Here is a 57,671-nt window from a genome sequence, read left to right as displayed (position 1 = left end):
GACTTTGGCATTGGCCAGCAGAAATTCGACCGGCCGCGCGCCCGACCAGGCAAGGCAATCCTCGACTTCTTTCACCTGCTCGGCAATGTGGATGTGGATAGGCCCGTCCGGCGCTAGGGCAGTCACGTCAATCAGTTCTTCCGGTGTCGCGGCGCGAAGGCTGTGCGGAGCGACGCCGACAACAGCCTGATCCAACGCGCGAACCGATTCGCGGCATTTCTCAACAAGCCGCGAGAATCGATTCACATCGTTGATGAATCGCCGCTGGCCTTCGTTTGGTGCGGCACCGCCGAAAGACGAGTGCGCATAAAACACCGGCAAAAGCGTCAGGCCGATGCCTGCCTCGCCGGCCGCGGCCGCAATGCGCTCGGCCATCTCGGCGAGGTTGGCGTAGGGTTTTCCATCGCGGTCGTGATGCAGATAGTGAAATTCGCCGACGCGGGAAAAACCGGCCTCCAGCATCTCGACATAGAGTTGTGCGGCAACCGCCTCGACCTGATCGGGCGTCATCGACAGGGCGAAACGGTACATCACCTCGCGCCAGCTCCAGAAACTGTCGGCGGAGGGGCCGCGAAGCTCGGCAAGGCCGGCCATGCCGCGCTGGAAGGCGTGGCTGTGCAAATTGGGCATGCCGGGCAACAGGATCGCGTGACGTTCGTCGCCGGCTGCCGCAGCAGCGCCAGGCTGAACGGCTGTGATGCGTCCCTCGGCCAGGGTAAGCCGCACATTTTCGCGCCAGCCATCGGGAAGGAGCGCCTGTTCCGCAAAGATCACTGCCACTTTTCTCTCCGGTTCTCTGTGTCTCATGCGATGAAGGCACTTGCAGTGCGTTTCAATATGTATATACATAATCGTCATCGATTGAAACGGAAAAGATGATGGCTGCAAAGAGCAAAAGCCGGGCAGGGGATCTTCGTCTGTGGCGCAATGCGCGGCTCGCGACCATGGCCGAAGAGTCTGCCGGACTTGGCGTCGTCGAACATGGCGCGGTCGCTGCGCGTGACGGCCGCATTGTCTATGCCGGCCTCGAGTCGGATCTGCCCTCAACCCTTGCCCAGGGCGCCGAGACGGTCGATTGCGAGGGCCGCTGGATCACGCCTGGCCTGATCGACTGCCACACCCATCTGGTCCATGCCGGCAACCGCGCCAACGAATTCGAGATGCGGCTGGCCGGCGCTACTTATGAAGAGGTCGCCCGGGCCGGCGGCGGCATTGTCTCCTCGGTCAAGTCGCTGCGCGCCGCCAGCGAGAGCGAACTGGTCACCCAATCGCTGCCACGCCTCGATGCGCTGATCGCCGAGGGCGTAACCACCGTGGAGGTAAAATCAGGCTATGGCCTGGACCTCGAAAACGAAAAGAAATCGCTGCGTGCCGCACGGCAGCTGGGCAACCAGCGGCCGGTGACGATCCGCACGACCTTCCTCGGCGCCCACGCGCTGCCGCCGGAAGCCAAGGGTGACAAGGACGCCTTTATCGATCTGGTCGCCAAGGAAATTCTCCCGGCGGTTGCCGCCGAGGGGCTGGCCGATGCCGTCGACGGTTTCTGCGAGGGCATCGCCTTTTCGCCGGAACAGATGGCGCGCGTCTTCGATGCTGCAAAGGCGGCCGGCCTACCGGTCAAGCTTCATGCCGACCAACTGTCCAATTTGCATGGCGCCGAACTCGCCGCCCGTTACGGTGCGCTGTCGGCCGACCATCTCGAATACACCGATGAGGCAGGTGCAGCGGCGATGGCCAAGGCCGGAACCGTGGCGACGATCCTGCCCGGCGCCTACTATTTCATTCGCGAAACTAAGAAGCCGCCGATCGGCTTGTTTCGCCAGCACGGCGTCAAGATGGCTGTCGCCACCGACAACAATCCCGGCACTTCGCCGCTGACCTCACTGCTTCTGACGATGAACATGGCCGCGACCCTGTTCGGCCTGACCGTCGATGAATGCATTGCCGGCGTCACCCGGGAGGCGGCCCGCGCGCTTGGTTTGCTGGGAGAAACCGGCACGCTGGAAGCCGGAAAATCCGCCGACCTGGCGATCTGGAACATCGAGCGCCCCGCCGAACTCGTCTATCGCATGGGCTTCAACCCGCTGCATGCCCGCATCTGGAGAGGACAATGACCGAACTGACCCTGAAGCCCGGCAATGCGACGCTGGCCGACTGGCGCGCCATCTATCGTGGCGCCGTGCCCAAGCTGGACGATGCCTGCCGGCCGAAAATCAAGGCGAGCGCCGAGGCCGTCGCTAGGATAGTCGCCAAGGGCGAGCCGGTCTATGGCATCAACACCGGCTTCGGCAAACTGGCCAGCGTCCGCATCCCGGCCGAGGATCTCGAGACCTTGCAGCGCAACATCGTCCTGTCGCACGCCGCCGGCGTCGGCGAGCCGATGCCGGTTGCCGTTTGCCGGCTGATGATGGCGCTGAAGCTCGCCAGCCTGGCGCAGGGCGCGTCGGGTGTGCGGCCGCAAACCATCGAGTTGCTGGAAGCGATGCTGGCCAACGACGTCATCCCGGTGGTGCCGGCGCAGGGTTCGGTCGGCGCCTCCGGCGACCTCGCCCCGTTGTCGCACATGACGGCGGTGATGATCGGTGTCGGCGAATGTTTTACCCCACATGGCCGTTTCCCGGCCAAGGTCGCCTTCGTCTCGCATGGCCTGGAACCGGTGACACTGGGCGCCAAGGAGGGCCTGGCGCTGCTCAACGGCACCCAGTTTTCGACCGCCTATGCGCTGGCCGCCTTGTTCGAGGCCGAAGTGCTCTACCAATCGGCGCTGGTCGCCGGTGCCCTGTCGACCGACGCGGCAAAAGGCTCCGACGCACCCTTTGATCCGCGCATCCATGTGCTGAGAAAGCATCCCGGGCAGGTCGAGACGGCCGACGCCCTGCGCAATCTGATGGCCGGCAGCGCCATCCGTGAATCGCACCGGGTTGGCGACGAACGCGTGCAGGATCCCTATTGCCTGCGCTGCCAGCCGCAGGTGATGGGCGCGGCACTCACCGTGCTGCGCCAGGCGGCCGACACGCTGGGCACCGAAGCCAACGGCGTCACCGACAATCCGCTGATCTTCGCCGAGGATGACACCGCGCTTTCCGGCGGCAATTTCCACGCCGAGCCGGTGGCCTTCGCCGCCGACATGATCGCGCTCGCCGTCTGCGAGATCGGCTCGCTGTCGGAGCGCCGCATCGCCATGCTTGTCGATCCGGCACTTTCCGGCATGCCGGCCTTCCTGACGCCCAAGCCCGGCCTGAACTCCGGCTTCATGATCCCGCAGGTGACGGCGGCGGCGCTCGTTTCCGAAAACAAGCAGAAAGCCTATCCGGCATCAGTCGATTCGATCCCCACCTCGGCCAATCAGGAGGACCATGTTTCGATGGCGGCGCACGGTGCGCGCCGGCTGATCGGCATGGTCGAGAACGCCACCGCGGTGATCGGCATCGAACTGCTGGCCGCGGCCCAAGGCTGCGATTTCCACGCGCCGCTGGCCTCGAGCGACGCCCTGGAGGCGGTGCGCAGGCTGGTGCGGGCCGAAGTGCCGCATCTCGACAATGACCGCCATTTCCACCCCGATATGGAAAAAGCCATCGCCATGGTGCGCAGCGGTGCGGCCATCGAGGCCGCCGGCGGTGTGGCTCTGCCGTCGATTTCCGGAGCGGTGTGATGGCAAGCGCGCCCTGGCTGACGGTCACGCCCGGCACAGCCCCGTTGCTGGTGTCGATACCACACACCGGCATCGACCTCGCCGGCCTTGAGAATCGGCTGGTCTCGCCCTGGCTCGGCCGCCGCGACTGCGATTGGTGCATCGATAATCTCTATGACTTTGCCGCCGGCCTCGGGGCGACGGTGGTGCACACCGCGATCTCCCGCACCGTCATCGACGTCAACCGCGATCCCTCCGGCGCCTCGCTTTACCCCGGCCAGGCGACGACGGGCCTTTGCCCGACCGAGACCTTCGATGGCGATCCGCTCTATCGCGAGGGCGAAGAACCGGGGCCGTCGGAGATCGACGAGCGTCGCGAGGAATTCTTCGTGCCGTACCATGCCGCCTTGCAGGCCGAGATCGACCGCTTGCGTGGCTTGCACGAAAAGATCGTGCTCTATGACTGCCACTCGATCCGTTCAGTGCTGCCGCGTCTGTTTGAAGGCACGCTGCCGGTTTTCAATCTCGGCACCAATGACGGCAGGAGCGCCGATCCGACGCTGCAGGCGATGGTCGGCCAGATCATGGCCGAAACCGGTGAAACCTTTGTCATCAACGGCCGCTTCAAGGGCGGCTGGATCACACGCCATTTCGGCCAGCCGCAACAAGGCGTGCATGCGCTGCAGATGGAACTTTCCAACCGCATCTATATGCGCGAGCCCGATGGCAAGGGTACGCCGGACAATTGGCCGGTGCCCTATGACGCCGAGTTCGCAGCACCGATCCGCGCCACCCTGCGGAAAATCCTCGAGACCGCGACATCCTGGGCGCGCGTCTGACATCAGGTCCTTTATGGAGTGACGCCATGAACAATCCTCGCCACAACATCCGCGAAGTCCGCAGCCCGCGCGGCACCGAAATCAGCGCGCGCTCCTGGCTGACGGAAGCGCCGCTGCGCATGCTGATGAACAATCTCGACCCGGATGTTGCTGAAAATCCCAACGAACTGGTCGTCTATGGCGGCATCGGCCGGGCGGCGCGCACCTGGAACGATTTCGACCGCATCGTCGCCTCCTTGAGGACGCTGGCCGATGACGAGACTTTGCTGGTCCAGTCGGGCAAGCCGGTCGGCGTCTTCCGCACCCATCCGGACGCCCCGCGTGTGCTGATCGCCAACTCCAATTTGGTGCCGCACTGGGCGAATTGGGAAAAGTTCAACGAGCTCGATAAGAAGGGCCTGATGATGTACGGCCAGATGACGGCCGGCTCGTGGATCTACATCGGCACGCAAGGCATCGTGCAAGGCACCTACGAGACCTTCGTCGAGGCCGGCCGCCAGCACTATGGCGGCAATCTCAAGGGAAAATGGATCCTGACCGGCGGCCTCGGCGGCATGGGTGGCGCCCAGCCGCTCGCCGCCGTCATGGCCGGCGCCTGCTGTCTCGCCATCGAATGTAACCCGGACTCGATCGATTTTCGCCTGCGCACCCGCTACGTCGACGAGCGCGCCGAGACGCTCGATGAGGCGCTGGAAAAGATCGAACGCTGGACCAAGGCCGGCGAGGCGAAGTCGGTCGGCCTGCTTGGCAATACGGCCGAGATCGTCCCGGAGATGTTCAGGCGTGGCATTCGCCCCGATATGGTCACTGACCAGACCTCGGCGCATGATCCCATCAATGGCTATCTGCCGAAGGGCTGGACGATGGCCGAGTGGCGCGAGAAGCGCGTCAGCGACCCCAAGGCGGTCGAGAAGGCGGCCCGCGCTTCCATGCGCGAACATGTCGAGGCGATGGTGGCGTTCTGGAACGCCGGCGTGCCGACGCTCGACTATGGCAACAACATCCGCCAGGTGGCCAAGGAGGAGGGGTTCGAGAACGCCTTTGCCTTCCCCGGCTTCGTGCCGGCCTATATCCGTCCGCTGTTCTGCCGCGGCATAGGTCCCTTCCGCTGGGCAGCTCTGTCGGGCGATCCGGAAGATATCTACAAGACCGACGCCAAGGTGCGCGAACTGACGCCCGGCAACACCCACCTGCACAACTGGTTGGACATGGCGCGCGAGCGCATCGCCTTCCAGGGTCTGCCGGCGCGCATCTGCTGGGTCGGCCTTGGCGACCGCCACAGGCTCGGCCTCGCCTTCAACGAGATGGTGGCCAAGGGTGAGCTGAAGGCGCCTGTCGTCATCGGTCGCGATCACCTCGATTCCGGCTCGGTCGCCTCGCCGAACCGCGAAACGGAATCGATGAAGGACGGATCGGACGCGGTATCCGACTGGCCGCTGCTCAACGCGCTGCTCAACACGGCGTCGGGCGCCACCTGGGTGTCGCTGCACCATGGCGGCGGCGTCGGCATGGGTTTCTCGCAGCACGCCGGCATGGTCATCGTCGCCGACGGCACGCGCGAAGCTGCCAAGCGCCTGGAGCGGGTGTTGTGGAACGACCCGGCGACCGGTGTCATGCGCCACGCCGATGCCGGCTACGAAATCGCCGTCGAATGCGCCAAGGAGCACCAGCTCAACCTGCCCGGCATTCTTGGGTGAGAAACGTCCGGCCGCAGGCAGGCGAAAAGCCGCGGAGTCGGCTTTTCGAGTTTCGAACGCCCGTAGCCATAGCGGAGGGCTAGGTATGCGCATCCTGCGGGCAGCCGAATACCGGTCGATGCCGTGGAAGAACGGCGGCGGCGTGACGACGGAAATCGCCGTCTCGCCGCCCGGTGCCGGGCTAAACGATTTCGACTGGCGCGTGTCGATGGCGCGTGTCGAATCGAGCGGTCCGTTCTCGCAATTCGCCGGCATCGATCGCACTCTTGCCGTGCTCGAAGGCGAGGGCATCGTCCTTGAGATTGCCGGCTACCCGCCGAGATCTATAAACAGGACGACCGCCCTGTTTTCTTTCCCGGCCGACGTGCAGACCTCGGCCGCGCTGATCGGCGGACCGATCACCGATCTCAATGTCATGACCCGCCGAAGCCGGATGACGCATTCGGTCGAACGCCTGGTGATTTCGGCCCCCGTGGAAATCCGGACTGAAGCCGGCACAACGCTCATCCTGTGCTTGGACGGCGACATCAGTGTGCCCGCCGCTGAACCGGTTCGCCTCGGGCCGCTTGACACGCTGCTGTCCGGGCCGGTCAGCACCGGCCTGCTTGTCCAACCCGCCCATGAGGCAACGCTGTACGTGATCCGGATCCGCGCCATCGCCGGCAACGATTAACGCTTGTTTCCAAACATGATCGCGGTACCGGCGAAATATAGCGTAAGCTGCTGGCGGCATCACGAAAAAGCCTGAATCCTCTCCGCCGATCTGGCTGGCGGGAAGTGGGGTGCTTGTCTTTGAGTTTTGCTGAGAGACGACGCCCTGTCGTGGTGCGGAAACAAACTTTCGGCAAGTGGGGTTTATGCAACCAATTGCATTTGAACCGGTTTTAGGGCCATTGCCGTGGCGGTGACGCCGCTCAGTGCCCGCTTACGGAATTTTCAATGAATATTCAGACGAATCCTGCCCAAATCGAGAAGACAAGCGCGAGCTTCCCGGCCATCACCGAAGAGCCGATCCGCTCCAATTACCTGCCCGAAGAGCGCCTTCGGCTGCTCGGTGAAAGCCTGGCGAAAGGCGACCTCACAGATCTGTTCGGGCTGACGCCCTTCGATTTTCAGGCCCGTATCCGCGACAGCGCCAAGAAGATTTTGGAAGTCTACCGGTCGACCAATGCGGCGCAGGCGAGGGGCGAGACGATCACGCCGGCGGCACAATGGCTGCTCGACAACAATTACCTGGTCGAAGAGACCATTTTCCAGGTCAAGCGCGACCTGCCGCGCCGCTTCTATCGCCAGCTGCCGACCTTGAAACTGCCTGACGGCGGCAGCGTGCCGCGCGCGCTGGCGCTGGCCTGGACCTATGTCGCACATTCGGACAGTTCCGTTTCGGCGACGATGTTCAAGTCCATCGTCCAGGGTTTTCAGTCGGTCGAGCCGCTGAAGATCGGCGAACTCTGGGCGCTGCCTTCGCTGTTGCGCTTCGTGCTGATCGAAAATCTGCGCCGGCTGGCGGTCAGGGTCAATCGAACCCGTCAGATGCGTCAGATCGCCAACGATGTGGCCGACAATGTCCTGGCCACCGACGACAGCGCCGACCGGCAGTCGATCCTGTCCAATTTCAGCGCACACGCACAGGACACCACCTTCGCCACCCAGCTGCTCTATCGCCTGCGCGATGGCTCGCAGAATGCCGGCAAGGCTCTGGAGTGGCTGGAAGGCGAGCTCGAAAAGACCGGCTCCGATGCCGAGGAAATCATCATTTCCGAACATCACACGTTGTCCAGCGGCAATGTGACGACGGGCAACATCATTCGTGGCCTGCGCCTCATCAACGACGTCGATTGGACCGTGTGGTTCGAAGGCGTCAGCCGCATCGACACCGTGCTGCGCGAGCGCACCGATTTCGCCGCGCTCGACTTCTTCTCGCGCGACCAGTACCGGACCGCGATCGAGGAATTGGCGCGCCGCTCGAACCTTTCGGAATATCGCGTCGCCGAGAAGGCCATCGAGCTGGCCGGCCACGCCGCCAGCGATGGCGACGGCGACGTCGTTTTAACCGGGTCCGCCCACACCGATGTCGGCTTCTTTCTCGTCGGCCCACGCCGGCTCGAGCTGGAGAAGGCGATCGGCTATCGACCCACCATCAGCCAGACAGTCAAGCGTGCCTTCCGCAAGACCGGCTGGCTCGGCATCGTCGTACCCGTGTTTGCGCTGACGGCGCTGCTTCTCGTCCTCTCCGGCAACGCGCTTGCCAATCTCGGCCTGTCGGTGCCCTCGATCGTCCTCATGCTGGCGCTTTTTGCCGTGCCGGCCAGCGAGGGCGCGCTCGCCTTCTTCAACACGGTCGTTTCGCTGTTCCTGAAACCGACGCGCCTCGTCGGCTACGATTACCGGCACGGCGTGCCGCCCGAGGCGCGCACGCTGGTGGTGGTGCCGTCGCTGATCGGCTCGCGCGACGATGTCGAGGAAAACATCCGCAATATCGAGGTGCATCATCTCGCCAACACGGCCGATGAAATCCATTTCGCGCTGCTGTCGGACTGGCCGGACTCGAAGACCGAGATCGATGCTGCCGACACCGAAATCCTCGAATTCGCGCGTGCCGAGATCGCTCGCCTCAACGCACGCTATCCCTCCGAAGGCGCGCCGCGCTTCTATATCCTGCACCGGCGCCGGCTCTTCAATGCGGCGCAAGGGTCGTGGATGGGCTGGGAGCGCAAGCGCGGCAAGCTGCATGAACTCGACCTTCTGCTGCGCGGCGACAGCGACACCACGTTCCTGCCGCTCGACGTGCCGCTGCCGGAGAACGTCGTCCACGTGATGACGCTCGATGCCGACACGCGCACCACCCGTGACGCGGTCGCCACCCTCGTAGGCAAGCTCTGCCACCCGCTCAACCGGCCGCATTTCGATGCCAGCAAGCGCGTCGTCACCGCCGGCTACGCGATCCTGCAGCCGCGCATCACCGCGTCGCTGACATCAGGCGACGATGCGTCGTTCTTCCAGCGGGTGTTCTCGGCCAATCGCGGCCTCGACCCTTATGTCTTTGCCGTGTCCGATCTCTATCAGGACGTTTTCGGCGACGGGTCCTTCACCGGCAAGGGCCTCTATCACGTCGACGCCTTCGAGGCCGCCCTGCAGGGCCGCATCGAGGAAAACACCATCCTCAGCCACGATCTGCTGGAAGGCGCGCTGGCGCGCTCGGCGCTGGTCACCGACGTCGAACTGGTCGAGGACTATCCGACCCGCTACTCGGTCGACGCCTCGCGCCACCATCGCTGGGCACGCGGCGACTGGCAGTTGCTCGGCTTCATGCTCGATCCGCGCTCCGGCGTGCCGGCGCTGTCGCGCTGGAAGATGATCGACAATCTGCGCCGCTCGCTGACGCCGATCTTCTGGGTGATGGCGGCGATTGCCGGCTGGACGCTGCTGCCCTTCACACAGGCCGCGCAATGGCAGGCCCTGCTGATCCTCAGCCTGTTCATGGCGCCGACATTCGACATCGTCAACGCCATCCTGCCCAAGAGCGGCGACCAGACGCCACGCGGCCATTTCTCGGCCCTGGCACGCGACGTCGCCTTCGGCACCGCCATGGTGGCGCTGAAGATCGTCCTGATGGCGCACAACGCCTGGATGATGGGCGATGCCATCGTGCGCACGCTCTATCGGTTGTTCGTCAGCCGCCAGAACCTTTTGGAATGGCGCACCGCCTCGCAGGCGCACAAGGCGGGCGACAACGATGTCGGTTCGTATTACGGCATGATGTATGGCGCCGTGATCATCGGCTTCGTCGGCCTTGCCATTCCGGTACTGGCCGATTCGACCGGCGCCTTCGTTGCCTTCTTCTTCGCGCTGTTCTGGATTGGCTCGCCCGCCATCGCCAGCTGGATCAGCCGTTCGGCTGAAACCGAGGATCGCTTGCGCATATCGCAGGCCGATATCCATACGTTGCGCACGGTGGCGCGGCGCACATGGCATTATTTCGAAAGCTTCGTGACGGCAGAGCATCACCATCTGCCGCCCGACAATTTCCAGGAAAGCCCGGCACCGGTGGTGGCGCCTCGTACTTCGCCCACCAATATCGGCGTCTACCTGCTGTCCGTCGTTTCCGCCCGCGACTTCGGCTGGATCAGCCTGTCCGACGCCATCACCCGCATCGACGCCACCATGGCCACGATCGAGGGCATGCCGCGTGAGCGCGGTCACCTCTTCAACTGGTACGACACCACGACGCTGAAGCCGCTCTATCCGCTTTACATCTCGGCAGTCGACAGCGGCAATCTGGCCGGCCATCTGGTGGCGGTGGCGGCCGCCTGCGCCGAATGGGCGGAGGCGCCCTCCGTCCACCTCCAGGGCGATTTCGAAGGCATTCTGGACACGGTCACCATCCTCAGCGAAAGCCTCGATGATCTGCCCGACGACCGCCGTCAGCTGCGCCCGCTGCGCCAGCGCCTCGCCGACCGTCTCGACGGCATGCGGCGCGCTGTCGACACCATCAAGGCGCAGCCCGAAATGGCGTCGATCCGCACCATCAACCTGGCTGTGCTGGCAGGCGAGATCCGCAAATTGGCCACCGCCATCCATACCGAGGCGGTGTCGCCCCAGAGCGACGTCATCGTCGACTGGGCGGCAAGGCTGGAAGCCACCTGCGAAGCGCACGTCCATGACGCGCACAGCGACGACAATGCCGTCGAGGCGCTGCGTGCCAAGCTGCTCACCTTACGCGAGCGCACCCGCCGCTATGCCTTCGAGATGGATTTCTCCTTCCTGATGCGGCCGGAGCGCAAGCTGCTGTCGATCGGCTACCGGGTCGAGGAACACCAGCTCGACGAAAGCTGCTACGACCTTCTGGCTTCCGAAGCACGGCTGACCAGCCTGTTCGCCATCGCCAAGGGCGATCTGCCGACCGAGCACTGGTTCAGGCTTGGCCGGCCGATCGTCGAAATCGGTTTCCAGGGCGCGCTGATGTCCTGGTCCGGCTCGATGTTCGAATATCTGATGCCGCCGCTGGTCATGAAGGAGCCGCAGGGCTCAATCCTCAACCAGACCAGCAAGCTGATCATCAAGCGCCAGATCCAGTATGGCCGCCAGAAGAACGTGCCGTGGGGCATTTCGGAGGCCGCCTACAATGCCCGCGACCGCGAACTGACCTACCAATATACCAATTTCGGCGTTCCAGGCCTCGGGCTGAAGCGCGGTCTTGGCCAGAACACGGTGATCGCGCCTTACGCCACCATACTGGCGGCCCAGTTCAATCCGCGTGAAGCCGTGCTGAATCTCGCCCGATTGCGGGAGATCGGGGCGCTCGGCCGCCACGGCTACTACGATGCCGTCGACTTCACGCCACAGCGCGTGCCGGAAGGCACGGACCATGTCGTCGTCCAGAATTATATGGCCCACCATTCGGGCATGTCGATCGCGGCGGTTGCCGACGCCATCTTCGAAGGTCGCATGCGCGACCGCTTCCACAGCGATCCGGTCATCGAATCGGCCGAACTCTTGCTGCAGGAGAGGGCGCCGCGCGACATCCCGACAGCGACCGTCAGGACCGAGGCCGACGAACGCTCCAAGGACGAGACCGAAGTCGACAGCCCCGACACCCGCATCGTGCTCAATCCGCTGCAGTCGCTGCGGTCGACCAACGTCATGTCGAACGGCCGCTATTCGGTGATGGTCAGCGCGACCGGCTCGGGCTACAGCCGCTGGGGCGATCTCTCCGTCACCCGCTGGCAGCCGGATCCGACCGAGGACCGGCTCGGCTCCTACATCTTCCTGCGTGACGCCGGCACCGGCGACTGGTGGTCGGCTACAGCCGAACCGAAGCGAGCCGCCGAGGAAAAGGCGCAGACCTTGTTCTCCGACGACAAGGCGAGCTTCGTCAAATCGGTGGGCACGTTGCGCTCCGAGGTCGAATGTATCGTCATCTCGGAAGGCAATGGCGAGGGCCGTCGGGTCACGCTCTACAATGACGGTCCGTCCGACCGTCACATCGAAGTGACCTCCTTTGCCGAGCTGGTGCTCGGCCTGGAGGCGTCCGACAACGCGCATCCGGCCTTCTCGAAGATGTTCGTGGAAACCGAAATCTCTGCGAACAACGCGGCGATCTTCGCCACGCGGCGCAAGCGCGAGACCAGCGAGCCCGATATCGCCATGGTGCATTTCGTCACCGATCCGTCCGGATCGGCGCGCGACGCCGAGGCCGAGACCGACAGGCGCGCCTTCATCGGCCGTGGCCGCACCATCGTCGACGCAGCCGCTTTCGACCCGGGCGCCAGGCTGGGCGGCCACTCAGGCTTTACGCTCGATCCCGTCGCCTCGCTGCGCCGCCAGGTGCGCGTGCCGGCCAACAAGAAGATATCGCTGACCTTCTGGACGGTTGTCGGCGCCGGCCGTGCCGAACTGGACGAAGCCATCGCCCGCCTCGACCATCCGGAGAGCTTTGCCCGCCAGGCCATGCTTGCCTGGACGCGGAGCCAGGTGCAGACCCGCCACATGGGCCTCAGCCTGACCGATGCCGCCAATGTGCAGAAGCTGGCGCGCTATCTGATCTATCCGGATCCGTTCCTGCGTCTTCCCGCCGAATCCATCGCCTCGGGGCTGGGCAAGCAGTCGAGCCTGTGGCCGACAAGCATTTCCGGCGATTTCCCGATCTTCCTGGTCAGGATCGGCGATGTCGCCGATCTCGAAATCGTCGCTCAGGCGCTGCGGTTCCAGGAATATATGCGCACCCGCGGCATGATGATCGACTTCGTCGTCGTCAACGAGCAGGCGTCCTCCTATGTCCAGGACCTGCAGCGGGCGGTCGAGACGCTGTGCGAAAACAGCCGTCTGCGCGGCAAGGAGCTCGGGCCGCGCCAGCACATTTTCGCGGTGCGCCGCGATCTTATGGACGAGACCACCTACAAGACGCTGCTCGCCGTCGCCCGCGTCGTCCTGCACACGCGCAACGGCACCATCTTCGACCAGATCGAGCGCGCCGAGGCGGCGGCCCTGCAGGCGCGGGATGCTCTGGCAACGTTGCCGATTCCGCGTGAATTGCCGTCGCCGACACCCACGACGCATACTCCTGCCTCGCAGGCGGTGGCCAATGTCAGCGCCGATGGCAGCGGACTCAGCCAATGGAACGGCTTTGGCGGTTTCGACGGCGACGGACGGCACTATGTCGTGCGCCTGGCCGGGCGGCGCACGACGCCGCAGCCGTGGATCAACGTCGTCTCCAACGCCTCGTTCGGGTTCCACACCTCCGCCGAGGGCGCAGCCTTCACCTGGAGCCGAAACAGCCGCGACTACCAATTGACGCCGTGGTCGAATGATCCGGTCTCGAACCGCCCGGGCGAGGGCCTCTATATCTACGATCAGGCCAGCGGCAAGGCATTCTCGCCGCTCGCCGCCATGGTGCGCGATCCCTCGATGACCTACGAGGCCTGGCACGGCCAGGGTTTCTCGACCTTCCGCTCGAAGCGCGGACCGTTGTCGATGGACCTTACCCATGTCGTCGATCCGGTCGATTCCCTGAAAATCTCGCGGCTGCGCATCCAGAATTCCGGCTCGGTGCCGGCGCGGCTGCGTGTCTATGCCTATGCCGAATGGGTGCTCGGCGGGCATCGGTCGCGCACTGCGGCAACCATCGTCCCGTCGCGGGATGCCGCCAGTGGGGCGCTGCTCGCACAAAACCCCTACGGGCTGGATTTCGGCGAGCGGGTTGCGTTCCTGGCGGCCGACGGCGGCGTCCATTCGGTGACGACAGACCGATCGGAGTTCCTGGGCCGGCATGGCTCCAGCGAGCTACCGCAGGCGGTGCTGAGCGGTGCGGCGCTGTCTGGCCGTGTCGAGGCCGGCGACGATCCGTGCGCGGCGATTGCCCGCGACGTCGAGATCCCGGCAGGCGGCGACGTGACGCTGCTCTGGCTGCTCGGCGACGCCGAGTCGGTCGAGGAGGCGAGCGCGCTGGTGCAGGAGCATCGGGCCAAGGACTTCGACCAGCGATTGGCCGACAATGAGCGCGAATGGCGCGGCTTCCTCGACACCATCCAGGTCGAGACGCCCGACAAGGCGCTCGACGCCATGGTCAACCACTGGCTTCCCTATCAAAGCCTGGCCTGCCGCATCCGCGCCCGCTCGGCCTTCTATCAGGCCAGCGGCGCCTTCGGCTTCCGCGACCAGTTGCAGGATACGCTGGCGCTGCTGGCACATGACCCGCAGCTGGCGCGCGACCAGATCCTCAACGCGGCGCGGCGGCAGTTCCCCGAAGGCGACGTGCAGCACTGGTGGCTGCCGCGCACGGGTGCTGGCGTACGCACGTTGATCTCCGACGACGTGGTCTGGCTTGCCCACGCTACGGCGCGCTATTTGCTGGTCACTGGCGATGCCTCCATCCTCAAGGAGCAATTGGCCTTCATCGATGGACAGCCGCTGGGCGAGGGCGAGCACGATGCCTTCTTCACCCCGGAAATCTCGAAGAAGACAGCGACGCTCTACGACCATTGCGCGCGTGCGCTCGATCTCGCCATCAAGCGCAGCAGCCCCGCGGGCCTGCCGCTGATCCTCGGCGGCGACTGGAACGACGGCATGAACCGCGTCGGCGAGCACGGCAAGGGCGAGAGCGTCTGGCTCGGCTGGTTCCTGCTGAAGACGCTGGGCGATTTCGCGCCCGTCGCCAAGACCGAGGGTGATGCCAAGCGAGCACAGGCCTGGGCAAAGCATGCCGATGTTCTGAAGCGGGCGCTTGAGAGCACCGCATGGGACGGCGAATGGTACCGGCGCGGCAGTTTCGACGACGGCACGCCTTTGGGGTCTCGCAACTCGCAGGAGTGCAAGATCGACTCGATCGCCCAGTCCTGGAGCGTGCTTTCGGGAGAGGGCGACCCGGCACGGTCGACCACCGCCATGGAGCAAGCAACGAAGCTGCTCGTCGACGACAAGCTGAAGATCGTCAAGCTGTTCACGCCGCCATTCTCGAAGACGGAAAAGGACCCCGGTTACATCAAGAGCTATCCGCCTGGCGTGCGCGAGAATGGCGGCCAGTACACCCACGCCGCCACATGGTTCGTCATCGCGCTTGCCGAGATGGGGCAGGTCGACGAGGCTTATCGTTGTTTCTCGATGCTGAATCCCGTCAACCACGCGACCGACGAGGCCACGGCCGAGCACTATCGAGTCGAGCCCTATGTCGTGGCGGCCGACATCTATGCCGGGGACGACAATGCCGGCAACGGCAAGGGCGGCCGTGGCGGCTGGACCTGGTACACCGGCTCTGCCGGCTGGCTCTACAGGGCTGCGGTCGAAGGCATTCTGGGCATCGAACGGCGCGGCAAGCGTGTCCAGTTCAAGCCGAAGCTGCCAAGCCACTGGGATGGGTACTCGGCAAATCTCAAAATGCTGGGGGCGGAACTCAAGGTTCGTGTCATCCGCGACAATAAGGCCAAGGCCGTGTCGCTGGAGGTGAATGGGGCAAAGACCAAGGCTTCGGCAGTCGAGCTGAAGGACGGCGAAGTTGCCGAGGTTGTCGTCAGGATTCCGGCCTGAGGCCTGTTGCCCAAAAAGCATGCGCTCGGGGCTGAGGCCCCGACCGCGACTTTTGTCACGCCAGGCGGGATGAGAGGCCCCATCCCGCCTGGCGTTGCCGTCTGCCGTTGACGGGCATCCCGCCGAGAAGTCTATGAAATCAAAGGTTTGAGGCGCCCCATAGGAGTAGCCGCGAGCGATGAGGCTTTGGCCACCCTTCGCCTGGAAGGGCATCCTGCAGCTTTGTTTTGCTTTATACTTCGCGAAAGGCGATTTCGGCCTCAGTCATCCGCCCGACATTGTTGCTGATTAAAATTATGGCAGCACGTGCCAACTGCCATGATTTCGCCGCATGCCTGACATTTTACCTGTCTTCTCAAACCGTTAGGTGATCACGGCAGATTTCGGAACGTCGCCATCTTTTGTTCGCTCTAAGGGAACTGAAGGGGTACACGGCCATTGTTTTGCGACGTATCAACCGGTACGAATAAAATGATGCAGTGCACAATAAACAGCGTGGCGGAGTAACTGGGGTGACCCTTCTGCAAATCTACTGGCGAGCTCTCGGTTATCTGGCCGCGGACAGGAAACGCGTTGCGTTGATCTGTTCGGCCAACGTGGCTCTCGCCATCGTAGCGCTTCTCGAGCCGATTATGTTCGGTCGCGTCATCGGCGCCATCTCCGAGCGTGGCTCTGTCTTCACCACGCTGGTCATGTGGGCCGGTCTCGGCGCCTTCAACATCGTTGCCTTCGTCATGGTGGCGCGCGGCGCTGACCGTTTCGCCCATGCTCGGCGCAGCGAAGTGCTTTGCGAGTCGTTCGAGCGCGTGATCACCATGCCGCTCGCCTGGCACCATCAGCACGGCACCTCCAATGCGCTGCACACGATGCTGCGCGCCGTCGAAACCCTGTTCAGCCTTTGGCTCGAATTCATGCGCCAGCATCTGTCCACGGCTGTCGCCCTCGTGCTGCTGGTCCCGACCGCGATCAGCATGGACCTGCGCATGTCGCTGGTGCTGCTTGGCCTCGGGCTGCTCTATGTCGGCATCGGCCGGATGGTCATGCGCCGCACCAAGGCGGGCCAGGCCGCGGTCGAGCGCCACTACCACAAGGTGTTCGCGCATGTGACCGACTCGGTCAGCAACGTTGCGGTGCTGCAGAGCTACAATCGCCTCGGCCACGAGGCCGATACGCTGCGCCGCTACGTCAAGAACCTGCTCGACGCGCAGAACCCTGTGCTCGACTGGTGGGCGCTGGCCAATGCCTTGCACCGTCTGTCATCGGCAATCTCGATGCTGATCGTGTTGTCGATCGGCTCCTATCTCGTGACTCATGGTCAGTTGGGTGTCGGCGACGTCATTGCCTTCACCGGTTTTGCCACGATGCTGATCGCTCGCCTCGACCAGATGTCGGCTTTCGCCAACCAGATTTCCGAGGCCCGTGCCAAGCTCGAGGATTTCTACCATCTCGAGGACTCCGCGGCTGATTCCGCCGAGCCGGACGGCTTGCGCGATCTTTCCAACGTCACCGGCCATGTGCGCTTCGAGAATGTCGGCTTTGAATTCGCCAATTCCGGCCAAGGCATCGACGACGTGTCCTTCGAGGTGCAGGCGGGCCAGACCGTCGCCATAGTGGGCCCGACGGGTGCCGGCAAGACCACGCTCATCAACCTGCTGCAGCGTGTCTTCTCGCCGTCCCATGGCCGTATCCTGATCGACGGCATCGACACCCGCACCGTGACCCGCAAGTCGGTGCGCCATTCGATCGCCACGGTGTTCCAGGATGCCGGCCTGCTCAACCGCTCGATCGAGGACAACATCCGTGTCGGCCGCGCCGATGCAAGCAATGACGAGATCCATGCCGCCGCCAATGCGGCTGCCGCACAGGACTTCATCCTGTCCAAGAGCAATGGCTACGACACGGTGGTTGGCGAACGTGGCGGCCAGCTGTCGGGCGGCGAACGTCAGCGCATCGCCATTGCCCGTGCCGTGCTGAAGGACGCACCGATCCTGGTGCTCGATGAGGCGACCAGCGCGCTCGACGTCGAGACCGAGGACCGCGTCAAGGAAGCGATCGACGAACTGCGCCGCGACCGCACCACCTTCATCATCGCCCACCGCCTGACCACCGTTCGCGACGCCGATCTGGTCGTGTTCATGGACAAGGGCAGGGTGGTCGAGATGGGCGGCTTCACCGAGCTGTCGCTGCGCAATGGCCGCTTTGCCAGCCTGCTGCGCGCTGGCGGCCTGCTCAACGACGAGGAGGTCCGCCGCCTCAGCCGCACCGTGCTGCAACAGCAGGAAGCGGCCGCCTGATCAGGCACGTCTCTGCTTTCTCCCACAGGGGAGAAGGCAAAGCGCTGCAGCCCTGCGACACCACCGCTCGATTGCCCCGAACGCCGCGGCGGTTTATGTAGAACCGCATGAGCGACACGAACTCACGCCTGACAAGCTGGATGGATCTCGCCAACCCGACGCGCTTCGTCGGGCTGGCGGACAAGGTCGTGCCATGGCTGGCCACGATCGCCGCACTGATCCTCGCCGTCGGGCTCTATATGAGCTTCGCCGCGCCTGAGGATTTCCAGCAAGGCATCACCGTTCGCATCATGTACATCCACGTGCCTTTCGCCTGGCTGGCCATGATGTGCTACACGCTGATGGCGGTTTCCGCACTCGGCACGCTCGTCTGGCGGCATCCGCTGGCCGATGTCGCGCTGAAATCAGCCGCCCCCATCGGTGCGGTCTTCACCGCGCTGGCGCTGATCACCGGTTCGATCTGGGGTAAGCCGATGTGGGGCACCTGGTGGGTCTGGGATGCGCGGCTGACCTCGGTCTTCGTGCTGTTCCTGATGTATCTCGGCATCATCGCGCTGACCCGTGCGCTCGACGATGCCAGCCGCGCCGCCTGGGCCGCCGCCATCATCACGCTGGTCGGCTTCATCAACATCCCGATCATCAAGTTCTCGGTCGACTGGTGGAACACGCTGCATCAGCCGGCCTCGGTGTTCCGCATGGGCGGCTCCACCATCGACCCCAGCCTGCTGTGGCCGCTGCTGGTGATGGCGCTCGGCTTCACCGTGCTGTTCTTCGCGCTGCACCTGATGGCGATGCGCACCGAAATCCGCCGTCGCAGGATTATCGCCATGCGCAGGGTCGCGGCACGGCAGGCGGAGCGCTCTCCCCCTTCTCCCCTTGTGTGAGAAGGCAAGACGCTTCTTAGTTCACCCCATCCTTCCGCGCGCCGCCACAGGCAGCGTTTCCAGCACTTTGTCGCCGTCGACCAGGTTGACCTCGTTGAACAAGTTTGTGACGACGCAGCAATGGTCGGGCACGACACGCACGCGCTCGCCGATGCGCAATTTGCCGTCACCCGAAAGCGTGACGGTGCCGTGCTCCTCGCTCAGGCCCGTCACCCGCGCTCCCGGCACGCCGGGCAACTCGCCGAAATCGGCGAGACCCAGCGTGTCGCTGGACAGCGCCTTGCTGCCGGCATCGAGGATAGCGCGCGTCGCGGTGGGATGACTGACCACCGTCGACAGTACCGTCAGCGCGCAATCGTCGAGCGTGCCGACGCCTTTGGCGACCTGATAGCGGTCGAGATAGATGTAGGTGCCTGGACGATACTCCGTGACAACAGATGTATCGCTGGAGCGCCACATATCCGGCGTGCCGCCGCTGGAGATGCGTTCGCAGGCGAGGCCCGATGCGGCCAGCGCCTGCTTGGCGTCGGCGAGCCAGGCTTCGGCCTCCGCTGCCTTCCCGGCGGCCGGGTAGGTCATCAGTCCTCCGAAGGCGAGGCCACCGGCTCTGTCGATCTGTCTTGCCAGCGCAACCGCTTCATCGGCCGACTGCACGCCGCAGCGTCCCATGCCGGTGTCGCATTCGACCAGCACCGGCAGGCGATGACCGGCATCGGTGAAGGTGGCTGCCAGCCCTTCGAGCGTCTCCATGCTGTCCGCTGTCACCGACAGGGTGACGCGCCCGTGCAGCGCCAGAAGCCGCTCCAGCTTGGCGCGCCCAAGGATGTTGTAGGGAAGAAAAATATCGGTCAGCCCGGCATCGGCCATCACCTCGGCCTCGCCGATCTTCTGGCAGGTGATGCCGACGGCGCCGGCCGCCACCTGCTTCTTCGCCCAATAGGGCAATTTGTGCGTCTTGATATGCGGCCTGAGCTTCAGCCCGTTCTTGTCGGCATGCGCCTGGGCGCGGGCAATGTTGGCTTCGGCGCGCGTCGCGTCGATGAGAATCGACGGCGTATCGAGGTCGTGGACGGTCGGCATCATCTTTCACCCCATGAGGAATCCGCGGGTTTTATGGCCCTGAAAATCCGCGATGTCACGCGGCCAGCGAAGCGGATCTGTGGTCCATGCGCCTAAGCGCAAGGCCGGGCAGGCGGCGAGATGGATCGACACCGCATCGACGTTCGGCTATGCGATTTGCCAGACAAATCGATACGAAGGGATCATGATCATGAAGCGCTCCGCCATCAACGACATCATCCGCGAAGCCGACGCTTTCATCCGCTCGTTCGGCTACATCATGCCGCCCTTCGCCTATTGGTCGCCGCAGGAGGCGAAGGCGCGCCAGGCCGACTCCGCGGCCGTGTTTACCTCGCGGCTCGGCTGGGACATCACCGATTACGGTCAGGAGAAGTTCAAGGAGCTCGGCCTGTTCCTGTTCACCGTTCGCAACGGCCGCTACGAGGACATGAAGAAGGGCATGGGCATGCTCTATGCCGAGAAAATCATGATCTCGCGCAAGGACCAGCTGTCGCCGATGCATCGCCACAACATCAAGGCCGAGGACATCATCAACCGTGGCGGCGGCAAGCTGGTGCTGGAACTGTTCATGCACGACCGCGACGGCGGCATCGATCCCAAGGCCGAGGTTTCGGTGCCGGTCGACGGAACCATCCACAGGCTGCCTGCGGGCGGGCTCCTGAAGCTCGACCCGGGCCAAAGCGTCACGCTGCTGCCCGGCGTCTGGCATGCCTTTTGGGCCGAGGGCAAGGATGTGCTGATCGGCGAGGTCTCGACCGTCAACGACGATCTCACCGACAATGTGTTTCGCGAACCGATCGGCCGTTTTTCCAACATCGACGAAGACGTTGCCCCGATCCATCTGCTGGTGTCCGACTACGAGAAGTGGCTGGGGTAAGGGGCCGCTCCACGCCCTCGGCGACGCCAGTCACACGACCGTGTGACTAGTCACACGGTCGAAAGTGGGTAGGCCGTAGCGCCTACCTACTGCGATCCCTGTTCGACCGATCCTGCCGCTTCGTCCTTGAAGACGACCTTTGTGCCTTTTCGCACTTCGGAGGCGAGGTCTTCGGCATCCCAGTTGGTCAGCCTGATGCAACCATGCGAGAAGGTCTTTCCGATCTTGCCTGGGTCCGGCGTCCCGTGAATGCCGTAGCTATCGATGGACAAGTCGATCCAGACCGATCCCACCGGATTGTTTGGCCCGGCAGCGATCGTGAAGGGGCGCTTGGTCTTCACCCCCTTGAAGGCAAACTCGGGATCGTAATGATAGGTTGGGTGGTGCACCACGCGTTTGACCTCCGCCTGGCCACTCGGCGCGGGCTTCTCCTGGCTTCCGATCGAGGCGGGGTACGTCGCAAGCACTTTGCCGGAAGGGTCAAGCACCCGAACCTGGCGAGCGCTCTTGTCGACCTCGACGCTCGCGATGTCTTGCGGCGGATCACCTCGGGTGACAGCTGGCACGAGCAGCTTTTGCCCCGCCTTCCTGAAGCCGATGCCGGGATTGAGCCGTTCAAGCAGTTGCTCGCTGATGTGGAAGCGCTCCGCCATCTTTTCCAGGGCATTGTGGTAGGCCAGCCTGGGCAGGCGGGCCATCCTCTCCATGCGCGCCGGAATTCGCCTGGTGAACGGCCCATGCACATCCTTGCGTGTCAAATCGTAGGTCTCAATCGCGGGGCGCGAGGAGGTCGCGACCAGCTTGTCCCATGTCTCGCGGGTGAGCTTGCCGTCGGCAGGCAATCCGTTGGCCGCTTGGAACGCACTGACTGCCCGGGTGAAGTTCTCCGCCTGGCGGCCATCGATCAGGCCTGGCGAGAAGCGTGCACGATCCAGGAGGATTTGCGCCTTCAGCACGGTCGCACTGACGCCTTTCGCTTCGCTGCCGTCAAATTGGGCGTTGTTGACGGCGGCCGCGTCCAGTTTTGCCGCCGCCGTTGCATCGCATGCGATGACGAGCATGGCGACCGCGACAAGAACGAGCCTGATCATGGAGGTCACACTCCCGTATGGGCACCTGCTTCTATGACGTCGCACGGCCGATCTGGTTCCATTTCCTGCAGTTGCGTCCGACTGCCGAGTGCCGTGCGCGCAGTGAACCCGGACCAGGAGCACCCGGCGGTGGCGCGGGTGCATTGTTGATAAGGGTCCGCCATCATCAAGATGAATGGCGACTCCCGTCAGCGCATGTGTTGGCTTCAGAACCGCAGAGACCGGAGCGACAACGGGCCAACGCCCGATTGAGTCCGTCTCCACAGGCTCGGTGACCGAGGAGAGCCAGGATGCAATTTCCTGCCCAGAAGAACAAAGGACCGGCTCAACCAGCCGAGGATGAGCGCCAGGCACGGCTTGAGAAAACAGCCAGGCTCAAGCAGCTTCGCTCCTATGCTTCCTGGCTTTCGTCTGACCCAAACGCCCAACTTCACGATGAGATAGACTGTTCCGTGCTGATCGAAGGCGTGGGGCGACGCAGCATGGAGCCTTGGCTGATCGGCAGGTGACATACCCGGGCGGCGAGGTTTCCACCGCCAACGACGATCTGGTCGACAATTTGTTTGGCTAAAGCAGTTCACCGTTTCACGGAAACGGCGACCCGCTCTAACTCCTTGTTATGACGCAATTCCGGACGGAAAACCGTTTCACACTTTTCCTGGAATTGCTCTAGCCGATCGGCCGCAACAGTGGCGATAGGCAGACTTCGCGTCAGTGACAGCAGCCTTGCTGCGCGCTCGTCCTGCACAGGCAGGACGAGGTGATCGGTACGTCCGCCTTGGCCAGCGCCGCTGCAAGGCTTGTCTGCAATGTCGGCAATTCATCGGTCTCGCCGCGCCGTTTCAGGCATTCCACAAGCCCGTGCAATGCCCAGACATTGTTCGGATGCTGGGCACAGCGCTGCACCTTGCCGCTCAGGCCCAGATCGTCGCGATAGACCTGTTCTGCTTCCTGCGCGTGACCCTGGTCGAGAAGCAGCGCCGCCAGCGCATGGCGCGGCGGGTGCATCCAGGCCCACGGCTCGGTGTAGGACAGATTGTCGTCAAGCTCGACCGCCTGCCGCAAATGGCCATACGCCTCCTCATGCCGGCCCTGGTGGTACGCGAGCTCGCCGTCGAGCAGGGCGGCACCGACAGCCAGCGAAGCTTGCGCCGGGTTGCTGAGGAAGCGCCGCTCGGGCGCAATGCCTTTCAGATGCCGATGGAACTCTTCGCGCTCACGTTCAGCCTCAGCGAAATGCTTGAGCGTCGCATGCGCCACACCCTTGGCGTAACGCTGCATGGCCGCCGTCAGCACATAGAGGCCCGGCTCCTCGGTGATCGGTTCGTCGATGATCTCCTGCCAGCGGCCGAAGCGCACCTGCACATGCGATTTCATCGCATGGTAGCCTTCCACCGTCTGCGTGAGCTTTGGCCGGCCCTGGATGGCGACCACGTCGCGCGCGACCAGGCTGCGCACTCTGTCGGCCGCCCACAATGCAGGCTGGTACTGGCCCGACAACATGCAGGTGAACATCATCAGATGCAGATCGTGGCAGCAGCCGAGCAAATAATAGGTCGGCTCGTCGGCATAGGCGAGATAGAGGTCATTGGCGCGCACCGCCTTTTCGCTGGCGCGCTTTGCCTTTTCATACTCGCCGCATAGCACATAGATGTGCCCCGGCATGTGGTTCATGTGCCCGGCATCGGGGCACATTTCGCCGAGCAGATCCGCTGACCGCATGCCGCGCTCCGGCATCGTGGACATTTCCAGGAGATGGATGTGCAGGTGGACGATCGCCGGATGTTGTGCTGCGCCGGCCTCATCGGCAAGCCGGATCGACCGCTCGCAGACGTCGAGCGCCTCGACGACATCGGAATTCGGCGCCGGCGCGCCGGTCTTGAGGTTCCACAGCCGCCGCACCGTGCGCATCATCAGTGCTTCGACCAGCAGTGCCATCACATCATGGTCATCGGGAAAGTCCCGATACACAAGCCGCATCGCGGCGGCATAGGCGTCATCCCAACGTTCGAATTCCTCCAGGCTCACCCGGTGTGGCTTCTGGAAGCGGGCGGCCAGCGCCTCGATCAGCCGCTTCTCGATCTTACTGGCGGCAGCCGCATTGGCCCGCGCCAGCTGGACATGCTCGAAGCAGCGCTTGGTCGCGCTGTCGGCCTCGGCCTCGCCATGCTCCTTCCAGGTCAGATTGTAGAAAGGCCCGGCGGCATAGGCGATGCCCCAATGGACCATCGGACAGTCAGGATCTGTTTCGAGCGCCTTCTCAAAACACTTGATGCCTTCTTCATGGTTGAAGCCGTAGCACCAGTTGAGGCCAATATCGAACCAACGCTGGGTTTCTGTCGAGCGAGTGGAGATGGGGCGGCGGTAGGTGCCGAGGTCGAAGCGGTCCATGTGGTCTCATTTCAATTCTGATTGCCAGCGAGCCAGCTCTGGTCAGACTCCTTCGCCATCAATGTGTGCCGAAACTGGCAGGCATGGCAAACGCACGAGTGCCATCGCTGCTTTGCTTTCAGGTATTTCCGCCACCTTTGGCCAGCGTTTCGTTTTGCCAGCCGGCTAGCTCTGGCAGGTCGTCAAGCCAGCTTTTCTCCGTCATCAAGGCATCGCCGGCCTGCGGAGCAGCCTCAGTGGCGTTTTGGATGAGCCAGTCCATCCACTTCCGATAGGCAGCCGGGTCCAACTGGGGCGGCAGCACCTTGGCCTTGGCCAGCATGCGTTTGCGGAAACTCACCTGCCTGCGGAGTTTCGTCGTCGTGAATTTGATGGTCTTGCCTTGGTATTCGACCGTCCAGCGCCCGTCGCCGTGGCTGGTGAGCCTGTCGATGGCGAAGCCGACGTCCACCGGCCTATCCCGCCACGGAAGCTCGACCGCATTCTTCCTCAGATCGAGTGCCCATCGCCTGTAGTCGGTCCCGGCACGCTGGGGCGGCAGCATCCCAGCCTGTTCGAGTATCTTCCTGCGGAAGGTCGGCTGCTTCTTGAGCTGGCCTGTCGTCAGCTCGATGCGATGCCCGCGGATTTCGACATGCCAGCGGATCCTGCCATTGCCGAAATACTTGACCAGCCTGTCGATGACGAATTCGTCGTCGGAGAGCGTCACGCAGCCTTGGCTGATGCGTTCGAGAATGAATCGGCTGTCACTGACCATTACGCGTTTGCCCCATGCTCCTCGATGTAGCAGAGGCCGGGTGCCGGGAGTGGAGCGCGACCGGAATCGGCCTCGGCTTCATCGAAGGAAATCACGCAGCCGAGGCGGTCTACAGGAAGGCAGGGTATGTGACGACACGGCGCGCGATGCGGCGAACGCCGGAATAAATATGCCGGCTCGTCGGATCGACTGGTGTTGCTGGCGGTGTCTTGAATTTCACGCTTGGCGCGTTCGACGGGGTCGCTGGTACAGCGCTCCACTCGCTTAATCTGGTGCCATCTGGCAATTGGGGCCAATCCATTTATTTGCCGAAGTATCGAGTTCATTGTCCATGTCGGAGGCGCTGCATACAGGATACCGATCATCACCGCGCCGAGCCATACTTAAGGACTTATACCGGCGAAGGAGTGCATCGTGATCTTGGGGCTGTTGGCCTTGTCGCTGCGACGAAAGCTTCATCATGCAATTGGCAAAAGCATCCGTGCCTTGTTTAAAACCAAAGCCGGTACACTGCGCCTTGTCTTCCGCAGTCTGGGTTTGACTGGCATTCCCCTTGTCTGTCGTGCAGCCAACCAAGAAAGTAACGAACATCAGAAATCCGATGAAGACCAACGCGCGCATTCCGTTCTTCCTTCGATAATTTCGATCCTTTGACGATCCTATAAATGTCACCCCGCCGCAACCCACCATAGCTGGGATCCCGTCAGGTGGTCGCCAGGGAGCATTTCACGATGATGAGCGTTGGTGATTGTTTTGATCGAGAGAAGAGGAGTGGCTGGGGAACCTGGATTCGAACCAGGACTAACGGAGTCAGAGTCCGTGGGTCTACCGTTAACCTATTCCCCAGCAGGCACGATCTTGAATATCACGATAAACGTGAAAACCGTGCGGGCCGAGCGGGCAAGCCGCTGTGAGCGCTGCCTTGTAGCCGCCAGCGGAAAATAGTCAAGCCTGCTCTGTGCTTCAATGGCACGTTTCGACAGGACGCCACACTTCAGATGCCGGCGCGCGGCGCCCAGTCCTATTCCACGCCTCAAGGCTCCGTCCGGCTGAACTGCGAGCGTTCGAAGAACAGCACGATGCCCAGGCCCAGAATCAGCGGGACGATCAGGTAGAACAGCCGGAACACCAGCAGCGCCGCCAGCACGCCGACCGGATCCATGTCCGACAGGCCGGCGAGGAACACCACCTCGAACACGCCGAGTCCGCCCGGCGCATGCGAGATCTGCGCGATCGAGAAGGAGACGAGGAAGACGCCCAGTATGACGAAGTAGCCGGGATTGTGGGCCGCGGGCAGGGCGAAGAAGATGATCGCGGCGGCGGCCAGCAGTTCGATCGGGCCGATCAGCAACTGCCGGGCGACGATCGGCAGCGCCGGATAATGCAGCTGAAAGCTGGCGATCTTCAGCGGGCGCAGATGCAGCCAGCTGCCGAAGACATAGGCGGCGACGAGCAGCAGCATCGCGATACCGGCCGCTTCGGACAGGCCATGATGGGCGATGCCGGAAAATCGGTCGAGTATCTCAGGCTCGAACACCAGAACGAGGCCCGAGGCCAAAATCGTCGACAGCACGAAGGTGATCCAGCAGACCGCCACCAGCACGCCGACATCCTGTCCGGTCAGGCCCCTGGTACCGTAGGCGCGGTAGCGGATGACGGCGCCCGAGAACACCGAACCGCCAATGTTGTGCGACAGCGCATAGGTGGTGAAGGAGCACAGCGTGACGAACAGCCACGACACGCGCTTGCCGATATGCAGAAGCGCGATGTGGTCGTAGCCGGCGAGCGAAGCATAGGCGATGATCGAACTCAGCGCGGCAAGAACCCAGCCGCGGGTCGGAATGGCAGCGATGCCGTCCCAGACATCGTCGAGCGAAATGCCGCGCAGTTCGTGCCAGAGCAGCAGCAGCGAGAAGATCACCGCCGCGATGCCGACGACCGGCCAGAAATAGCGTCTCCAGTTCATTGCCTGACTGCCATGCGTTGCGGGGTCCGCTTCCTTTTTTCGTGGCTGGTGGGAGGCCGGCTTTGCCGGATTCTTCCGCTCATTTCAGAAATGCCTCATCGAAGCCGGCTATTCAACCGCGAACCCTTGTCGCAGCGGCGGCCGGCAAGATTTGTCCGTGGGGCGACCGAAGAGATGCCGGCAGGCGTTGCGCCGGCAACGGATTCATCTCACGGTGGCACCGGAACGGCGGTCAGCGGCCTGCCGGTAAAATTCGGCATGCGGCTCTTGGTGATCGGGCACGGCGCTGTTAGTCTGGCGACAACTTAAAACACTGAAGCGCCTGCTGCGTCCATCATAGGTTCGCGCGGCGCCGGAAGGAACGACAGTGGAAGACCACGATACCGGCGCCGGCGCGCCGGAGGTGGGCGTGTCCAGCGCTTCCCAGCGGTCGGCTGACCCGGGGAACGCAAGCTGGCAGCAACGCCGCCCGACGGAGCTCCGCTCCGCAGACGGGCAGGCGGGCGACGCACCCCACAAAGGCAAGCCCAAGAAGCGGCGCAAGCGAAGGCGCGGGCGCAAGGTTTTTGCGCGCGAGGAAGCGCGCCCCGCGGAGAATCGATCGCCGGCGCCAGGCAAAACCGGTGCCCCGGCGGCGGAGGCCCACAGACCGGCGGAAGCGGTGATCTCGCCCGCCGCTGTTGTGCCGCGGCCGGAACAAGGCGCCCGTCGGCCGCCGGTCCATGAGCTTCCGGTGTTTGCGGCGCTTGACCTCGGCACCAACAATTGCCGGCTGTTGGTCGCCGTGCCGACGCGGCATGGCCAATTCCGCGTCATCGACGCCTTTTCGCGCATCGTCCGGCTGGGCGAGGGGCTCACCGCCAATGGCCGGCTCGGCCAGCCGGCGATGGACCGCGCGGTCGAGGCGCTGAAAATCTGCGGCGACAAATTGCGCAACCGCAAGATCAGAAAAGCCCGGCTGATCGCCACCGAGGCTTGTCGGACCGCCGAAAACGGCGTCGAGTTCATCGACCGCGTCGAACGCGAGGCCGGCTTGAAGCTCGAGATCATCGACCGCCAGACCGAGGCGCGGCTGGCGGTGTCCGGCTGCGGCTCGCTGGTCGAGCGCGACACCCAAGGCGTCGTGCTGTTCGATATTGGCGGTGGCTCGTCGGAAATCGCGCTCATCGATCTCGCCGGCCGCCGTTCGCCGAGGTTGGCCAATCATATCGTGTCGTGGACGTCGCTGCCGGTCGGCGTCGTCTCGCTGGCCGAGCGCTTTGGCGGCCGCACGGTGACGCGCGAGATCTTCGCCGCCATGGTCGATGACGTTGCCGGCCGGCTGGCCAGCTTCGACGGTCGCGATCGGCTGAGCCATCTCAAGGCCAGCCCGAATTTCCATCTGCTGGGCACGTCCGGAACGGTGACGACGCTGGCCGGTGTCCACCTTGAACTCGAGCGCTACGATCGCCGCCGTGTCGACGGGCTGTGGATGGACCGCGACAGCGTCGATCGCATGGTCGAAAGACTGGTTGGCTGGGATTTCCAGCAGCGCTGCGCCAACCCTTGCATCGGTGCCGATCGCGCCGATCTGGTGCTTGCCGGCTGTGCTATCCTCGAAGCGATCCGCGCCGTATGGCCGTCCGAGCGGCTGCGCGTCGCCGATCGTGGCCTGCGCGAAGGTATTTTGAGCGAACTGATGGCCGATGATGGCGTCTGGCGCAACGATGGGCGTGGCAGAGCGTGAACAGTCGACCCCCACTCCGTCGAGCTACGCTCGACACCTCTCCCCCGATCGACGGGGAGAGGAAAGGCGTGAACTTATGCAGGCTGGCTCCCTTCCTCTCCCTCCGGAGGGGGGAGAGGTGGCTCGGCGAAGCCGAGACGGAGTGGGGGAAGCCGTTCACGAAACGCGCAGACGTCGAAAAATGAACACAACTCGACGAGCGAGAAAACCCGGACCAGAAATCAGGCAATGACCAAGAAACCGGAAAAACCAGGATCCGCCAGCATTCGCGTGCTGAAGACGCGGATCAAGAAGAAGAGCGGGCTGAAGGAATCGTCGCGCCGTTGGCTGCAGCGCCACATCAACGATCCCTATGTCCAGCGCTCCAAGGCCGACGGCTATCGCTCACGCGCGGCCTATAAGCTGATCGAGATCGACGACAAGCATCATCTGTTGAAACCCGGCATGAAGGTGATCGACCTCGGTGCCGCCCCCGGCGGCTGGTGCCAGGTCGCCGCCGCGCGGACGAAATCGACGGCCGACAAGCCGCATGTCATCGGCATCGATTATCTCGAAATGGACGCCGTGCCCGGCGCACCGGTGCTGCTGATGGATTTCCTCGATCCGCAGGCGCCGCAAAAGCTGGCCGAGGCGCTGGGTGGGGATCCCGATATCGTGCTGTCCGACATGGCGGCACCGACCACCGGCCACAAGCGGACCGACCATATCCGCACCATGCATCTGTGCGAAGTGGCGGCCGATTTCGCGCTCTCCGTCCTGAAACCGGGCGGGCATTTCCTCGCCAAGACCTTCCAGGGCGGCGCCGAAAACGAACTGCTCTCCATGCTCAAGAAGAACTTCCGCTCAGTCCATCACGTCAAGCCGCCGGCGTCGCGGGATGAATCGGTCGAGCTTTATCTCTTGGCCAAGGATTTCAAAGGGCGAGATCTTCCTTCTCCCCTGGGAGAAGGTGTCGCCGAAGGCGACGGATGAGCTCCAGGGAGCGCCAACGTTTCACTCCGCTGGAACACCCCTCATCCGTCTCGGCGCTTTCGCGCCGATCCACCTTCTCCCACAGGGGAGAAGGCAAGAGGAAACTACTTCCCCGCCGTGCTCGTTTCCAGCGTCTTGGGTGTGGTCAGGCGGCCGTGGCCGGAGATGGCGTTGCCGGCATCGGGCGCCAGCCGCATGAACGACAGCGACGCGGCGGCCGAAATCGCCGCGACGACGAAAAACGCGGTGTGGAAATCCGCCAGCGTCAGTGACCTGTCGTTCAGGCTCGTGGACACTTCCAGGATTCCGCCGGCCAGCGCCACGCCGAGCGCGACCGACAACTGCTGGAACACCGCCGTGATCGGTGTCGCCTTGCTGGTGTCTTCAGCCGAAACCTCGGCATAGGCGAGCGCATTGACGCCGGTGAAGAACATCGAGCGGATGAAGCCGCCGACGAGCAGCATGGCCAGCATCAAGAGATAGGGTGTGTCGGGTGTGAACAGGCCGTTGATGGCGATCGAGGCGGCGGCGACCAGAGAACCGACAACCAGGACGCGGCGGAAGCCGGCGACCCGGAAGATCAGCGCGGTGACAAACTTCATCCCGATGGCGCCGATCGCCGAGACGAAGGTGATCATGCCGGACTGGAACGGCGTCAGCCCAAAACCGATCTGGAACATCAGCGGCAGCAGGAACGGCACGGCACCAATGCCGATGCGGAACAGTCCGCCGCCAAGCACCGAGGAGCGGAACACCTGGTTGCGGAACAATTCGAGCGCCAGCAAGGGATTTTTGGCGCGCCGCGCGTGCAGCAGATAGAGCGCGCCCGACAGCAGGCCGACCGCTACGGTGATAAGGCCGGTGGCCGGCGGCAAATAGGGCAGGCTCACCACCGACAGGCCGAAAACCACGCCGGATGCCGCCAGCCCGCTTAGCACGAAGCCGAGGAAGTCGAGCGGCGGCGTCTCCATTGATTCGGTCTCCGGCAGGAAACGCGTCGCCAGCCAGATGCCGATCAGGCCGATCGGCACATTGATCAGGAAGATCCAGTGCCAGGTGGAGTAGGTGGTGATGAAGCCGCCGACCGGCGGCCCGACCAACGGTCCGACCAACGCCGGAACGGTCAGCCAGGACATCGCCGCGACGAGTTCGCTTTTTGGTGTCGCGCGCACCAGCACCAGCCGCCCGACCGGTGTCATCATGGCGCCGCCAATGCCTTGCAGGAAGCGCGAGACCACAAAAGCCGGCAGCGAACCGGAGAGCGCGCAGGCGATCGAGCCGACGATGAAGACGGCGATCGCGGCGCGAAAGATATTCTTGGCGCCGAAACGGTCGGCCATCCAGCCGCTGATCGGAATGAAGATCGCCAGCGAGACGAGATAGGCGGTCAGGGCCAGCTTGAGCGCGATCGGGCTGGTGTGGATGTCGACGGCGATCGCCGGCAGCGATGTCGCGATAACAGTCGAATCCATGTTTTCCATGAAAAGGGCGACCGCCAATATAAGCGGGATGGTGCGGTTCAAGGAACGCGTCCAGACTTGAATGTTGCGTTGCCGGTTGCATGTCGGCCCTGAGGCGGGCGGTTACCATGCCTTCGCCGGGATGTCGCATTAATTTGCTGTCACTTTTGTGCGACCGGCAACCACAGGTGGCATCCCTTCGCCGGAAAGTCACCTTTCCGGGAGCGTGAAATCGTCCGCTTTTCATCGGTGCTTGGACGTGGTACCAGCCAGCGCCAATCCTGAAAGGGAAGAAACGAGTCGGCGCTGTCCATTCCGGTCCAGCGCTTTTTTGTATTCCCCCACCGCTTTTTATGTTCAAGGGACTGGCCATGGCAAAAATCATCGAAACGTCCACCGGCGCATTGGCGCTGACCTTTGACGACGTGCTGCTGCAGCCGGGTCATTCCGAGGTCATGCCCGGCGAAACCGATGTCCGCACCCGCATCGCCGGCGATATCGACCTGAATGTGCCGATCCTGTCGGCGGCGATGGACACCGTCACCGAGGCGCGGCTTGCCATCGCCATGGCCCAGGCCGGCGGCATTGGCGTCATCCACCGCAATTTCTCGCCGGCCGAACAGGCCGAGCAGGTGCGGCAGGTCAAGAAATTCGAATCCGGCATGGTGGTCAATCCCGTCACCATCGGCCCCGACGCGACGCTCGCCGACGCGCTGGGCCTGATGCGCAGCTATTCGATCTCGGGCATTCCGGTGGTCGAGAACGGCGGCAGCGGCGGCCACAAGATCGGCCGGCTGATCGGCATCCTGACCAATCGCGACGTGCGCTTTGCGTCCGATCCGGCGCAGAAGGTCCATGAACTGATGACCCGTGACAACCTGATCACGGTCAAGGAGAACGTCGACCAGGACGAGGCCAAGCGCCTCCTGCACCAGCACAGGATCGAAAAGCTGGTGGTCGTCGACAGGCAGGGCAATTGCGTCGGACTGATCACCGTCAAGGACATCGAGAAGTCGCAGCTCAACCCGCACGCCACCAAGGACGCGCAGGGCCGCCTGCGCGCCGCCGCCGCCACCAGCGTCGGCGATGACGGTTTCGAGCGCGCCGAACGCCTCATCGATGCCGGCGTCGACCTTCTGGTGATCGACACCGCGCATGGCCACTCGCAGCGCGTGCTCGACGCCGTCACGCGGGCGAAAAAACTATCCAACTCCGTCCGCATCCTGGCTGGCAATGTCGCCACCGCCGCGGGCACGCAGGCGCTGATCGACGCCGGCGCCGACGCCGTCAAGGTCGGCATCGGCCCGGGTTCCATCTGCACCACCCGCATCGTTGCCGGCGTCGGCGTGCCGCAGCTCTCAGCCATCATGTCGGCGGTCGAGACGGCGCACAAATCCGGCGTCTCGGTGATCGCCGATGGCGGCATCAAATATTCCGGCGATCTGGCCAAGGCGCTCGCCGCAGGCGCCAGTGCGGCCATGATCGGCTCGCTGCTGGCCGGAACCGACGAAAGCCCGGGCGAGGTCTATCTGCACCAGGGCCGCTCCTTCAAGGCCTATCGCGGCATGGGCTCGGTCGGCGCCATGGCCCGCGGCTCCGCCGATCGCTACTTCCAGGCCGAGGTGCGCGACACGCTGAAACTGGTCCCGGAAGGCATCGAAGGGCAGGTTCCCTACAAAGGACCTGTGTCTGGCGTGCTGCACCAGCTTGCGGGCGGCTTGAAAGCCGCTATGGGTTATGTTGGTGGCCGCGATCTTGCCGATTTCCGCGAGCGCGCCACCTTTGTGCGCATATCCAATGCCGGACTTCGTGAAAGCCACGCCCATGACGTCACGATTACCCGCGAAAGCCCGAACTATCCCGGCGGAGCCTGACCAGTACGGGCTCGGGCGGAGCCTGACGGCAACGATCCTGCGGCTGCCGCGCCACGCAGGCGCACTCTGTTTCCTGTCGGCGGTGGTTTTCATCGCCATGACGGGTATGGAATTCCTCTACTTCCGCCAGTTGAGCGGCGGCTTGCCATCACTCGACATGCGTATTTTCGGTTTCACTCCGGACGAAGGCATGGCCTGGCTGACGGCACTCGGCCGGCGCGGCGGCGAGATCATTCTCGTCTGGCACTATCTGACCTTCGATCTGTTGTTCCCGGCGCTGCTGTCTGTGACGCTGGTCAGCCTGATCCTGGCCACCGGCCGGCGATTGAAGGCTTTCCGCGTGCAGCCGGTGCAGCTGCAGTCGATCTTCGCGCTGGTCCTGGTGCTGCCCTACACGCTTGCCGACTACGCCCAGAACATCGCGGTAGCGCGGCTTCTGTCCGATTTCCTGTCGGCGAATCCGGACTCGCTGTCTTTGGCTTCGGCGCTCACCGTCACCAAATTCGCGCTTTTCGCCGTCCCGGTGATCGTCATTGCCGCCTTCTGGCTGGCAGGCCAGAAACGCCTGGCCTGATGCCGCGCGCAAAGCTCAGCCGGGTAGGGGAAACTTCGTGAACCAGACCACGATCTTCTGGCCTGTTCTGGCGCATGTGCTGCTGATCTACATCGTCTACTGCATCCTGGGTCGCCGCAGATACGGCGCAATCAGGTCAGGCGAGGCGAAGCCCGGTCATTTCAAGGTGCGTTCGACCGAGCCGGCCTCCAGCGTTACCGTTGCCGCCAATCTCACCAACCAGTTCGAGCTGCCGGTGCTGTTCTATGTGCTGTGCCTGGCGCTGCACCTGACCAACGGCGTCAACTATTTGACCCTGGCGCTGATGTGGATTTTCGTCGCATCGCGCTATTTCCACGCCTGGGTTCACCTGACCAGCAACAATCTGCTGCTGCGCAGCCGGTCATTCTTCGTCAGTGCGGTGATTCTCCTGCTGGGATGGATCTGGTTCGCGCTGCACCTGCTCGGCGTGATTTGAGCAGACAGTTCTGCCTTCTCCATTTGCTTGCGGGAGAAGGAAAGAACGCTCCTCTACAGGTCGAACACCGCAATCTTGCGCTTGTCGAACTTGATGCCGATCTCGCCGCGCACCAGCTTGAGCGCGGCCTCGCCGAACACCGCGCGCCGCCAGCCCTGCAGGGCCGGTACGTCGGCGTCCTCACCCTCGGCGGCGATACGGTCGATGTCGTCGCTGGAGGCCAGCACCTTGGAGGCGACGCCTTCCTTTTCGGCGACGATCCGCAGCAGCACCTTCAACAGTTCCGCCGCGGCGCTCGAGCCCTCGGGTGGCTGGAAACTCTTCGGCAGCTTTGGCATCTGCTCCTTGGGCAGGGCAAGGGCGGTGTTGACCGCGCCAAGCAACGCCGTTGCCGTCGAAGAGCGCTCCCAGCCTTTTGGGGTAGTGCGCAGCTTGCCAAGGGCTGCCGCGTCGCGCGGCGCTTGTTGCGCCACCTCGTAGATCGCATCGTCCTTGAGTACGCGGCCGCGCGGCACGTCGCGTTCGCGCGCCTCGCGCTCGCGCCACGCCGCAACGCCCTGCACGATCGCCAGTTCCTGCGGCTTGCGCAGCCGCATCTTCAGCCGTTTCCAGGCGTCCTCGGGGTGCGGATCATAGGTCTCGCGCGAGGTCAGCACCTCCATTTCCTCGTTGAGCCAATGGGCGCGGTTTTCGCGCGCCAGTTCGGCGCTGAGGTGCTGATAGACCTCGATCAGATGGGTGACATCAGCCAGCGCATAGTCGAGCTGCTTGTCGGAAAGCGGCCGGTGGCGCCAGTCGGTGAAGCGCGACGACTTGTCGAGCCGGGCCCCGGTGATGCGCTGCACGAGCTGATCGTAGGAAACGCTGTCGCCGAAGCCGCAGACCATCGCCGCCACTTGCGTGTCGAACACTGGATGCGGAACCAGATCGCCGAGATGGACGATGATTTCGATGTCCTGCCGCGCGGCGTGGAAGACTTTGACCACAGCTTCGTTGGCCATCAGCCTGAAGAACGGCTTCAGGTCGATATCGGGAGCCAGCGGATCGATCAGTGCCGTCACGCCGGGAGCGGCCATCTGGATCAGGCACAGGATCGGCCAAAACGTCGTTTCTCGAATGAATTCGGTGTCGACAGTGACGAAATCCGACTTTTCGAAAGCGGCGAGAACGGTCTCGAGTTCTTTCTGGGTGGTGATGACGTGCATCAAATCGCTTTTGGCAGGAGTAAGGTCTTCCTAGATTTCAGCCGCCGGGGCTTTCGTCAAGCTTTGGCACCGCCATCATGAGGTTCCCGGACCGTCGGAATCGCCGTTTCTCCTGGCCAGCCGCGCGAAAACCGTCGAAGTGCGCAGGAGCGCAATGAAGCGGCCGCGCCTGCCCGCCGGCACCCCGGACCGGGCCTGCATGCGGTAGAGGATGACGGCGATGAAGGTCGCATAGACCACCGCGCTGAATACAAACAGGGCGCCCGGTCCGAAATATTGCATCGCCGTCGAGGCGGCGAACGGGCCACCAATCGCGCCGAAGGAATAGAACAGCATCAGCGCCGCGTTGATCAGCACGAACTCGCCCGTGTCGGCGCGGTCGTTGGAATGCGCCGCCGACAGCGAATAGAGCGGCATGGCGAAACAGCCGAAGATGAAGATGAAGATGAAGTTGAGCGCCGGATTGCTGCCGGCGATGAACACCAGCGCCAGCGCCGAAAACATCGCGCAGCACGTCGTCATCAGCAGCACCCGGCGCCGGTCCCAGCGGTCGGAAAGGTAACCCAGCGGATACTGGATGATGGCGCCGCCGAAAATGCCGACGCTGACGAAGGTGACGACATCGGCGACCGACATGCCGATCTGCTCGGCATAGACAGGCGACAAGGTGCGAAAGGCGCTGTTGGTGACGCCGACGGCGATGCAGCCGAAGCAGCCCAGCGGCGAAATCCGCCAGACGCGCGCCAAGTCGAGCTTGACCTCCTCCGGCGGCGTCGGGTTGGAGCGGTCGCCGAGCGAAACCGGCACCAGCGACAGCGTGATCATCATCGACATGATAGCGAAAATTGCGAAACCGCCAGCGCCGAAGATCGGGATCAGGAACTGGGCTGATGTCACCGAACCGATGTCGACCATCCGGTAGATCGCCAGCACGCGTGCCCGATCGTGATTGCTGACGCCGGAATTCAGCCAGCTTTCGACGATGGTGAACAGCCCGGCGAAGCAGAAGCCGCCGGCAAGACGCACCGCGCACCACATCACCGGATCGATGACCAGCACCAGGAGCAAGGTGCCGACTGAGGCGATTGCCGCCAGCGCCGAAAATGCCCTGATATGGCCGACCGCCTTCATGATGCGGGTGATGGCCAGGCAGCCGAGCAGGAAGCCGGCGAAGTAGAAGGTGCCCATCAGGCCGATGTCGGAAGCCGAAAACCCTTCCTGCGCGCCGCGCAGCGCGATCAGCGTGCTCTGCAGCCCATTGCCGCCGAGCAGGATGCCTGCGGCGAGAAGAAGCGGGATCATCGGGCGGATGGAGGACATGAAGAGGCGATCACGTGTCGGTGATCCCTTCTTGGACCATCGCCCTGGCCAACGCCAGCAGCAATTCCCGGCAAACTACAGCGAGGATATGTCCAACTCTTCGTGGAAGGTCCAAACGCTTATGAACGGGCCGTCGTTTAGGTTCTTGCTATAGATCGTCATGATCACCTGTTGCCGTTGATCGTCGCGCGGAGCCAACTGACCGGTGATGAGCCGGAAACCGTCGGGATCTACGCCAACAGCGAATTGCTGTTCCGGGTCGATACGATCGTAGTCGATTATGAGCCGCGATCCGTCGAACTGCTCCCGCATCGATTCGTCGTTCGGAAAGTCACCGTCGGAGAGGGCTTTGAACCGCGCCCAATCGTCTATGCGAGCCGCGTCAAGCAGGTTGACGATGCGGCTGCGCTCTTGAGGTGTCAGAAAGAGCTTCTGGTTTTGCATATCCTGATCTCATTTGCCGTAAACGTAGCGGTAGAGGATATCGCTATCCATTGTGCCGCCCAAGTTTACAACGGATGTCCTGTCGAAGCCGCTTGCCTTGACAAATCCGGCCTCCCATGCGCTTTTCGCGCAAATTTTGAGGCCGGGCTTGATGCTCGGCCCGCAACCCAGCACCCCGGACTTTACCAATGACAATGCACCGTTACCGCAGCCATACCTGTGCCCAGTTGAGGAAGAGCGACGTTGGCTCGACCGTTCGTCTGTCCGGCTGGGTGCATCGCGTGCGCGATCATGGCGGCCTGCTCTTCATCGACCTGCGCGACAATTATGGCCTGACCCAGATCGTTGCCGATCCGGATTCGCCTGCCTTCAAGGTCGCCGAGACCGTGCGCGGCGAGTGGGTCATCCGCGTCGACGGCGAGGTCAAGGCGCGCTTGCCCGAGACCACCAACGCCAATTTGCCGACCGGCGAGATCGAGATCTTCGCCCGCGAGATCGAGGTGCTGTCGGCGGCCAAGGAATTGCCGCTGCCGGTGTTCGGCGAGCCTGACTATCCCGAGGATATCAGGCTGAAATACCGTTTTCTCGACCTGCGCCGCGAGACGCTGCACAAGAACATCATTGCGCGTACGAAAATCATCGCGGAAATGCGCAAGCGCATGGGCGAGGTCGGCTTCACCGAATTCTCGACGCCGATCTTGACCGCCTCGTCGCCGGAAGGCGCGCGCGACTTCCTGGTGCCGTCGCGCATCCATCCCGGCACGTTCTACGCGCTGCCGCAGGCGCCGCAGCAGTACAAGCAGCTGATCATGGTGTCGGGCTTCGACCGCTATTTCCAGATCGCGCCCTGCTTCCGCGACGAGGACCCGCGTGCCGATCGCCTGCCCGGCGAATTCTACCAGCTCGACCTTGAAATGAGCTTCGTCGAGCAGGACGACGTGCTGTCGACCATGGAACCTGTCATGCGCGGGGTCTTCGAGACCTTCGCCAACGGCAAACCGGTGACGCAGAACTTCCAGCGCATTCCCTATGATGTGGCCATGCGCAAATACGGCTCCGACAAGCCGGACCTGCGCAACCCGATCGAGATGCAGGCCGTCTCCGATCATTTTCGCGATTCCGGCTTCAAGGTGTTCGCCAACATCCTGGCCAACGACCCGAAGGCCGAAGTGTGGGGCATTCCCGCCAAGACCGGCGGCAGCCGCGCCTTCTGCGACCGCATGAATTCCTGGGCGCAGGGCGAGGGCCAGCCGGGGCTGGGCTATATCTTCTGGCGCAAGGAGGGCGACAAGCTCGAAGGCGCCGGTCCGCTCGCCAAGAACATCGGCGAGGAGCGCACCGAGGCGATCCGCCTTCAGCTCGGCCTTGCCGATGGCGACGCGGCCTTCTTCGTTGCCGGCGACCCGAAGAAGTTCGTCTCCTTCGCGGGGGCTGCGCGCACCCGTGCCGGCGAGGAGCTGAACCTTGTCGACCGCGAGCGTTTCGAGCTGTGCTGGATCGTCGACTTCCCGTTCTTCGAGTGGAACGAGGAAGAGAAGAAGATCGACTTCGCCCACAACCCGTTCTCGATGCCGCAAGGTGGCATCGATGCGCTGAATGGCGAGGACCTGCTCGGCATCAAGGCGTTCCAGTACGACATGGTCTGCAACGGTTTCGAGATCGCCTCAGGCGGTATCCGCAACCATCTGCCCGAAACCATGGTCAAGGCGTTCGAGACGGTCGGGCTGGACCGCGCCACGGTCGAGGAGCGCTTCGGCGGCCTCTATCGTGCCTTCCAGTATGGCGCACCACCGCATGGCGGCATGGCCGCCGGCGTCGACCGCGTCGTCATGCTGCTGCTCGGCGCCAAGAATCTGCGTGAGATCACCATGTTCCCGATGAACCAGCAGGCCTATGATCTGTTGATGAACGCACCGTCGGAAGCGAGCCCGCAGCAGCTTCGCGACCTGGCGCTGCGCGTTGCGGTTCCCAAGAAGGACGCCTGATCGCGCTTTGGGCGATGCTTTAAAGAACCGCCCGAACCGATTCTTTCGATTCGCTAATCCCAAGAAAAAGCCCGGCATCGCTGCCGGGCTTTTCGCATACTGAGATCGCTTCGATCAGTCTTCGTTGGCCTTGACGGTGACGCCGAGCGTCTTGGGCAGATCGAGCGGGTTGGACATGGCGCCCGCCATGATCAGTGCGAACGGCACGGATGCCGGCGGCTCGGCCGAGATTTCGAGGCTCTTCGGATCGTCGAGGAATTTGCTGACCGCGGCCGTAACCTGCGCAGTCAGTTCCGGATTGTTGAGCTGCGCCATGCCGAACGGCACGATCGCCTTGGCCTGGTTGGCGATGTCCTTGCCGGACATGCCTTGCTGCTTGCCGACATAGTCCAGCACCTTGTTGGTCAGCGAATCGTCGTCGAAGCGGATCGAGGCGCTGTTGAACGAAAGCTGCTGCAACAGGCCGAGCATGGCCATGCCTTGCGCCGAATTGTCGGCGCCTTCCGGCTGTGCCGCCATCTTCTTCTGCATTTCCTGCAGCGACTTGATGAAGTCCAGCGTGTAGCCGCCGAGATTGAAGGTCATGCCGAGCGTGCCGGCATTCTCGACCGAGATGTCGTATTTCGACAGTTCCATCTTGCCATCCGTGGGCTGCCAGGTGCCGGCCATTTCGAGATTGCCCGCGATGTTCTGGTAGCCGAGCGCGTTGATGACTTCCTTGGACTTGGGATCGTCCACCAGCGTCAGGTCGGCATTGAATTTTTCCGTGGTGGCAGTGAATTCCATCGCCTTGCCGTCCGCCGGCGGCGTGATCTCGATGGCAAGCCCGTCCATCGAGAAGGCGGTCTTGTCGGCGACCTTGACGGTCATGTTCGAGAGTTCGGCGGACTTGTACATCATCAGCGAGCCCAGCGGGCCGGTGGCGCCGTCGGCCGGAACTGTCATGTCGTGGATGACGAAGGGGCTGAGGTCGAGGGTGACGCCGTCCTTGCTGTGTGTGAAGGCAGCCGTTGATACGGTGGCGATGTCATAGCCGCCATTTGCCTCGGTCACGCCTTCGAGTTTGACGTCGCCGATGGGAAGCGCTTCCTTCTCCGCCGCCGGTTTGATGGCGACGCCCTGCAGCACCATGCTGGTGTTGTCGCCGGTCACCCCGGTCCAGGTGATGTCGACACCTTGTGCGACAAGCGCTGCCTTCAGCCGGTCGGCCACTGCCGTATCCTGTGCGAGGGCCGCATTCAGCGGCAGCGTGAGCAAGAAGGTCGAAAAAGCCAGTTTCTTGAGAATTGAGCGTTTGATTGTCATCGCAAGGTCCCTGAGAGTGTCCTGAAATTGTTTTTTCAATTATTTGCGCCATCACCATTCCGTGACGAACTGGACCGGAAAAAGGCGTGTCCCGGCACATTGGTCAAAAATCGCGGTGAAAGGCAAACCCGATCCCACCGTCTTTGCGCAAACCGGTGAATTTGTCATGAAGAGCCGATAGCCGGATATCGTCGCGCTTGGCGATAGAGCCCGCATGTAACAGGCTGATGTTGGCCGACATCCGCTGGGGTATGGTTTCATGTTGCAGAAAGGCCGGTATCTCCGTCGGGCTCTTGCCGCGAATCACCCGCTCGGCTAGTCCGAGCCCATGGGAAAAAGGCTTTTGCCGCCTGAAAATGGCGGTGGCGATCACATCGAGCCGGTCGATCTGAAGAAGGCGCTGGAAGAGCGCTATCTGGCCTATGCGCTGTCGACCATCATGCACCGGGCGCTGCCCGATGTGCGCGACGGACTGAAGCCGGTCCATCGCCGCATCATGCACGCCATGCGCCTGCTGCGGCTCAACCCCGATCAGGGCTTTGCCAAATGCGCCCGCATCGTCGGCGAGGTGATGGGCAAGTTCCACCCGCATGGCGACCAGTCGATCTATGACGCGCTGGTGCGGTTGGCGCAGGATTTCTCGATGCGTTATCCCCTGGTCGACGGGCAGGGCAATTTCGGCAACATCGACGGTGATAACGCCGCCGCCATGCGCTACACCGAAGCGCGCATGACCGATGTGGCGACCGAACTGTTGTCCGGCATCACCGAGGATGCCGTCGATTATCGGCCGACCTACAATGAAGAAGACGAGGAGCCGGTGGTTTTGCCCGGCGCCTTTCCGAACCTGCTGGCCAACGGCTCGTCCGGCATTGCGGTGGGCATGGCGACATCGATCCCGCCCCACAACGCCGCCGAGCTTTGCGATGCCGCACTTCACCTGATCGAAAACCGGGACGCGCCGGTGGCGAAGCTGATGGACTTTGTCCAGGGGCCGGATTTCCCGACCGGCGGCATCATCGTCGACAGCCGCGCCTCGATCCTCGAAGCCTACGAAACCGGTCGCGGTGGCTTTCGCGTGCGCTCGAAGTGGTTCCAGGAGGACCAGGGCAGGGGCACCTGGAGCATCGTTGTCACCGAAATCCCGTACGGCGTGCAGAAGGCGCGGCTGATCGAGAAGATCGCCGAGCTGCTGATGGCGCGCAAGCTGCCGCTGCTCGAGGACATCAGGGATGAAAGCGCCGAGGACGTCCGCGTCGTGCTGGTGCCGAAGAGCCGTTCGGTCGATCCCGGCATCCTGATGGAATCGCTGTTCAAGCTGACCGAGCTCGAAAGCCGCTTCCCGCTCAACATGAATGTGCTGTCGCGCGGCAAGGTGCCCAACGTGCTGTCGCTGAAGGGCGTGCTGCAGGAGTGGCTCGAGCACCGCCGCGAGGTTTTGGTCCGCCGCTCGAAACATCGCCTCGGCGAAATCGAAAGACGGTTGGAGATACTTGCCGGCTACCTGATCGCCTACCTCAACATCGACGAGGTGATCAGGATCATCCGCGAGGAGGATGAGCCAAAGCAGGTCATGATGGCCCGCTGGTCGCTCACCGACACCCAGGCCGAAGCCATCCTCAACATGCGGCTGCGCGCTCTGCGCAAGCTTGAAGAATTCGAGATCCGCAAGGAATTCGACGGCCTGAGCGCGGAGAAAAAGCAGATCGAGGCACTGCTTGCTTCAAACGAGAAGCAGTGGGCGACGATCAAGTGGGAAGTCACCAACATCCGCGACAAGTTCGGTCCGGAGACCGAGCTCGGCAAGCGCCGCACCCAGTTCGCCGACGCGCCCGAGCATGATCTGACCGACATCGCCCATGCCATGATCGAGCGCGAGCCGGTCACCGTCGTCGTCTCGGAAAAGGGCTGGCTGAGGGCGATGAAGGGGCATCTGGCCGATCTCTCGACGCTGACCTTCAAAGAGGGCGACAGCCTCAAGCTCGCGTTCCATGCGCAGACCACTGACAAGGTGCTGGTCTTCACCACCGGGGGCAAGTTCTACACCATCGGCGCCGACCGGCTGCCTGGCGGGCGCGGCCATGGCGAGCCGATCCGCATCATCGTCGATATGGACAATGACCAGGACATCGTCACCGCCTTCGTTCACGATCCGAAGCGCAAGCTGCTGCTGGCCTCGCACGACGCCAACGGTTTTATCGTGCCGGAGGAGGAAGTCGTTGCCAACACCCGCAAGGGCAAGCAGGTGATGAACGTCAAGGCGCCGGACGAAGCCAAGCGCTGCATCCCGGTCACCGGCGACCATCTCGCCATCGTCGGCGAGAATCGCAAAATGCTGGTGTTCGCGCTCGCAGAGATTCCGGAGATGGGCCGCGGCAAGGGCGTGCGCCTGCAGAAATACAAGGATGGCGGCCTTCTCGACCTCAAGCCGTTCACGCTTGAGAGCGGCCTCTCCTGGCAGGATTCAGCCGACCGCACCTTCACAAGGTCGCGCGAGGAACTGGCTGAATGGATCGGCGCCCGTGCCTCGGCCGGACGCATGGTGCCGAAGGGATTCCCGAGAACGGGGAAGTTTGGGTAGCTACGCGCCTTTTCCTTCCCCCCTTGTGGGGGAAGGTGGCCTCGCGAAGCGAGGTCGGATGAGGGGTGCTCCAGGGAACACCAACGCCTCACTCCGTCACGCACCCCTCATCCGTCTCGGCGCTGTCGCGCCGATCCACCTTCTCCCACAAGGGGAGAAGGAAGAGACGCGCCCATCTCATTTGGACTATCGTCACGATTGCTGCACTATATCAGTGCATAGACAGGAGGGGTGTTTGGGAGAGCCAGGCGTTTGAAGGAAGCAAGAATCCAGAAACCGGAACGGCAGCAGCGCCTCTTCGGCCTGTCGACGCCGCTCAGGGCAGCCGTCATCCCGCCGCTGTCGGCGGCACGCTGGCTGCTGGTGCTGATCGTTGCCGCCGGCGTCTATTTCTTCCACGGCTTCCTGTTTCCGGTGCTGGCGGCGCTCGTCATCGCTTTCGCCAGCTGGCCGCTCTACCGCCGCCTGCTTGTCGCGGTCGGCGGCAACCGCACCATCGCCGCGACCTTCGCCATCCTGTTCATCCTCGCCTTCCTGGTGATCCCGATCGCGCTCGCCGGCACCTATGCGATCAACGAAGTCCGCGAATGGGTCGCCTGGGCGATCGAGACCAACCGCCACGGCGCGGTGACGCCACACTGGATCGCCACCATGCCTGTCGTGGGCGAGTGGCTGAACGAGCAGTGGACGACCAATTTCGGCCATCCCGGCGGCATTGGTGAATTGATCCAGCTGGTCAGCGGCGCCAACATCGGCAGCATCTATCGCGGCGTGCTGGCCGCAGGCGGCAGTGCTTTCGGCCTGCTGTTGACGCTGCTGTTCATGATGATCGCGCTGTTCTTCGCCTATCGCGACGGCGAGCACTTTGCCGGCCAGGTCGACCGTCTCGGCGAGCGCATCCTGCCGACCAGATGGGAGCGGATTTCGCGCGTCGTGCCGGCGACGATCTCCTCGACCGTGACCGGCATGACCGTTATCGCCATCGGCGAAGGGCTGGTGCTGGGCATCGCCTACTGGCTGGCCGGCGTGCCGTCGCCGGTCACGCTTGGCGCCCTGACCGGCGTCATGGCGCTGATCCCCGGCGGCGCACCGCTGTCCTTCACGCTGGTCTCGATCTACCTCGCCGCCAGCGGCTCGCCGATGGCCGGGCTGGCACTGTTCCTCTGGGGTGCGGTCGAGCTGTTCATCGTCGACAAGACACTGCGTCCGAAGCTCGTCGGCGGACCGATCAAGCTGCCTTTCCTGCCGACCTTTTTCGGCCTCATCGGCGGCGTCAAGACCATGGGGTTTCTCGGCCTGTTCATCGGCCCGGTGCTGATGGCGCTGCTGGTCGCGATCTGGCGCGAATGGCTGCGCGAGGTGGAGTTGGCCGACGAGACGGCCGCCGATTCGGCGGCCGAAATCGAGGCCGGTCCGCAGATCGAGGTCTTGCCGGAATCCAATGCGGCGAAGAAAGCCAGCGCCTGATAACGACCGGCTTTGCGCCGTAAGCCGAATTGTCGCTAGACCGGGTGATGCACCGCGAAGTCGACCCGGCGCTTGCGCCCTTCATGCAGCTGCCAGAGCGAGTGTGCGACGAGCGTGACGATCAGGATTGCGCCGCCGATCAGGCTGTTGCGGGTCGGTGCCTCGGCAAAGATCATCCACACCCAGACCGGCGCCAGCACGGTTTCGAGCAGGTAGAACATCGCCACTTCCGGTCCCGAAATGTATTTCGGCCCGGCGGCAAGGCAGAAGAACGAAATCGGCATGACGACCGCGCCGTTGAAGATGATCCACCAGGGCGCGTTCACGTGAAAGCCTTCGCCTGTCACCATGAAGGCCGCCAGCCCAAGCGGCAGAAGCACCCCGACGAGCGAGGTGAATCCCATGTCCTTGCCACTGGCGCGCGAGATGGTGATGGCCACGGCGATGAAGAAGGCCGAGCAGAGCGCCATGAAATCGCCGAACAGCTTGCCGGTGCCGACGGAACCGCCGACGATGACCAGCACGCCGAAGATCATGATCAGCATCGCCGCGATGGTCACCAGCCGCGGCCTCTCGCGCAGGAATATCCAGGACAGCAACCCCGCGAACACGGTGTTGAAGGCCAGGATGAACACCAGGTCGGCGGTCGAGGTGTGATAGACGGCGGTGACGAAGGTGATCCCGGTCAGCCCGTAGCAGATCGCCACGATCAGTCCGGACCAGCCGGGGATGAGTGGCGGGGCATTTCGGCTCAATGCCCGCCAGATCGACCAGATGACCATCGCCGCGACGAATGTGGTGCCGGTGCGTAGCAGCATGATCGTCCATGCGCCGCCGTCGGCGAGCCGGATCAACGGTATGTCGACAGTCAGCGTCAGCCCGCCGATGGCGGTTATCAAAAGGCCTTTCTGGTGGTCATGGTGAGAGGACATGCAGGAACTTTCGCAATGAAGAGCAGGGCTGGCGGGCGGCCAGTGCAATGGCGTACTCTCTCCAGCCAACGGGCTGAAAGACCAGCATCCCTGCATTGAAACAGTTTAAGCGCGGATCGTGGAAAAACTCAGCGTGAAACCGCTTCGTTGGTGTAGCGCTCCCAGCCTTTGGGGCCGAGATGCTCCTGCGGCATGAAGCGCATCTTATAATTCATCTTGCGCGAGCCGTTGACCCAGTAGCCGAGGTAGACATGGGGCAGGCCCATCGCCCTGGCGCGGGCGATGTGGTCGAGGATCATGAACGTGCCGAGCGACCGTTCCTCGAAATCGGGGTTGAAGTAGGAATAGACCATCGACAGGCCGTCGGCCATCTTGTCGGTGAGCGCCACCGCGATCAACTCGCCCTGTCCCTTGCCGGTGATGAAGGTGTCAGGCCCGCGCCGCCGATATTCGATCACCTTGGTGTCGACATGGGTATCCTCGACCATCATCGCATAGTCGAGCACCGTCATGTCGGACATGCCGCCACGGCGGTGGCGGGCATCGAGGTAGCTGCGGAACAGGGAATATTGTTCGGTCGAGGGCTCGGCATTGTGCATGTAGCCGACGAGATCGGAATTGTGCTGCAGCACGCGTTTCATGTTGCGGCTGGCGACGAATTCCTGGGCGAGGATGCGTACCGAAACACAGGCGCGGCAGGTCTCGCAGGCCGGCCGGTAGGCGATGTTCTGCGAGCGCCGGAAGCCGCCTTGCGTCAAGAGGTCGTTCATCTCCGCCGCCTTGTCGCCGACGAGATGCGTGAACACCTTGCGCTCGAACTGGCCGTCGAGGTAGGGGCACGGCGACGGCGCGGTCAGGAAGAACTGCGGCGACTGGGTCGGATGCTGCGTCATCGAGCCTTGGAAACACTCCTTCGAATCGCTCTACCTTTGGCGCGGATGGCGAAAAATTCAACAGGATTATGTGGGCGCGGTCGACTCGACGCCTTCACATTTGTGCTCAATCGGTTGCGACTGCTCTTCAGAGGGCCGTTTCAGCGGTCGGTGCGGCTGACGACCGTGCCAAGCAAAAGATCGTGCAAGGTGCGTTTGCGGTCGGAAAACAGCGTCACCAGCAGGACAAGCGGCGACAGGATGACATTGCCGGCCCAGAACAGGACCGAATGGACAACCGCAGTGAGGCCGTCGATCGGCCTGCCGTCGAGCCGGTCGAGCCGGATACCCATCATATTCATGCCCGTGGTGGCCTGGTCAGCGCTGCCCAGCGTGTTCCAGATGTAGAGGATGGCCACAGTCGGCAACAGGATGCCGAACAGCATCCAGCCAAGCCCGAGGGTCAAAAGCCCGAGGAAGAACACCAGAATGGCAAACGGGATGGTGAGCAGCGCGACGATGACATAGTCGATCATGAAGGCGAGGATGCGCTTCGTGCGCACGCCGTCATAGGCCCTGACATCGTCGAGCCTGCTGGTGATGAGTTCGCCGTCGAGAACGCGCGCGTTCATGTCATTTCCTCGTAACAAGGTCCGACATAGGGTGCGGACCGCTCAGCCATGAAATGGTGAAGGCCTGTGGCGGAATCAAGATCGCGCTTCCAGCGGTGCTCCAGCTTCGATGGCGTCGGGCCCGATGCGAACTGGTTGAATTTGCGGCGCGGATAGCATTAGCTTGTTGCGGCGCAGCAGAGCGCACAGGGGACGGGGCAATATGGACTACGACATGCTGGTCATCGGCAGCGGCCCTTCCGGCCGCCGTGCCGCGGTGCAGTCGGCCAAGCTCGGCAAGTCCGTGCTGGTGGTCGACCGCGGCCGGCGTCTGGGCGGTGTCTCGGTGCATACCGGGACCATCCCATCGAAAACGCTGCGCGAAACGGTGCTCAATCTTTCGGGCTGGCGCGAGCGCGGCTTCTACGGGCGCGGCTACCGCGTCAAGCAGGATATTTCGGTCGGCGATCTGGTCGAGCGCCTGCACAAGACGCTCGACCATGAGGTCGAGGTGCTGCAGCACCAGTTCATGCGCAACACGGTCAAGAGCGCTCGCGCCGCGGTGAAATTCCTTGGCCCCAACAAGGTCAGCCTGACATCAGACACCGGCGATTACAGCGAGGTCGGTTTTGCCAATGCGCTGATAGCGGTCGGCACCAGGCCGCACCGCCCGCGCGACGTGCCTTTCGACAAGACCCGCGTCTTCGACAGCGACGAGATGCTGGAGCTTGATCGCTTGCCGCGCACGCTGACCGTGATCGGCGCCGGCGTCATCGGCGTCGAATATGCGACGATCTTTTCCGCGCTCGACGTGCCGGTAACCTTGGTCGAGCCGCGCAACTCCATCCTCGATTTCGTCGACCGCGAGATCGTCGACGATTTCATCCACCAGATGCGCGATCGCGGCATGACCATCCGGCTGGGCAGCGCGGTGAAGGAGATCCGCTCCAAGCCGGACGCCGCCGAAGTGGAACTGGCCGATGGCCGCACCATCCGTTCCGAGGTTGTGCTCTACGCCGCCGGCCGCACCGGCAATGTCGGCAGCCTGGGCCTGGATGTCGTCGGCATCGACGCCGACTCCAGAGGGCGCATCAAGGTCGATCCGCAATCCTTCCAGACCAGCGTGCCCAACATCTATGCCGCCGGCGACGTCATCGGCTTTCCGAGCCTGGCCTCGACCTCGATGGAGCAGGGCAGGGTGGCCGCTTGCCATGCCTTCGGCGTGCCCTTGCCGCCGCCGCCGGAAACTTTTCCCTACGGTATCTACGCGGTGCCGGAAATCTCGACGGTCGGCCAGTCCGAGGAACAGGTGCGCGAGAGCGGTGCGGCCTATGAGGTCGGCGTGGCACGCTTTCGCGAGACCTCGCGCGGCCACATCATGGGCGTCAACACCGGCTTTCTGAAGCTTCTGTTCTCGATCGAAACGCGCCGCCTGCTCGGCGCGCACATCGTCGGCGAGGGCGCGACCGAGCTCATTCACATCGGCCAGGCGGTGATCAATCTCGGCGGCACCGTCGACTTCTTCGTCAACAACACCTTCAACTATCCGACGCTCGCCGAAGCCTACAAGATCGCCGGGCTGGATGCCTGGAACCGGATGGGAAGAGGGTAGGCCGGCTGGTCGTGGCGGCGAGCCTGTCAGCCTGCCTGCGCCACCGCCGCCGGTCCCGCCAGCCATTGCCTGACGATTGCCGCGTCGGCGCTGCCGAATTCATGACCTGACGGGACAATCCTGGCGTCGATCTCGGCGCCATGCCGACTGAGCAATGTCACCAGAGCAGGGGCGAAAGGCGCATAGGTGAGGTCGGCGGCGCCGGCGATCATCAGCACCCGCACCTTTGACAGATCCGTCGCCGGCACATCATCGAGCACCGGCATCGGTCGCAGCAGCGCGGCGCGTTCGACAAGGCCCGGATGCAGCAGCATCAGGCTCGAAACCAGATTGGCGCCGTTCGAATAGCCGAGGAAAATTGTGCGCGAGAGGTCGAGATGATGGCGTGTGGCCGCGTCAGCGACGAAGCCCGCAAAGGCCTCGGTTTCGGTGCGGATGCTCGCCTGTTCGAAGCGCGTCGGCGTGATCCGCGCGAACCAGCGGAAACCATCCTCCTGGACAACGCGGCCACGCACCGCGATGAGCGTGGCACGCGGTGCGATCTCTCGCGCCAGCGGCACCAATGTCGTCTCGTCGACACCCGACCCATGCAGCAGGAAGAAGCAGTCGCCCGTTGAATCCGCCGCGCCGTAAAGCCGGTAGTGGAAGGCGAGATCACGCCGCAACGCACCATCTTGTGAGGTCTCGTCGATCATCGACCATCCTCTTGATTATATGACGTTTCGCTCAATTTGCCGGCTTCAAAACGCAATATTTTCAAGCTCCGCGAAAGTTGATTGAACCGGGCGCATTACAGTCCGTTTCTCCGCCGATAACATCCTTCGGGAGGAATCGAAGCGGTGCGCCGGGGGTCGCATTGCCGGTATGAACAACCAGCTTTGAGGCCTTTTTGTCGATGACCACCCAGATTTCCCCGGACCGCGATGCGCGTGTCCCAAACCGCACGGAGCGCGACACGCGCATCGATGTGATCCGTGCTCTCGCCTTGTTGACCATCTATGTCGACCATGTGCCGGGTACTGCCTTCGAGTATCTGACATACAAGAATTTCGGCTTTTCGGATGCGGCGGAGGTCTTCGTGCTGATCTCGGGAATCTCGGTCGCGCTCGCCTACGGCAAGAAATTCCAGCCTGGAAACCGGCTGCTGGCAACTTTGAAGATGTTGCGCCGCGCCGGTGTGCTTTATGCCACCCACATCGTCACCACCATGGTGGTGATGGCCATTTTCTGCGCTGCGGCGGTGTTTGCCAGGCGGCCGGAGCTTTTGACGATGATCAACATCGAGCCGTTGATCAAGAATACGCCGCAGGTGCTGATCGGCATCGTGACGCTCGGCCACCAGCTCGGCTACAACAACATCCTGCCCGTCTATGCGGTGCTGCTCTTGCTGGCGCCGCTGTTCCTGCTCATTGTCAGCTATCGGCCGGTCCTGGCACTGGTGGCATCCGGCGCCCTGTGGCTGGTCGCGGGGATTTATCAGATTGCTCCGCCCAACTACCCCGAGCCCGGCTTCTGGTTTCTCAACCCGCTGTCGTGGCAGTTCCTTTTCAACATCGGCCTGGCGGGCACGCTGCATGTGCGTCGCGGCGGCACCATCCCGGTCAATCGCTGGCTGGTTGGGGCGGCCTTGGCCTACACCGTTGTGGCCCTGGTCTGGGTGCACAGCCCGCTCTGGGGGCATATCTCCTGGTTTGGCCTGCCTCCGGTGCTGACCGGTTTCGACAAGACGTTCCTGTCGCTGCCGAGGCTCCTGCATATACTCGCAGTGAGCTACCTGATCGTGGCATTCCCGGCGATCTCGAATCTGTTTCGCACCGGGCGCGATCATCCGCTTGCCATATTGGGCAAACGATCGCTGCCGGTTTTCATTGCCGGCACGGTGCTTGCAATGGCGGCGCAGGTGCTGAAGCTGATCAATCCGGGCGGATTTGCCTATGACAGCCTGTTGATATCGGCCGGCATCGTCATGCAGTTCGCGCTCGCCTACTATCTCGAATGGCTATCGGGTCTTGGCTGGTCCGCCAAAAGCAGGCCGGCTCACAGCGCCGCATCGCCCGTCCATGCTGCATCCTTCGCGATGCCGGGCATGGCGACAAGAATGGGCCGTTGAGCTCAGGTGGGCGAGGGGCCGGATGAGGCCCGCACCACGAGTTCGACCGGCAGCGATTGCCGGCTGAACGAACCATCATTTTCAAGGATCGCCTTGACGGCAAGGCGGCCCATCTCGGCGATCGGCTGGACGATCGTGGTCAGCGGCGGCTTGGAAACCGCCCCTTCCGGAACACCGTCGAAGCCGACGACAGAAACATCGCCCGGTACCGCAATGTCGTGCTGCCGCAGCCAGTCCAGCGCATGGAGCGCCATCCTGTCCGACATCGCCAGGATGGCTGTCGGCGCCTCGGCACCGGCGAAAATATGGTCGAGGCCGGCCCACACGCTCTTCTCGTCATTGACGGTCTCGTAGATCGGCACACGCGAGATGTCGATGTCGACGCGGGAGAGTTCCGCGAAATAGCCACGCAAGCGGTCCCGCGTAGCGGAATAGAGGGCCATTTCCACCTGCTCCCTTGTGGTAGGGCCGAAGCCTGCGTCGGCACAGGGCAGGGTAAGCACGGCAAAGCGGCGATGTCCGAGTTCGGTCAGGTGGCGGGCCGCCAGGCCGGCACCGGCGATGTTGTCGACGCCGATCGCCGCGACCGCATCGTCGTCGTCCGAATCGAGATCGAGCGCCACAAAGGGGAGCTTGCGTTCGCGCGCCAGTTGGACCAGCTTTGAGCCGCCATCGACACAGAAAACGATGAAGCCATCGACCAGCGCACTCTGGATGTTCCACGCCAGCTGCTCGCCATTGACGGCGGAGACCAGCGAAATCCCCGCACCGGTCGCGTCACAAGCCTGCGAGATGCTGGCCATCATCACCCGGGCAAAGGGATCGTCGAAGAAATAGGAGAGGGGTTCCGCGGTCGCGACACCGATGGCATTGACCTTGCCGGCGCGCAGCAGCCGGCCCTTGGGATCCGGTCCGCCATATCCCATGGCCTCGGCTGCCGCCTTGACCCGTTCACGGACCTCCTCGCGCACGATCTCCGGACGGGCGAAGACGTTGGACGCGGTGCCGTGCGACACGCCGGCTGCCTTGGCAATGTCCGCCAGCCGGACCGGTCTTGTCTTTGCAGAGATAAGTGGCGCCATCTTCGTCTCCTGAATTCTTCCCATTTAACACTTTCGTTGGATCGGTTCAAATTTTGGCTTGATCGAGGCTTCGATAGGGCCTATGTTTGAATCGATCCAAGGAAACGCCTGCTGGCAGAATTGGATCGATTCAACATCAAGTAGGGAGTTGTGTCATGCATCCCGTCAATTTTCTGTTCGAAGACATTTACCGCAACGACTGGAGCATCTCGTCGAACACCGCGACGCAGAAGCGCCGCGGCAAAACCAGCCCATGGGTCCGCGAGTTGCGGTTCCTTGTGGAGCGCAAGCGGAGCTGATCGGGGTCGGTTTTTCGCACCTCTCGATTGGATCGATTCAAGTGCTGAAAGGAGCGCACATCATGCATCCCGTGAGCTATCTATTTGAAGACATCTATCGCAACTATTGGGGCATCGCGCCGGCTTCCAAACGGCCGGAGCGGCGTCGGTTGGCAAGGCTGCGGCGGCGCAATCGCGAATTGCTCATCCAGCCCGAGCCCGGCGGGACTAACGGCCCGGTAAACGACGTTTGACAGGCGGAGGTCTGTTTATCGGGCAGGGCGCCCAGAGGCGTTCAGGACCGCACGCGCACCAGCGCCGAGGCAGCGATCGCCAGCCAGCCGGCAATGAGCAGCGTGCCGCCGATCGGAGCCGACAGCGGGAATAGCCGCGACCCGATGAAATCGCGGGCCAGCAGATCGCCGCAGAACAGCAGAAGCCCAACCAGCAGGATCAGGCTGCCGATGCGCAGGATCCGGTTCGCGCCAAGCAATCCGGCGGCAAGGAAGACCGGCGCATGCATCAGCAGGAACGATGCGGCGGTGCCAACGAAGGCGCCGCCGAGATGCGCCGCCGCGGCCGACAGCGCCACGCCGGCAGCACCGCAGAGGCCTCCGGCCAGGACGAGGATACGGCTGCTGTCGTCGGAAGGTCGTTCGGCTGTGCTCATGTTTGGGGCTCCGTGACGCCCAACCCCGTCAGGGCTTGCCGGGGTGGGCAAGCATGTCCTGCTCGCGGCGTGACTGTGCCAGCCAGTTATACACCGCGCCGCCGGCCATCAAGACGGATGTGCCCAGAAACACCGAACGCATGCCGAAATGACCACCGGCAAAGCCGCCCAGCAAGGGGCCGGCGACTTGCCCGACATATTGGGCGGAGATCGACAGCCCGAGCACATTGCCGCCGACCCCATCGGGAACATTGTGGCGGATCACGCTGGTGATGCAGGGCAACAGCCCGCCCAGCGCCAGACCCATCAGGAAGCGCAGGCCGATGAGTTGCCAGCTCTGCGTGACGAAGGCCTGCGGGATCAGCAGCAGCGCCGAGACGGCAAGCGCGCCGATGATGACGTTCCAGTGGCCGACGCGGTCGGCGAGCTTGCCTAGGCGCGAGGCCGACAGGATGGCGCCAAGGGCCGCCGCCGACATGACGACGCCTGATACCAGCGTGACGCGGCTCTGGTCCTGGATGAGCTGCTGCACATAGACGGTGATGATCGGCTCGATCGACATGGTGGCGAAGCTCAACAGCATGCCGGTCGCCAGCATGGCGACAACAGGCCGTTTGTCGGGGATTTGTGACCAGCCGCCTTTCCGCTTCTGCGTCGCTGCGGCGTCCGCTGTTTTCGGCCGGGGATTCTCCTTGATCAGAAACGTGGTCGCCAGGAATGCCAGGAAGATGACGCCGCCGGAGAGGAGAAAGGTGGCGCGGATGCCGATCAGCGGCGGCAGGGCACCGCCAATCAGAGGGCCGACCAGAGCCCCGCCCGTGATGCCGGCCGACAGCAGGCCCAGCGCCCAGCCGGAACGCTCCTTGGGTGTCTGCATGGCGACGAGGATGGTCGATCCCGAGGAGTAGCCGCCGGCAAAGCCGATGAGCAGCCGCAGCAGCACCAGCTGCCAGACCGTCTGCACCATGCCGGTCAGCGACATGCATATGGCCATGCCGAAGCTGGCGCGAACCAGCATCACCTTGCGGCCATAGCGGTCGCCGAGACGTCCCCAGAGCGGCGCCACCAGCGCCGCCGCGAAGAACGTCGCGCCATAGGCAATCCCCGACCATTGCACGATCGCCGCGTGACCCTCGGCACCCAGCTGCTCGATATAGAGCGGCAGGAACGGCAGAAGCAGCGTCATGGCGACAAGCGTCGAAAACGAACCGGCGAAGCACACGAACAGATTGCGCCGCCAGTGGATGTTGTAGGTGCTGTCGGTCGCCGGGGGCGTGCTCTGCTGCATGTCGTATGTCCTGTCCCAGCAACTCTTTTATCGATGCTTGCTGCGGATACCAATTTGGGATACCAAGATGGTGCACGTCATGGACGCAAGCTTGGCCGCTGTCAATGCAACCTGTCGAACGTGATCGGCAAGACGATCGCAAACGGCCAAAAGATGGAAACGACAATGTCGCAGATGCACAGCGTCGAAAAACAGCTTCGGCAGATGATCCTGGGCCTCGAGATCGGTCCCGGCGAAAAGCTGACCGAGCGCTGGATCGAGAGCCGTTTCGGTGCATCGCGAACCCCGGTCAGGGCAGCACTTCTGCGGCTCGAGACCGAGGGGCTGGTCGGCAGGGACGGGCGCGGCTGGACGGTGTCGCCGATCAATCTGGCTGAACTTGAGCAGATCGCCGTCTACAGGGAGGCGGTCGAGGTTGCGGCAGTTCGCCTGACATGCAGCCTGGCGGACCGGAGCGCCATCGATGTCATCCAGGCGATGCTCGAATCCTGCGACAACGACACGCCGCGCGAGGAATGGCATCGCGTCGGCATGGATTTTCACATCGAACTGGCGCGTCTGTCGGGCAATGAATTCCTGTTCCGGGCGGTCCGCGATGCCATGACGCGCCTGTCACGGGCGCGCTGGCTGGAGGTTCGCGACGAAGCGGCCCTCAGCCGCGCCTGGGCCGAACATCGCGCCATACTGGCGGCGGCACGCCGTGGCGACGCCGATGAAGCCGCGCGCCTGCTCTCGGTCCACATCGTCGGCAGCCGCGACCGGCTGGTGACGTCGCTCGCCAACGATCGGCGCGGTCTTCGCGCCAGAGGCTTTGCCGTCGTTGCTGCTTAAGGCGGATGAAGGGGCGCAAAGCGGCGTCTGGACGTGTGCGCACTTTCGCCCTCGCTTCGCAGACGCCGATGGCGTAAGGAGCGGCGATGGAAAACAACCGATTTGAAACACCTGTGACTGTGAAGTCAGTCGCGGCGGGAAGCACTCAGCTCTTGCGCACGGCGCGTGAGGCTTCCGACTACCTCCTCAACAGCTGGCCCGGCAAGCGCAGCCCCAAGCATCGCGCGGCCCTGCAGGCCTGCCATGACGCACTCGCCGGCGACAAGCCGGCGATGAACGCCAGGCGCGCCTTCATTGCGGCGGCGCGCGAAGTGGACGTCTTTGTCAGCGACAAGGCGCCGGCCTGACACAAGGCGACATCCGAGGCGGCAATCCGGATTGAGGCACGGCCCGCATCTGCGGGCCTTTTGCCGTCACTTTGCCGTTTCGGTTTCGGCTTCAGTCTCGTCTTCGGGCTTCGAACGTTCCCTCGCTGCAACCTTGGCTGCCAGCTTCTCGGCCTTCTTGGCCGCCTTCTGGCGGTCGCGTTCCTTGCGTTCCTGATCGTAGTTTGGTGGTCGCGCCATATCGGCTCCTTTTTCACTGCCTCGCGGCTCTGGTCCTGCCTAGGAGCATTAGCCGTCAAACACAACAGCTGAAGCGATAGTGCGTCGATGATGGCCAGGCTTGCAAGATGCGCGCCGCAATGATGGGGCCATGCCCATCATTGCGGCGGCGATACCTATCGCCATCGATTTGCCGATCAGATGCCGCTTCGGTCAATCACCAGATCGGCGGCACCAAAGCGGTCCTTTGCCGTCAGCTGCTGGTGCCAGTAGGGATAGAGCAGGGGCGGCCGGCTGACCGCGTCGAGGCGCGCGCGCTCCTCGTCGGAAAGCACCAGGCTTGCCGCCGCGATGTTGTCCAGGAACTGCGTTTCCGTCCTGCCGCCGATCACCAGGGAACTGATGGACGGCCGGCCAAGCAGCCAGGCCAGCGCCACCTGCGCTGCCGACACGCCGCGCTGCGCGCCGATCTCCACAAGCACATCGACGATCCGCCACAGCCGGTCCTCGTCGCGGATCGGTGGTTCCGACCAGCCCGCGAGTTGGCGGGCGGTGGGGCTGTCACGGCGGTATTTGCCGGACAGCAATCCGCCGGCAAGCGGGCTCCAGACCAGAACGCCCAGCCCCTGGTCGACGGAAATCGGCAGCAGTTCGTACTCCGCTTCGCGCGCTTCCAGCGTGTAGTGGATCTGCTGCGTGATGAAGCGCGGCTGATGACGGCTGTCGCTGATGCCGAGCGCCTTCATCACCTGCCAGCCGGAATAGTTGGAGCAGCCGACATAGCGGATCTTGCCCTGGGCAACCAGCGTGTCGAGCGCGCCGATGGTTTCCTCCAGCGGCGTCACGCCATCCCATTCGTGCAGGAAATAGATGTCGATGACGTCGGTCTTGAGCCGCTTCAGGCTCTTCTCGCATTCCCGGATCAGGTGATGGCGCGACAGGCCTTCATCGTTTGGACCTTTGCCGATCCGCATCCGTGCCTTGGAGGCGATCAGCACGTCGCCCTTGCGCTTGCCGCCGAGCGCTTCGCCGATGATCTCTTCCGAAATGCCGTTCGAATAGACATTGGCGGTGTCGATGACATTGATGCCGGCGTCGATACAGAGATCGATCATCCGGCGCGCTTCGTCGAGATCGGTCTTGCCGACCGCCGAAAAAGCACCGGCGCCACCGAAAGTCATGGTCCCCATGGTCAGTGTCGATACTTTCAGGCCGGAACGGCCGAGGGTGCGGTATTCCATGTCGGTCCTCGCGATTGCATTGGGAAAGGGCTGGGGAGGGCGCCCGAAAGTGGCGGCTATTTGTAGGACAATTTGGGCGACGTGTCTCCATGCCAGCGCGGCGGATCGATCATGCCTGGCTGGATCGACAGCGGTGGTGACCATGCTCGCGCTGCAATAAAACCGTCATTGCAGGCCTATATGGAAGTCGGCTCAGGTGTTGCCGTTCCCGGGCTGTAAGCCGGGAGTTTGGGGCGCCGGACGTGGATCGACAGAGCTTGCAAGTGGAGCAGCCGATAATGACCGAGCTAAAACAGAATTCTCCGGCCAGGGATTGGCTTGAAGCCGAGCTCGCCGACACGCTTGACGAAGACTATGAGCTCGAAATGTCGGAGCCGGCGCTGTCGATGGAGATCGCCAAGATCTACAAGAACTCGCATCCGCCTTCGATCGATCGCATGCAGTATTTTCGCGACCTGATCACCCTGCAGTCCGAATTGATCAAGCTGCAGTCCTGGGTCGCCCACCACAAGAAGAAGCTGGTGGTGATCTTCGAGGGACGCGATTCGGCCGGCAAGGGCGGTGTCATCAAACGCATCACCCAGCGCCTCAACCCGCGCATCTGCCGTGTCGTCGCACTGCCGGCGCCGACGGAGCGCGAAAAGTCGCAATGGTATTTCCAGCGCTATGTCCCGCATCTGCCGGCCGGCGGCGAGATCGTGCTGTTCGACCGCTCATGGTACAACCGCTCGGGCGTCGAGCGGGTGATGGGCTTTGCCCAGCCCGATCAGGTCGAAGAATTCTTCCACGACGTGCCGGAATTCGAGCGCATGCTGGTCCGCTCGGGCATCACCGTGGTCAAATACTGGTTCTCGATCACCGACGAGGAACAGCAGATGCGCTTCCTGATGCGCATCCACGATCCGATGAAACAGTGGAAACTGTCGCCGATGGACCTGCAGTCGCGCGTGCGCTGGGAGCAGTACACCAAGGCCAAGGAAGAGACCTTCGCCCGCACCAACATCCCGGAAGCGCCCTGGTTCATCGTCGAGGGCAACGACAAGAAACGCGCGCGGCTGAACTGCATCGACCATCTGCTCAAGCAGCTGCCTTACGAGGAAGTGCCGCACGAGGAGATCACTTTGCCGGAGCGCGTCTTCAACCCCGAATACGAACGCCAGGTGCTGCCGCGCGAGCTCTACGTGCCGGAGAAGTATTGAG

45 protein-coding genes and 1 tRNA gene (1 of these 46 running past the window's edge) are annotated in these 57,671 nt (G+C 63.2%); 23 read left to right on the top strand and 23 right to left on the bottom strand.

Annotated features, from left to right (window positions below):
- Positions 1 to 780, bottom strand: partial view of a formimidoylglutamate deiminase gene (locus A9K65_RS25000; RefSeq protein WP_084016256.1) — the 5' portion only. Its footprint begins 573 nt before the window's first position; 780 of the gene's 1,353 nt are visible here — the first part of the coding sequence; its start codon is at positions 778 to 780; its stop codon lies beyond the left edge, outside the window.
- A gap of 98 nt (positions 781 to 878) precedes the next feature.
- Here A9K65_RS25000 and hutI point away from each other — a divergent pair, with 98 nt between their 5' ends.
- The 8 genes from hutI to A9K65_RS24960 all read left to right on the top strand — a co-directional run bounded on the left by hutI (position 879) and on the right by A9K65_RS24960 (position 18,867).
- Positions 879 to 2,114 carry an imidazolonepropionase gene (gene hutI, locus A9K65_RS24995; protein ID WP_027162457.1) on the top strand — a complete coding sequence of 412 codons (1,236 nt, stop codon included), beginning with the start codon at positions 879 to 881 and terminating at the stop codon, positions 2,112 to 2,114.
- Positions 2,111 to 3,652 (top strand): histidine ammonia-lyase, encoded by a 1,542-nt coding sequence (gene hutH / locus A9K65_RS24990; protein WP_027162456.1) that lies wholly within the window; start codon positions 2,111 to 2,113, stop codon positions 3,650 to 3,652. Before hutI ends, hutH begins: the two co-directional genes overlap by 4 nt.
- Complete coding sequence (gene hutG / locus A9K65_RS24985) at positions 3,652 to 4,470, top strand: N-formylglutamate deformylase (RefSeq protein WP_064995468.1); 819 nt, start codon at positions 3,652 to 3,654, stop codon at positions 4,468 to 4,470. The genes hutH and hutG overlap by 1 nt, the downstream gene beginning before the upstream one ends.
- A gap of 26 nt (positions 4,471 to 4,496) precedes the next feature.
- On the top strand, positions 4,497 to 6,167 hold the full coding sequence (gene hutU, locus A9K65_RS24980; RefSeq protein ID WP_064995467.1) for a urocanate hydratase: 1,671 nt from the start codon (positions 4,497 to 4,499) through the stop codon (positions 6,165 to 6,167).
- A gap of 85 nt (positions 6,168 to 6,252) precedes the next feature.
- Entirely contained in the window at positions 6,253 to 6,840 is a 588-nt protein-coding gene (locus A9K65_RS24975) for a HutD family protein (RefSeq protein WP_013532299.1), read from the top strand.
- 266 nt (positions 6,841 to 7,106) lie between these two features.
- The gene (locus A9K65_RS24970; RefSeq protein ID WP_064995466.1) at positions 7,107 to 15,689 is read left to right on the top strand and encodes a glucoamylase family protein; all 8,583 of its coding nucleotides are present in this window, start codon (positions 7,107 to 7,109) and stop codon (positions 15,687 to 15,689) included.
- 512 nt (positions 15,690 to 16,201) lie between these two features.
- Positions 16,202 to 17,983 carry a glucan ABC transporter ATP-binding protein/ permease gene (locus A9K65_RS24965; RefSeq protein ID WP_013532297.1) on the top strand — a complete coding sequence of 594 codons (1,782 nt, stop codon included), beginning with the start codon at positions 16,202 to 16,204 and terminating at the stop codon, positions 17,981 to 17,983.
- A 107-nt stretch (positions 17,984 to 18,090) separates the two neighbouring features.
- Positions 18,091 to 18,867: a heme ABC transporter permease gene (locus A9K65_RS24960; RefSeq protein ID WP_064995465.1), complete on the top strand. Its 777-nt coding sequence runs from the start codon at positions 18,091 to 18,093 to the stop codon at positions 18,865 to 18,867.
- 21 nt (positions 18,868 to 18,888) lie between these two features.
- On the opposite strand, the gene A9K65_RS24955 is transcribed toward A9K65_RS24960, so the two are convergent.
- Positions 18,889 to 19,947, bottom strand: coding sequence for a D-TA family PLP-dependent enzyme (locus A9K65_RS24955; RefSeq protein ID WP_063173644.1), 1,059 nt, complete (start codon positions 19,945 to 19,947; stop codon positions 18,889 to 18,891).
- Between the two features lie 190 nt (positions 19,948 to 20,137).
- On the opposite strand from A9K65_RS24955, the gene A9K65_RS24950 reads away from it, so the two are divergent.
- On the top strand, positions 20,138 to 20,824 hold the full coding sequence (locus A9K65_RS24950; protein WP_064995499.1) for a D-lyxose/D-mannose family sugar isomerase: 687 nt from the start codon (positions 20,138 to 20,140) through the stop codon (positions 20,822 to 20,824).
- A gap of 86 nt (positions 20,825 to 20,910) precedes the next feature.
- Here the strand turns inward: A9K65_RS24950 and A9K65_RS24945 are convergent, their stop codons facing one another.
- The 6 genes from A9K65_RS24945 to A9K65_RS24915 all read right to left on the bottom strand — a co-directional run bounded on the left by A9K65_RS24945 (position 20,911) and on the right by A9K65_RS24915 (position 27,029).
- A complete protein-coding gene (locus A9K65_RS24945) occupies positions 20,911 to 22,059 on the bottom strand; it encodes a L,D-transpeptidase (protein WP_348629574.1) in 1,149 nt (382 codons plus the stop codon).
- A gap of 567 nt (positions 22,060 to 22,626) precedes the next feature.
- Positions 22,627 to 24,306, bottom strand: coding sequence for a hypothetical protein (locus A9K65_RS24935; RefSeq protein ID WP_064995464.1), 1,680 nt, complete (start codon positions 24,304 to 24,306; stop codon positions 22,627 to 22,629).
- 118 nt (positions 24,307 to 24,424) lie between these two features.
- Positions 24,425 to 25,063: a hypothetical protein gene (locus A9K65_RS24930; protein WP_064995463.1), complete on the bottom strand. Its 639-nt coding sequence runs from the start codon at positions 25,061 to 25,063 to the stop codon at positions 24,425 to 24,427.
- Positions 25,064 to 25,327: 264 nt separating this feature from the next.
- Positions 25,328 to 25,684 (bottom strand): hypothetical protein, encoded by a 357-nt coding sequence (locus tag A9K65_RS24925; protein ID WP_024505762.1) that lies wholly within the window; start codon positions 25,682 to 25,684, stop codon positions 25,328 to 25,330.
- 151 nt (positions 25,685 to 25,835) lie between these two features.
- A tRNA-Gln gene (locus A9K65_RS24920) sits at positions 25,836 to 25,909 on the bottom strand.
- Between the two features lie 187 nt (positions 25,910 to 26,096).
- On the bottom strand, positions 26,097 to 27,029 hold the full coding sequence (locus tag A9K65_RS24915) for a lysylphosphatidylglycerol synthase domain-containing protein (protein WP_027162446.1): 933 nt from the start codon (positions 27,027 to 27,029) through the stop codon (positions 26,097 to 26,099).
- 367 nt (positions 27,030 to 27,396) lie between these two features.
- Here A9K65_RS24915 and A9K65_RS24910 point away from each other — a divergent pair, with 367 nt between their 5' ends.
- Both A9K65_RS24910 and A9K65_RS24905 read left to right on the top strand, forming a co-directional pair.
- The gene (locus tag A9K65_RS24910; protein WP_027162445.1) at positions 27,397 to 28,755 is read left to right on the top strand and encodes a Ppx/GppA phosphatase family protein; all 1,359 of its coding nucleotides are present in this window, start codon (positions 27,397 to 27,399) and stop codon (positions 28,753 to 28,755) included.
- 228 nt (positions 28,756 to 28,983) lie between these two features.
- On the top strand, positions 28,984 to 29,727 hold the full coding sequence (locus tag A9K65_RS24905; protein ID WP_013532288.1) for an RlmE family RNA methyltransferase: 744 nt from the start codon (positions 28,984 to 28,986) through the stop codon (positions 29,725 to 29,727).
- A gap of 104 nt (positions 29,728 to 29,831) precedes the next feature.
- Here the strand turns inward: A9K65_RS24905 and A9K65_RS24900 are convergent, their stop codons facing one another.
- A complete protein-coding gene (locus A9K65_RS24900; RefSeq protein ID WP_064995462.1) occupies positions 29,832 to 31,250 on the bottom strand; it encodes an MFS transporter in 1,419 nt (472 codons plus the stop codon).
- A gap of 308 nt (positions 31,251 to 31,558) precedes the next feature.
- On the opposite strand from A9K65_RS24900, the gene guaB reads away from it, so the two are divergent.
- From guaB to A9K65_RS24885, 3 genes are read left to right on the top strand one after another with little or no spacing between them, the layout of a single operon-like run.
- Positions 31,559 to 33,061 carry an IMP dehydrogenase gene (guaB, locus tag A9K65_RS24895; protein WP_013532286.1) on the top strand — a complete coding sequence of 501 codons (1,503 nt, stop codon included), beginning with the start codon at positions 31,559 to 31,561 and terminating at the stop codon, positions 33,059 to 33,061.
- Positions 33,012 to 33,635 (top strand): hypothetical protein, encoded by a 624-nt coding sequence (locus A9K65_RS24890; protein WP_084016252.1) that lies wholly within the window; start codon positions 33,012 to 33,014, stop codon positions 33,633 to 33,635. The genes guaB and A9K65_RS24890 overlap by 50 nt, the downstream gene beginning before the upstream one ends.
- 37 nt (positions 33,636 to 33,672) lie before the next feature.
- On the top strand, positions 33,673 to 34,092 hold the full coding sequence (locus A9K65_RS24885; RefSeq protein WP_064995461.1) for an MAPEG family protein: 420 nt from the start codon (positions 33,673 to 33,675) through the stop codon (positions 34,090 to 34,092).
- A 53-nt stretch (positions 34,093 to 34,145) separates the two neighbouring features.
- On the opposite strand, the gene rnd is transcribed toward A9K65_RS24885, so the two are convergent.
- The 3 genes from rnd to A9K65_RS24870 form a co-directional block, all read right to left on the bottom strand.
- Positions 34,146 to 35,297 (bottom strand): ribonuclease D, encoded by a 1,152-nt coding sequence (gene rnd / locus A9K65_RS24880; RefSeq protein ID WP_063167751.1) that lies wholly within the window; start codon positions 35,295 to 35,297, stop codon positions 34,146 to 34,148.
- Between the two features lie 75 nt (positions 35,298 to 35,372).
- Complete coding sequence (locus A9K65_RS24875) at positions 35,373 to 36,617, bottom strand: MFS transporter (protein ID WP_064995460.1); 1,245 nt, start codon at positions 36,615 to 36,617, stop codon at positions 35,373 to 35,375.
- A 75-nt stretch (positions 36,618 to 36,692) separates the two neighbouring features.
- On the bottom strand, positions 36,693 to 37,061 hold the full coding sequence (locus A9K65_RS24870; protein ID WP_064995459.1) for a hypothetical protein: 369 nt from the start codon (positions 37,059 to 37,061) through the stop codon (positions 36,693 to 36,695).
- A 194-nt stretch (positions 37,062 to 37,255) separates the two neighbouring features.
- Between A9K65_RS24870 and aspS the strand changes: the two genes are divergently transcribed.
- Positions 37,256 to 39,046, top strand: coding sequence for an aspartate--tRNA ligase (aspS, locus tag A9K65_RS24865; RefSeq protein ID WP_064995496.1), 1,791 nt, complete (start codon positions 37,256 to 37,258; stop codon positions 39,044 to 39,046).
- Positions 39,047 to 39,160: 114 nt separating this feature from the next.
- On the opposite strand, the gene A9K65_RS24860 is transcribed toward aspS, so the two are convergent.
- Together A9K65_RS24860 and A9K65_RS35300 are read right to left on the bottom strand one after the other, a co-directional pair.
- A complete protein-coding gene (locus A9K65_RS24860) occupies positions 39,161 to 40,351 on the bottom strand; it encodes a hypothetical protein (RefSeq protein ID WP_064995458.1) in 1,191 nt (396 codons plus the stop codon).
- Between the two features lie 103 nt (positions 40,352 to 40,454).
- Positions 40,455 to 40,724, bottom strand: coding sequence for a hypothetical protein (locus tag A9K65_RS35300; RefSeq protein WP_127423385.1), 270 nt, complete (start codon positions 40,722 to 40,724; stop codon positions 40,455 to 40,457).
- Here A9K65_RS35300 and parC point away from each other — a divergent pair.
- Together parC and A9K65_RS24850 are read left to right on the top strand one after the other, a co-directional pair.
- Positions 40,680 to 42,932 (top strand): DNA topoisomerase IV subunit A, encoded by a 2,253-nt coding sequence (gene parC / locus A9K65_RS24855; protein ID WP_024504699.1) that lies wholly within the window; start codon positions 40,680 to 40,682, stop codon positions 42,930 to 42,932. The two genes, A9K65_RS35300 and parC, sit on opposite strands and share 45 nt — an antisense overlap.
- A gap of 252 nt (positions 42,933 to 43,184) precedes the next feature.
- Positions 43,185 to 44,399 carry an AI-2E family transporter gene (locus A9K65_RS24850; RefSeq protein WP_027162439.1) on the top strand — a complete coding sequence of 405 codons (1,215 nt, stop codon included), beginning with the start codon at positions 43,185 to 43,187 and terminating at the stop codon, positions 44,397 to 44,399.
- 35 nt (positions 44,400 to 44,434) lie between these two features.
- Here the strand turns inward: A9K65_RS24850 and A9K65_RS24845 are convergent, their stop codons facing one another.
- The 3 genes from A9K65_RS24845 to A9K65_RS24835 form a co-directional block, all read right to left on the bottom strand.
- On the bottom strand, positions 44,435 to 45,331 hold the full coding sequence (locus tag A9K65_RS24845) for a DMT family transporter (protein ID WP_064995457.1): 897 nt from the start codon (positions 45,329 to 45,331) through the stop codon (positions 44,435 to 44,437).
- A 128-nt stretch (positions 45,332 to 45,459) separates the two neighbouring features.
- Complete coding sequence (locus tag A9K65_RS24840) at positions 45,460 to 46,224, bottom strand: arginyltransferase (protein ID WP_013532274.1); 765 nt, start codon at positions 46,222 to 46,224, stop codon at positions 45,460 to 45,462.
- 140 nt (positions 46,225 to 46,364) lie between these two features.
- A complete protein-coding gene (locus tag A9K65_RS24835; RefSeq protein ID WP_064995456.1) occupies positions 46,365 to 46,835 on the bottom strand; it encodes an RDD family protein in 471 nt (156 codons plus the stop codon).
- A gap of 202 nt (positions 46,836 to 47,037) precedes the next feature.
- Here A9K65_RS24835 and sthA point away from each other — a divergent pair, with 202 nt between their 5' ends.
- A complete protein-coding gene (sthA, locus tag A9K65_RS24830) occupies positions 47,038 to 48,426 on the top strand; it encodes a Si-specific NAD(P)(+) transhydrogenase (RefSeq protein WP_064995455.1) in 1,389 nt (462 codons plus the stop codon).
- 26 nt (positions 48,427 to 48,452) lie between these two features.
- On the opposite strand, the gene A9K65_RS24825 is transcribed toward sthA, so the two are convergent.
- Complete coding sequence (locus A9K65_RS24825) at positions 48,453 to 49,121, bottom strand: alpha/beta hydrolase (protein WP_064995454.1); 669 nt, start codon at positions 49,119 to 49,121, stop codon at positions 48,453 to 48,455.
- A gap of 200 nt (positions 49,122 to 49,321) precedes the next feature.
- Here A9K65_RS24825 and A9K65_RS24820 point away from each other — a divergent pair, with 200 nt between their 5' ends.
- A complete protein-coding gene (locus A9K65_RS24820) occupies positions 49,322 to 50,536 on the top strand; it encodes an OpgC family protein (protein WP_064995453.1) in 1,215 nt (404 codons plus the stop codon).
- Between the two features lie 2 nt (positions 50,537 to 50,538).
- Here the strand turns inward: A9K65_RS24820 and A9K65_RS24815 are convergent, their stop codons facing one another.
- Positions 50,539 to 51,618, bottom strand: a complete 1,080-nt coding sequence (locus A9K65_RS24815; protein WP_064995452.1) for a substrate-binding domain-containing protein — start codon at positions 51,616 to 51,618, stop codon at positions 50,539 to 50,541.
- A gap of 82 nt (positions 51,619 to 51,700) precedes the next feature.
- On the opposite strand from A9K65_RS24815, the gene A9K65_RS35705 reads away from it, so the two are divergent.
- The gene (locus A9K65_RS35705; protein ID WP_198327680.1) at positions 51,701 to 52,150 is read left to right on the top strand and encodes a hypothetical protein; all 450 of its coding nucleotides are present in this window, start codon (positions 51,701 to 51,703) and stop codon (positions 52,148 to 52,150) included.
- Positions 52,151 to 52,191: 41 nt separating this feature from the next.
- On the opposite strand, the gene A9K65_RS24800 is transcribed toward A9K65_RS35705, so the two are convergent.
- Together A9K65_RS24800 and A9K65_RS24795 are read right to left on the bottom strand one after the other, a co-directional pair.
- Complete coding sequence (locus tag A9K65_RS24800) at positions 52,192 to 52,566, bottom strand: DUF423 domain-containing protein (RefSeq protein WP_027162433.1); 375 nt, start codon at positions 52,564 to 52,566, stop codon at positions 52,192 to 52,194.
- 28 nt (positions 52,567 to 52,594) lie between these two features.
- Positions 52,595 to 53,854 (bottom strand): multidrug efflux MFS transporter, encoded by a 1,260-nt coding sequence (locus A9K65_RS24795; protein ID WP_064995451.1) that lies wholly within the window; start codon positions 53,852 to 53,854, stop codon positions 52,595 to 52,597.
- 165 nt (positions 53,855 to 54,019) lie between these two features.
- Here A9K65_RS24795 and A9K65_RS24790 point away from each other — a divergent pair, with 165 nt between their 5' ends.
- A complete protein-coding gene (locus A9K65_RS24790; protein WP_024504688.1) occupies positions 54,020 to 54,685 on the top strand; it encodes a GntR family transcriptional regulator in 666 nt (221 codons plus the stop codon).
- Between the two features lie 113 nt (positions 54,686 to 54,798).
- Positions 54,799 to 55,032 carry a DUF982 domain-containing protein gene (locus A9K65_RS24785; protein ID WP_244506945.1) on the top strand — a complete coding sequence of 78 codons (234 nt, stop codon included), beginning with the start codon at positions 54,799 to 54,801 and terminating at the stop codon, positions 55,030 to 55,032.
- A gap of 66 nt (positions 55,033 to 55,098) precedes the next feature.
- On the opposite strand, the gene A9K65_RS24780 is transcribed toward A9K65_RS24785, so the two are convergent.
- Positions 55,099 to 55,251 (bottom strand): hypothetical protein, encoded by a 153-nt coding sequence (locus A9K65_RS24780; RefSeq protein WP_013532262.1) that lies wholly within the window; start codon positions 55,249 to 55,251, stop codon positions 55,099 to 55,101.
- Between the two features lie 176 nt (positions 55,252 to 55,427).
- Positions 55,428 to 56,471: an aldo/keto reductase gene (locus A9K65_RS24775; RefSeq protein ID WP_013532261.1), complete on the bottom strand. Its 1,044-nt coding sequence runs from the start codon at positions 56,469 to 56,471 to the stop codon at positions 55,428 to 55,430.
- A 278-nt stretch (positions 56,472 to 56,749) separates the two neighbouring features.
- Here A9K65_RS24775 and ppk2 point away from each other — a divergent pair, with 278 nt between their 5' ends.
- Positions 56,750 to 57,670 carry a polyphosphate kinase 2 gene (ppk2, locus tag A9K65_RS24770; RefSeq protein WP_013532260.1) on the top strand — a complete coding sequence of 307 codons (921 nt, stop codon included), beginning with the start codon at positions 56,750 to 56,752 and terminating at the stop codon, positions 57,668 to 57,670.
- Position 57,671: the final 1 nt, after the last annotated feature.

It is taken from the genome of Mesorhizobium sp. WSM1497, assembly GCF_001672455.2.
In the GTDB taxonomy this organism is placed as follows: domain Bacteria; phylum Pseudomonadota; class Alphaproteobacteria; order Rhizobiales; family Rhizobiaceae; genus Mesorhizobium; species Mesorhizobium ciceri.
The sequence above is the reverse complement of the archived record's forward strand: the minus strand, read 5'-3'. Positions and strand labels throughout refer to the sequence as shown.

Coding starts and splice junctions, on each gene's coding strand:
- hutI (WP_027162457.1), top strand. CDS start 879: ATGGCTGCAAAGAGCAAAAGCCGGGCAGGGGATCTTCGTCTGTGGCGC.
- hutH (WP_027162456.1), top strand. CDS start 2,111: ATGACCGAACTGACCCTGAAGCCCGGCAATGCGACGCTGGCCGACTGG.
- hutG (WP_064995468.1), top strand. CDS start 3,652: ATGGCAAGCGCGCCCTGGCTGACGGTCACGCCCGGCACAGCCCCGTTG.
- hutU (WP_064995467.1), top strand. CDS start 4,497: ATGAACAATCCTCGCCACAACATCCGCGAAGTCCGCAGCCCGCGCGGC.
- A9K65_RS24975 (WP_013532299.1), top strand. CDS start 6,253: ATGCGCATCCTGCGGGCAGCCGAATACCGGTCGATGCCGTGGAAGAAC.
- A9K65_RS24970 (WP_064995466.1), top strand. CDS start 7,107: ATGAATATTCAGACGAATCCTGCCCAAATCGAGAAGACAAGCGCGAGC.
- A9K65_RS24960 (WP_064995465.1), top strand. CDS start 18,091: ATGAGCGACACGAACTCACGCCTGACAAGCTGGATGGATCTCGCCAAC.
- A9K65_RS24955 (WP_063173644.1), bottom strand. CDS start 19,947: ATGCCGACCGTCCACGACCTCGATACGCCGTCGATTCTCATCGACGCG.
- A9K65_RS24950 (WP_064995499.1), top strand. CDS start 20,138: ATGAAGCGCTCCGCCATCAACGACATCATCCGCGAAGCCGACGCTTTC.
- A9K65_RS24945 (WP_348629574.1), bottom strand. CDS start 22,059: ATGCACCCGCGCCACCGCCGGGTGCTCCTGGTCCGGGTTCACTGCGCG.
- A9K65_RS24935 (WP_064995464.1), bottom strand. CDS start 24,306: ATGGACCGCTTCGACCTCGGCACCTACCGCCGCCCCATCTCCACTCGC.
- A9K65_RS24930 (WP_064995463.1), bottom strand. CDS start 25,063: ATGGTCAGTGACAGCCGATTCATTCTCGAACGCATCAGCCAAGGCTGC.
- A9K65_RS24925 (WP_024505762.1), bottom strand. CDS start 25,684: ATGCGCGCGTTGGTCTTCATCGGATTTCTGATGTTCGTTACTTTCTTG.
- A9K65_RS24915 (WP_027162446.1), bottom strand. CDS start 27,029: ATGAACTGGAGACGCTATTTCTGGCCGGTCGTCGGCATCGCGGCGGTG.
- A9K65_RS24905 (WP_013532288.1), top strand. CDS start 28,984: ATGACCAAGAAACCGGAAAAACCAGGATCCGCCAGCATTCGCGTGCTG.
- guaB (WP_013532286.1), top strand. CDS start 31,559: ATGGCAAAAATCATCGAAACGTCCACCGGCGCATTGGCGCTGACCTTT.
- A9K65_RS24890 (WP_084016252.1), top strand. CDS start 33,012: ATGACGTCACGATTACCCGCGAAAGCCCGAACTATCCCGGCGGAGCCT.
- rnd (WP_063167751.1), bottom strand. CDS start 35,297: ATGCACGTCATCACCACCCAGAAAGAACTCGAGACCGTTCTCGCCGCT.
- A9K65_RS24875 (WP_064995460.1), bottom strand. CDS start 36,617: ATGTCCTCCATCCGCCCGATGATCCCGCTTCTTCTCGCCGCAGGCATC.
- A9K65_RS24870 (WP_064995459.1), bottom strand. CDS start 37,061: ATGCAAAACCAGAAGCTCTTTCTGACACCTCAAGAGCGCAGCCGCATC.
- aspS (WP_064995496.1), top strand. CDS start 37,256: ATGCACCGTTACCGCAGCCATACCTGTGCCCAGTTGAGGAAGAGCGAC.
- A9K65_RS24860 (WP_064995458.1), bottom strand. CDS start 40,351: ATGACAATCAAACGCTCAATTCTCAAGAAACTGGCTTTTTCGACCTTC.
- parC (WP_024504699.1), top strand. CDS start 40,680: ATGGGAAAAAGGCTTTTGCCGCCTGAAAATGGCGGTGGCGATCACATC.
- A9K65_RS24845 (WP_064995457.1), bottom strand. CDS start 45,331: ATGTCCTCTCACCATGACCACCAGAAAGGCCTTTTGATAACCGCCATC.
- A9K65_RS24840 (WP_013532274.1), bottom strand. CDS start 46,224: ATGACGCAGCATCCGACCCAGTCGCCGCAGTTCTTCCTGACCGCGCCG.
- A9K65_RS24835 (WP_064995456.1), bottom strand. CDS start 46,835: ATGAACGCGCGCGTTCTCGACGGCGAACTCATCACCAGCAGGCTCGAC.
- sthA (WP_064995455.1), top strand. CDS start 47,038: ATGGACTACGACATGCTGGTCATCGGCAGCGGCCCTTCCGGCCGCCGT.
- A9K65_RS24825 (WP_064995454.1), bottom strand. CDS start 49,121: ATGATCGACGAGACCTCACAAGATGGTGCGTTGCGGCGTGATCTCGCC.
- A9K65_RS24820 (WP_064995453.1), top strand. CDS start 49,322: ATGACCACCCAGATTTCCCCGGACCGCGATGCGCGTGTCCCAAACCGC.
- A9K65_RS24815 (WP_064995452.1), bottom strand. CDS start 51,618: ATGGCGCCACTTATCTCTGCAAAGACAAGACCGGTCCGGCTGGCGGAC.
- A9K65_RS35705 (WP_198327680.1), top strand. CDS start 51,701: ATGTTTGAATCGATCCAAGGAAACGCCTGCTGGCAGAATTGGATCGAT.
- A9K65_RS24800 (WP_027162433.1), bottom strand. CDS start 52,566: ATGAGCACAGCCGAACGACCTTCCGACGACAGCAGCCGTATCCTCGTC.
- A9K65_RS24795 (WP_064995451.1), bottom strand. CDS start 53,854: ATGCAGCAGAGCACGCCCCCGGCGACCGACAGCACCTACAACATCCAC.
- A9K65_RS24790 (WP_024504688.1), top strand. CDS start 54,020: ATGTCGCAGATGCACAGCGTCGAAAAACAGCTTCGGCAGATGATCCTG.
- A9K65_RS24780 (WP_013532262.1), bottom strand. CDS start 55,251: ATGGCGCGACCACCAAACTACGATCAGGAACGCAAGGAACGCGACCGC.
- A9K65_RS24775 (WP_013532261.1), bottom strand. CDS start 56,471: ATGGAATACCGCACCCTCGGCCGTTCCGGCCTGAAAGTATCGACACTG.
- ppk2 (WP_013532260.1), top strand. CDS start 56,750: ATGACCGAGCTAAAACAGAATTCTCCGGCCAGGGATTGGCTTGAAGCC.